54 protein-coding genes are annotated in these 57,671 nt (G+C 34.2%); 31 read left to right on the top strand and 23 right to left on the bottom strand.

The features are described from left to right. Nucleotides 1–112 precede the first annotated feature (112 nt). The 5 genes from ES724_RS10400 to ES724_RS10380 all read right to left on the bottom strand — a co-directional run bounded on the left by ES724_RS10400 (nucleotide 113) and on the right by ES724_RS10380 (nucleotide 7,847). The gene (locus tag ES724_RS10400; protein WP_146932744.1) at nucleotides 113–3,562 is read right to left on the bottom strand and encodes a pyruvate carboxylase; all 3,450 of its coding nucleotides are present in this window, start codon (nucleotides 3,560–3,562) and stop codon (nucleotides 113–115) included. A gap of 885 nt (nucleotides 3,563–4,447) precedes the next feature. Further along, on the bottom strand, nucleotides 4,448–5,209 hold the full coding sequence (yaaA, locus tag ES724_RS10395; RefSeq protein ID WP_146932742.1) for a peroxide stress protein YaaA: 762 nt from the start codon (nucleotides 5,207–5,209) through the stop codon (nucleotides 4,448–4,450). Nucleotides 5,210–5,424: 215 nt separating this feature from the next. Then, nucleotides 5,425–5,694 (bottom strand): hypothetical protein, encoded by a 270-nt coding sequence (locus tag ES724_RS10390; RefSeq protein WP_146932740.1) that lies wholly within the window; start codon nucleotides 5,692–5,694, stop codon nucleotides 5,425–5,427. Nucleotides 5,695–6,166: 472 nt separating this feature from the next. Continuing rightward, nucleotides 6,167–7,228 carry an RluA family pseudouridine synthase gene (locus tag ES724_RS10385; RefSeq protein ID WP_146932738.1) on the bottom strand — a complete coding sequence of 354 codons (1,062 nt, stop codon included), beginning with the start codon at nucleotides 7,226–7,228 and terminating at the stop codon, nucleotides 6,167–6,169. Then, nucleotides 7,215–7,847 (bottom strand): PASTA domain-containing protein, encoded by a 633-nt coding sequence (locus ES724_RS10380; protein WP_146932736.1) that lies wholly within the window; start codon nucleotides 7,845–7,847, stop codon nucleotides 7,215–7,217. The genes ES724_RS10385 and ES724_RS10380 overlap by 14 nt, the downstream gene beginning before the upstream one ends. Before the next feature lie 101 nt (nucleotides 7,848–7,948). Here ES724_RS10380 and ES724_RS10375 point away from each other — a divergent pair, with 101 nt between their 5' ends. Both ES724_RS10375 and coaD read left to right on the top strand, forming a co-directional pair. Next, nucleotides 7,949–8,929, top strand: coding sequence for a D-alanine--D-alanine ligase (locus tag ES724_RS10375; RefSeq protein ID WP_146932734.1), 981 nt, complete (start codon nucleotides 7,949–7,951; stop codon nucleotides 8,927–8,929). A 53-nt stretch (nucleotides 8,930–8,982) separates the two neighbouring features. Further along, complete coding sequence (gene coaD / locus ES724_RS10370; RefSeq protein WP_026837833.1) at nucleotides 8,983–9,432, top strand: pantetheine-phosphate adenylyltransferase; 450 nt, start codon at nucleotides 8,983–8,985, stop codon at nucleotides 9,430–9,432. 420 nt (nucleotides 9,433–9,852) lie between these two features. Here coaD and ES724_RS10365 read toward each other — a convergent pair whose 3' ends face one another. Next, the gene (locus ES724_RS10365) at nucleotides 9,853–12,141 is read right to left on the bottom strand and encodes a TonB-dependent receptor (protein ID WP_146932732.1); all 2,289 of its coding nucleotides are present in this window, start codon (nucleotides 12,139–12,141) and stop codon (nucleotides 9,853–9,855) included. Nucleotides 12,142–12,152: 11 nt separating this feature from the next. Continuing rightward, entirely contained in the window at nucleotides 12,153–13,436 is a 1,284-nt protein-coding gene (locus ES724_RS10360; RefSeq protein WP_146932730.1) for a PQQ-dependent sugar dehydrogenase, read from the bottom strand. Between the two features lie 167 nt (nucleotides 13,437–13,603). On the opposite strand from ES724_RS10360, the gene ES724_RS10355 reads away from it, so the two are divergent. Next, nucleotides 13,604–15,355: a M14 family metallopeptidase gene (locus ES724_RS10355; RefSeq protein WP_146932728.1), complete on the top strand. Its 1,752-nt coding sequence runs from the start codon at nucleotides 13,604–13,606 to the stop codon at nucleotides 15,353–15,355. On the opposite strand, the gene ES724_RS10350 is transcribed toward ES724_RS10355, so the two are convergent. Then, complete coding sequence (locus ES724_RS10350; protein ID WP_146932726.1) at nucleotides 15,323–15,946, bottom strand: NUDIX hydrolase; 624 nt, start codon at nucleotides 15,944–15,946, stop codon at nucleotides 15,323–15,325. The two genes, ES724_RS10355 and ES724_RS10350, sit on opposite strands and share 33 nt — an antisense overlap. A 7-nt stretch (nucleotides 15,947–15,953) precedes the next feature. On the opposite strand from ES724_RS10350, the gene pyrE reads away from it, so the two are divergent. Together pyrE and ES724_RS10340 are read left to right on the top strand one after the other, a co-directional pair. Next, complete coding sequence (pyrE, locus tag ES724_RS10345) at nucleotides 15,954–16,595, top strand: orotate phosphoribosyltransferase (protein ID WP_146932724.1); 642 nt, start codon at nucleotides 15,954–15,956, stop codon at nucleotides 16,593–16,595. A 1-nt stretch (nucleotide 16,596) separates the two neighbouring features. Beyond that, complete coding sequence (locus ES724_RS10340) at nucleotides 16,597–16,986, top strand: SRPBCC family protein (RefSeq protein ID WP_146932722.1); 390 nt, start codon at nucleotides 16,597–16,599, stop codon at nucleotides 16,984–16,986. Here ES724_RS10340 and ES724_RS10335 read toward each other — a convergent pair. Next, nucleotides 16,983–17,714 (bottom strand): biotin--[acetyl-CoA-carboxylase] ligase, encoded by a 732-nt coding sequence (locus ES724_RS10335; RefSeq protein ID WP_146932720.1) that lies wholly within the window; start codon nucleotides 17,712–17,714, stop codon nucleotides 16,983–16,985. The genes ES724_RS10340 and ES724_RS10335 overlap by 4 nt on opposite strands. A 94-nt stretch (nucleotides 17,715–17,808) precedes the next feature. Here ES724_RS10335 and rsfS point away from each other — a divergent pair, with 94 nt between their 5' ends. From rsfS to ES724_RS10305, 6 genes are all read left to right on the top strand, one after another. Then, nucleotides 17,809–18,180, top strand: a complete 372-nt coding sequence (gene rsfS / locus ES724_RS10330; protein WP_146932718.1) for a ribosome silencing factor — start codon at nucleotides 17,809–17,811, stop codon at nucleotides 18,178–18,180. Nucleotides 18,181–18,198: 18 nt separating this feature from the next. Next, nucleotides 18,199–20,214 carry an ATP-dependent zinc metalloprotease FtsH gene (gene ftsH / locus ES724_RS10325; protein WP_146932716.1) on the top strand — a complete coding sequence of 672 codons (2,016 nt, stop codon included), beginning with the start codon at nucleotides 18,199–18,201 and terminating at the stop codon, nucleotides 20,212–20,214. Nucleotides 20,215–20,312: 98 nt separating this feature from the next. Further along, nucleotides 20,313–20,924: an LUD domain-containing protein gene (locus tag ES724_RS10320; RefSeq protein ID WP_026837823.1), complete on the top strand. Its 612-nt coding sequence runs from the start codon at nucleotides 20,313–20,315 to the stop codon at nucleotides 20,922–20,924. Nucleotides 20,925–20,927: 3 nt separating this feature from the next. Next, entirely contained in the window at nucleotides 20,928–21,731 is an 804-nt protein-coding gene (locus tag ES724_RS10315; protein WP_026837822.1) for a phosphatidate cytidylyltransferase, read from the top strand. Next, a complete protein-coding gene (locus ES724_RS10310) occupies nucleotides 21,721–22,374 on the top strand; it encodes a phosphatidylserine decarboxylase family protein (RefSeq protein WP_146932714.1) in 654 nt (217 codons plus the stop codon). Before ES724_RS10315 ends, ES724_RS10310 begins: the two co-directional genes overlap by 11 nt. 10 nt (nucleotides 22,375–22,384) lie before the next feature. Then, the gene (locus tag ES724_RS10305) at nucleotides 22,385–22,651 is read left to right on the top strand and encodes an acyl-CoA-binding protein (protein WP_146932712.1); all 267 of its coding nucleotides are present in this window, start codon (nucleotides 22,385–22,387) and stop codon (nucleotides 22,649–22,651) included. A 136-nt stretch (nucleotides 22,652–22,787) separates the two neighbouring features. Here the strand turns inward: ES724_RS10305 and ES724_RS10300 are convergent, their stop codons facing one another. Then, nucleotides 22,788–25,418, bottom strand: coding sequence for a valine--tRNA ligase (locus ES724_RS10300; RefSeq protein ID WP_146932710.1), 2,631 nt, complete (start codon nucleotides 25,416–25,418; stop codon nucleotides 22,788–22,790). A 131-nt stretch (nucleotides 25,419–25,549) separates the two neighbouring features. Between ES724_RS10300 and ES724_RS10295 the strand changes: the two genes are divergently transcribed. Further along, entirely contained in the window at nucleotides 25,550–25,939 is a 390-nt protein-coding gene (locus ES724_RS10295; RefSeq protein WP_146932708.1) for a DUF1573 domain-containing protein, read from the top strand. Between the two features lie 35 nt (nucleotides 25,940–25,974). On the opposite strand, the gene ES724_RS10290 is transcribed toward ES724_RS10295, so the two are convergent. Then, on the bottom strand, nucleotides 25,975–27,309 hold the full coding sequence (locus ES724_RS10290; RefSeq protein ID WP_146932706.1) for an aspartyl protease family protein: 1,335 nt from the start codon (nucleotides 27,307–27,309) through the stop codon (nucleotides 25,975–25,977). Between the two features lie 103 nt (nucleotides 27,310–27,412). Between ES724_RS10290 and ES724_RS10285 the strand changes: the two genes are divergently transcribed. Both ES724_RS10285 and murB read left to right on the top strand, forming a co-directional pair. Continuing rightward, nucleotides 27,413–28,603: a pyridoxal phosphate-dependent aminotransferase gene (locus ES724_RS10285; RefSeq protein ID WP_146932704.1), complete on the top strand. Its 1,191-nt coding sequence runs from the start codon at nucleotides 27,413–27,415 to the stop codon at nucleotides 28,601–28,603. Next, nucleotides 28,603–29,616 carry a UDP-N-acetylmuramate dehydrogenase gene (murB, locus tag ES724_RS10280; protein WP_146932702.1) on the top strand — a complete coding sequence of 338 codons (1,014 nt, stop codon included), beginning with the start codon at nucleotides 28,603–28,605 and terminating at the stop codon, nucleotides 29,614–29,616. Before ES724_RS10285 ends, murB begins: the two co-directional genes overlap by 1 nt. A 54-nt stretch (nucleotides 29,617–29,670) precedes the next feature. Here the strand turns inward: murB and ES724_RS10275 are convergent, their stop codons facing one another. Further along, nucleotides 29,671–30,300 carry a fasciclin domain-containing protein gene (locus ES724_RS10275; RefSeq protein ID WP_146932700.1) on the bottom strand — a complete coding sequence of 210 codons (630 nt, stop codon included), beginning with the start codon at nucleotides 30,298–30,300 and terminating at the stop codon, nucleotides 29,671–29,673. Between the two features lie 168 nt (nucleotides 30,301–30,468). Between ES724_RS10275 and ES724_RS10270 the strand changes: the two genes are divergently transcribed. The 6 genes from ES724_RS10270 (at nucleotide 30,469) to ES724_RS10245 (ending at nucleotide 36,593) form a co-directional block, all read left to right on the top strand. Continuing rightward, nucleotides 30,469–30,669, top strand: a complete 201-nt coding sequence (locus tag ES724_RS10270; RefSeq protein ID WP_146932698.1) for a membrane or secreted protein — start codon at nucleotides 30,469–30,471, stop codon at nucleotides 30,667–30,669. 12 nt (nucleotides 30,670–30,681) lie between these two features. Then, entirely contained in the window at nucleotides 30,682–31,782 is a 1,101-nt protein-coding gene (locus tag ES724_RS10265; protein ID WP_146932696.1) for a glycosyltransferase, read from the top strand. Next, nucleotides 31,773–32,342: an RNA polymerase sigma factor gene (locus ES724_RS10260; RefSeq protein ID WP_146932694.1), complete on the top strand. Its 570-nt coding sequence runs from the start codon at nucleotides 31,773–31,775 to the stop codon at nucleotides 32,340–32,342. Before ES724_RS10265 ends, ES724_RS10260 begins: the two co-directional genes overlap by 10 nt. A gap of 76 nt (nucleotides 32,343–32,418) precedes the next feature. After that, nucleotides 32,419–33,291, top strand: coding sequence for a lipoyl synthase (gene lipA / locus ES724_RS10255; RefSeq protein ID WP_146932692.1), 873 nt, complete (start codon nucleotides 32,419–32,421; stop codon nucleotides 33,289–33,291). Between the two features lie 19 nt (nucleotides 33,292–33,310). After that, nucleotides 33,311–34,318 (top strand): type I glyceraldehyde-3-phosphate dehydrogenase, encoded by a 1,008-nt coding sequence (gap, locus tag ES724_RS10250; RefSeq protein WP_146932690.1) that lies wholly within the window; start codon nucleotides 33,311–33,313, stop codon nucleotides 34,316–34,318. 37 nt (nucleotides 34,319–34,355) lie between these two features. Next, nucleotides 34,356–36,593: a hybrid sensor histidine kinase/response regulator gene (locus tag ES724_RS10245; RefSeq protein ID WP_146932688.1), complete on the top strand. Its 2,238-nt coding sequence runs from the start codon at nucleotides 34,356–34,358 to the stop codon at nucleotides 36,591–36,593. 110 nt (nucleotides 36,594–36,703) lie between these two features. Here ES724_RS10245 and lpxK read toward each other — a convergent pair whose 3' ends face one another. Continuing rightward, nucleotides 36,704–37,711, bottom strand: coding sequence for a tetraacyldisaccharide 4'-kinase (gene lpxK, locus ES724_RS10240; RefSeq protein WP_146932686.1), 1,008 nt, complete (start codon nucleotides 37,709–37,711; stop codon nucleotides 36,704–36,706). Between the two features lie 45 nt (nucleotides 37,712–37,756). Here lpxK and ES724_RS10235 point away from each other — a divergent pair, with 45 nt between their 5' ends. The 4 genes from ES724_RS10235 to msrA all read left to right on the top strand — a co-directional run bounded on the left by ES724_RS10235 (nucleotide 37,757) and on the right by msrA (nucleotide 41,086). Continuing rightward, nucleotides 37,757–38,851 carry a Nif3-like dinuclear metal center hexameric protein gene (locus tag ES724_RS10235; protein WP_146932684.1) on the top strand — a complete coding sequence of 365 codons (1,095 nt, stop codon included), beginning with the start codon at nucleotides 37,757–37,759 and terminating at the stop codon, nucleotides 38,849–38,851. Nucleotides 38,852–38,853: 2 nt separating this feature from the next. Beyond that, entirely contained in the window at nucleotides 38,854–39,633 is a 780-nt protein-coding gene (locus tag ES724_RS10230; protein ID WP_146932682.1) for a zinc ribbon domain-containing protein, read from the top strand. A 156-nt stretch (nucleotides 39,634–39,789) separates the two neighbouring features. Next, complete coding sequence (locus ES724_RS10225) at nucleotides 39,790–40,422, top strand: hypothetical protein (protein WP_146932680.1); 633 nt, start codon at nucleotides 39,790–39,792, stop codon at nucleotides 40,420–40,422. A gap of 1 nt (nucleotide 40,423) precedes the next feature. Further along, complete coding sequence (gene msrA / locus ES724_RS10220; RefSeq protein ID WP_146932678.1) at nucleotides 40,424–41,086, top strand: peptide-methionine (S)-S-oxide reductase MsrA; 663 nt, start codon at nucleotides 40,424–40,426, stop codon at nucleotides 41,084–41,086. A 561-nt stretch (nucleotides 41,087–41,647) separates the two neighbouring features. On the opposite strand, the gene ES724_RS10215 is transcribed toward msrA, so the two are convergent. Next, a complete protein-coding gene (locus ES724_RS10215; RefSeq protein ID WP_146932676.1) occupies nucleotides 41,648–43,012 on the bottom strand; it encodes an FAD-dependent oxidoreductase in 1,365 nt (454 codons plus the stop codon). Between the two features lie 278 nt (nucleotides 43,013–43,290). Here ES724_RS10215 and ES724_RS10210 point away from each other — a divergent pair, with 278 nt between their 5' ends. The 4 genes from ES724_RS10210 to ES724_RS10195 all read left to right on the top strand — a co-directional run bounded on the left by ES724_RS10210 (nucleotide 43,291) and on the right by ES724_RS10195 (nucleotide 45,977). Further along, complete coding sequence (locus ES724_RS10210) at nucleotides 43,291–44,403, top strand: alkene reductase (protein WP_146932674.1); 1,113 nt, start codon at nucleotides 43,291–43,293, stop codon at nucleotides 44,401–44,403. Nucleotides 44,404–44,435: 32 nt separating this feature from the next. Continuing rightward, nucleotides 44,436–44,681 carry a hypothetical protein gene (locus ES724_RS10205; RefSeq protein WP_026837797.1) on the top strand — a complete coding sequence of 82 codons (246 nt, stop codon included), beginning with the start codon at nucleotides 44,436–44,438 and terminating at the stop codon, nucleotides 44,679–44,681. A 348-nt stretch (nucleotides 44,682–45,029) separates the two neighbouring features. After that, nucleotides 45,030–45,185: a lmo0937 family membrane protein gene (locus ES724_RS10200; protein ID WP_146932672.1), complete on the top strand. Its 156-nt coding sequence runs from the start codon at nucleotides 45,030–45,032 to the stop codon at nucleotides 45,183–45,185. Between the two features lie 105 nt (nucleotides 45,186–45,290). After that, nucleotides 45,291–45,977: a hypothetical protein gene (locus ES724_RS10195; RefSeq protein ID WP_146932670.1), complete on the top strand. Its 687-nt coding sequence runs from the start codon at nucleotides 45,291–45,293 to the stop codon at nucleotides 45,975–45,977. Nucleotides 45,978–45,988: 11 nt separating this feature from the next. Here ES724_RS10195 and kynU read toward each other — a convergent pair whose 3' ends face one another. Beyond that, entirely contained in the window at nucleotides 45,989–47,266 is a 1,278-nt protein-coding gene (gene kynU, locus ES724_RS10190) for a kynureninase (RefSeq protein ID WP_146932668.1), read from the bottom strand. Between the two features lie 115 nt (nucleotides 47,267–47,381). On the opposite strand from kynU, the gene ES724_RS10185 reads away from it, so the two are divergent. Next, complete coding sequence (locus ES724_RS10185) at nucleotides 47,382–48,026, top strand: O-methyltransferase (protein ID WP_146932666.1); 645 nt, start codon at nucleotides 47,382–47,384, stop codon at nucleotides 48,024–48,026. On the opposite strand, the gene ES724_RS10180 is transcribed toward ES724_RS10185, so the two are convergent. The 8 genes from ES724_RS10180 to ES724_RS10145 all read right to left on the bottom strand — a co-directional run bounded on the left by ES724_RS10180 (nucleotide 48,023) and on the right by ES724_RS10145 (nucleotide 55,324). After that, nucleotides 48,023–48,580: a phosphatase PAP2 family protein gene (locus ES724_RS10180; RefSeq protein WP_146932665.1), complete on the bottom strand. Its 558-nt coding sequence runs from the start codon at nucleotides 48,578–48,580 to the stop codon at nucleotides 48,023–48,025. The genes ES724_RS10185 and ES724_RS10180 overlap by 4 nt on opposite strands. Next, entirely contained in the window at nucleotides 48,580–48,861 is a 282-nt protein-coding gene (locus ES724_RS10175) for a Sec-independent protein translocase subunit TatA/TatB (RefSeq protein ID WP_026837792.1), read from the bottom strand. Before ES724_RS10175 ends, ES724_RS10180 begins: the two co-directional genes overlap by 1 nt. Before the next feature lie 79 nt (nucleotides 48,862–48,940). Beyond that, nucleotides 48,941–51,253, bottom strand: a complete 2,313-nt coding sequence (locus ES724_RS10170; RefSeq protein WP_146932663.1) for a M1 family metallopeptidase — start codon at nucleotides 51,251–51,253, stop codon at nucleotides 48,941–48,943. A gap of 58 nt (nucleotides 51,254–51,311) precedes the next feature. Then, nucleotides 51,312–51,818, bottom strand: a complete 507-nt coding sequence (locus ES724_RS10165) for a DUF6702 family protein (RefSeq protein ID WP_146932661.1) — start codon at nucleotides 51,816–51,818, stop codon at nucleotides 51,312–51,314. Nucleotides 51,819–52,200: 382 nt separating this feature from the next. Then, entirely contained in the window at nucleotides 52,201–52,854 is a 654-nt protein-coding gene (locus ES724_RS10160; RefSeq protein WP_146932659.1) for a hypothetical protein, read from the bottom strand. Nucleotides 52,855–52,857: 3 nt separating this feature from the next. Continuing rightward, complete coding sequence (locus ES724_RS10155) at nucleotides 52,858–53,661, bottom strand: hypothetical protein (RefSeq protein WP_146932657.1); 804 nt, start codon at nucleotides 53,659–53,661, stop codon at nucleotides 52,858–52,860. Nucleotides 53,662–53,681: 20 nt separating this feature from the next. After that, on the bottom strand, nucleotides 53,682–54,491 hold the full coding sequence (locus tag ES724_RS10150) for a hypothetical protein (protein WP_146932655.1): 810 nt from the start codon (nucleotides 54,489–54,491) through the stop codon (nucleotides 53,682–53,684). A 20-nt stretch (nucleotides 54,492–54,511) separates the two neighbouring features. After that, a complete protein-coding gene (locus tag ES724_RS10145; protein ID WP_146932653.1) occupies nucleotides 54,512–55,324 on the bottom strand; it encodes a hypothetical protein in 813 nt (270 codons plus the stop codon). A gap of 106 nt (nucleotides 55,325–55,430) precedes the next feature. Between ES724_RS10145 and pepE the strand changes: the two genes are divergently transcribed. Both pepE and ES724_RS10135 read left to right on the top strand, forming a co-directional pair. Continuing rightward, complete coding sequence (gene pepE / locus ES724_RS10140; RefSeq protein ID WP_146932651.1) at nucleotides 55,431–56,138, top strand: dipeptidase PepE; 708 nt, start codon at nucleotides 55,431–55,433, stop codon at nucleotides 56,136–56,138. 1 nt (nucleotide 56,139) lies between these two features. Beyond that, nucleotides 56,140–57,054, top strand: a complete 915-nt coding sequence (locus ES724_RS10135) for a glutaminase (protein WP_146932649.1) — start codon at nucleotides 56,140–56,142, stop codon at nucleotides 57,052–57,054. The last annotated feature ends 617 nt before the right edge of the window (nucleotides 57,055–57,671 follow it).

Below are 57,671 nucleotides of genomic sequence, written 5' to 3'. Positions count from 1 at the left end.
GCATCTTTCATACGTCAATTTCCTCCGCTAGATAATTTTTTTATCACGGGTCTCAGGGTGACGAGAGATCTCTATTATTTCAAAAAACGGATATATAATATCATTTCTCAATTTACTTCATAATCACTACCAAATCATCTGCAAAGACCATTCTACCCTCTGGTAAGACAACTCGGTCTATTTCTCCATCGGAATTCGCTGTGATTGTTGTTTCCATTTTCATAGCTTCAATAATAAATAAAGGCTCATTCTTTTTCACTTTTTGACCCGCCTTCACCAATACAGATGCAAGGGATCCTTGAAGAGGAGCTCCAATTTCATCATCATTGGCCTTATCTTTTTTCTGATGAACAACTTTCTCTACTTTAATAGATTTATCCTGAATTTGAACTGCTCTGGTTTGTCCATTTACTTTAAAGAATATTTGAACCATTCCATCGCTATCTGCTTCTCCTATAGATAAAAGTTGAATTAAAAGGGTTTTTCCTTTATCCATCTCTACTATGATCTCCTCATAAATTTCCATTCCATAAAAGAAATTCTTGGTTGGTATGTCTATGACATTTCCATGATCTTTATGATGATTATAAGCATCTGTAAAAACCTTTGGATATAATTTATAGGATAAGAAATCTGTCATGTTAAGCTCTCGGCCCATCCCATCCTTGAAGGTTTCTTTAAATTCTGCCAATTCCTTATCAAAATCTATAGGTTCCAAATGCGCATTTGGTCTTTCTGTAAAAGCCTCTTCATCTTTTAATACGATCTTCTGAATTTTTTCAGGAAAACCACCCACAGGCTGCCCAAGACTTCCTCTGAAGAAACTTTTTACAGACTCCGGAAAAGATATATTTTCTCCGTTCTCCAACACATCATCTATAGTAAGGTTATTGCTTACAAGATACTGAGCCATGTCTCCAACAACCTTGGAGCTAGGAGTTACTTTCACGATATCACCAAAAAGCTCATTAACTTCAGCATACATTTGTGTGATCTCATGAAATCTATTACTAAGTCCTAACGATTCTGCTTGTGGTTTTAGATTCGAATATTGCCCACCTGGAATTTCGTGTTTATAAACAGCTGCCGATCCCGCTTTAAGTCCGCTTTCAAATGGATAATAATAACTGCGAACTGCTTCCCAGTAATTGGAATATTCGTTCAGTTTATCCATATCAAAATCGTTTGCACGACTTTCAAACTTCATCATTTCTACAATTGAATTGAAATTTGGCTGTGAGGTTAATCCTGAAAGTCCACCCAATGCCACATCTACCACATCTACTCCAGCTTCTATCGCTTTTAAATAGGTTGCTGCCTGAATTGAAGAAGTGTCATGTGTATGTAAATGAATAGGAATATTAATCCTAGATTTTAATGCCGAAATTAATTCCTCTGCAGCATAAGGCTTTAAAAGCCCTGCCATATCCTTAATTCCTAAGATATGTGCTCCGGCATCTTCCATTTGTTTTGCCAGTTGCACATAATACTCCAAGGTGTATTTGGTCCTGTTAGGATCTAGAATATCGCCGGTATAACAAATAGAGGCTTCTGCAAGTCCGCCAGTATTCTTTCTAACATATTTTATACAAGGTTCAATAGATTTCATCCAGTTTAATGAATCGAATATTCTAAAAACATCTACTCCTTGCTCCCAAGATTCTGTCACAAATTTCTCAATAAGATTATCTGGATATGCAGTATAGCCTACTCCATTGGAACCTCTCAATAACATTTGCAACAAAACATTTGGCATTGCTTTTCTAAGCAATTGTAAACGTTCCCAAGGGTTTTCTTTTAAATACCGAAGACAAACATCGAAGGTTGCTCCTCCCCAAACTTCCATTGAAAAAACATTGGAATGGTTTTTCGCAAAACCTTCTGCAACCTTCATCATGTCATAGGTTCGCATTCTGGTGGCAAGTAAACTTTGGTGCGCATCGCGCATTGTAGTATCTGTAAACTGAACCTTTCCTTGATGTCTTAGCCAACGCGAGAATTTATCAGGTCCCAGTTCTGTAAGTATATCTTTGGTTCCTTTTGGATACTCTCCAAATTCATCAAACTTAGGCACTTTAGGAATTAAGAACTTAGCTGAAGGATCCTTCACTTTAACATCTGGATTCCCATTAAGGGTCATATCTCCTAAAAAGCTAACAATTTTATTCGCTCTGTTTCGTGGCTCCTTTATTTTGAACAGATCTGGATTCTTATTGATGAAATTAACTGTAACATTCCCTTCTCTAAAAGTAGAATGTGCGAGGATATTATCTAAAAATGCCATGTTTGTCTTCACCCCACGAATCCTAAACTCTGCCAAAGCACGTCTCATTTTCCTACAAGCACCATCTAATGTTCTACTACTTGCAGAGACTTTTACCAACATAGAATCGAAAAATGGAGAAATTGTAACACCTTGATATACACTACCTGCATCTAGGCGTATTCCAAAACCTGCGGCACTTCTGTAAGTAGTAATCGTACCATAATCTGGCTTAAAATCGTTTTCCGGATCCTCGGTTGTAATTCTACATTGCAAAGCAAAGCCATTGATTTTCAAACTTTCCTGACTCTCAATTTTAATTTGTTCGTCAGATAATTTATAATCGCCAGCAATAAATATTTGGGCTTTTACTAGATCTATACCTGTAATAATTTCGGTTACAGTATGCTCTACCTGTATTCTTGGGTTTACCTCTATAAAATAGATCTCTCCATCTTCTACCAAAAACTCTACGGTTCCAATATTATTATAGTTTACCGCCTTACAAATTGCGATAGCATACTCGTATAATTTATTTTTTGTTTCTGAATTTAACCCCAAAGATGGAGCAAACTCGATCACTTTCTGATACCTACGCTGTACAGAACAATCTCTCTCAAACAGGTGCACCATATTTCCATGGTTATCTGCTACAATCTGAATCTCGATATGCTTTGGATTCTCAACAAATTTTTCTATAAAAACCGTATCATCTCCAAATGCATTTCCCGCCTCTCGCTTAGATTCTGGAAATGCCTTTTTTAATTCATCTTCTTCTCTAATTACACGCATTCCACGTCCACCTCCACCAGAAGCAGCTTTCAGCATTACAGGATAACCTATTGATTTTGCTTCTTTTAAAGCAATTTCTATGGAAGTAAGTGCTTCTTTATTACTTTTTATAATTGGAACATTATTAGCAACAGCAACTTCTTTTGCCATTACTTTATCTCCCAAAGATTTTAATACTGAAACCTTAGGACCTATAAATATGAGATCATTCTCTTCACACTGTTTTGCGAATTCAGCATTTTCAGAAAGAAAACCATAACCGGGATGAATGGCGTCTACATTATTTTTTTTAGCAACCTGAATAATTGCCTTGATATTTAAATAAGGTTTTAGCGGATCGTTATCCTCGCCTATCTGATAAGATTCATCGGCTTTGTAGCGGTGTAGGGAATACCTATCCTCGAAAGTGTAAATTCCTACCGTTTTTAATCCTACTTCTGTACATGCACGAAAAATACGGATGGCTATCTCTCCTCTATTCGCTACTAAAACCTTTTTGATCTTCATTTTATAATTCTGAATTAAAAATTAAATAATATCTCAGTTCTGAAAGTTATTAAATAATATAGGTACGCTGCAAACAGATTAGAGAATTACAAGGAATTCTTAACAGAAAAAGCTACCCAGGTGGTAGCTTTTTAATTATTCTGAAAAATTTGGATGCTTAACATCTCGAATTCCCTCGATCTGAAACAAATTGTCATCCTGAGACCCATGATAAAAAAAATTATCTAGCGTAGTAAATTGATGTATGAAAGATGCTGAAACGAGTTCAGCATGACGGCAGTTAAAACAGTATCGTCACCCTGAGACCAGTGATAAAAAAAATTATCTAGCGTAGGAAATTGACGTATGATGGTTCTCAGCAGATTTATTGTTTTAAGAACTTCTTTTTTGGAGTGTAGTGCTTCCCCAGCGTAAAATTTTCGAAGCCTTGGAGAAAATTTAGCTGGGGAAGTACGGTTCTAATTATGCGGTAGCATAATTGGAAACACCTACAAAAAAGTGTCCTTTTTTTGGTTCGTTTTTTTGGACACTCAAAAAAATGAACAATCTCAAATATAAAACAAATCATTACCGACTAGAGGGAGCGTTTTCCAAATTCTTGAAATCACCTCAATGATAACAAAACGCGTATTAAAAACTTGCAAAGAATCAGGTGTGTCAATTATCTATAAATCAGTAACTTATGTAATACGTCAATGGTAACTTGTTTCAGGGTCTCTTATTCGGAGTAACTTTGAAAATACATAGCGAAGAATCTCAACTAAGCAAGATTGCTCTATAAGAGGGATCCCTCATTGTATTCGGGATGAAATTTTGCGTATTTCTTAGATCTGAATATAGAAGTAGATATACTGCTTATGGTTCACATGGATAACTAGGAAGTTATTACCTTGTAAATACCAACTCTGTATCGTTCTTGGTTTCCGCTTCGCTGAATTTATAGCCATCATAGTCAAATCCTTTCAATTCTTCTACTGAAGCTACTTCTTTATCTACAATATATCGCACCATAGAACCTCTAGCCTTTTTAGCAAAGAAGCTTACAATTTTAAGTTTCCCCTTGCTGAAATCTTTAAACACTGGAGTGATCAATTTGCCTTTTAATTTTTTACTGTCTACCGCTTTATAATATTCGTTGCTTGCTAAATTGATGAAAAGTTCTTCTTTTTCCATCTCCTTATTTAACGAATCTGTCACTTTCTTTTGCCAAACTTCATAAAGGTTCTTTTTGGAATAAAGGCCAAGATCGGTTCCCATTTCCAGTCTATAAGGCTGAATAAGATCTAATGGTTTCAAAACTCCATACATCCCAGAAAGTATCCTTAATCTATCCTGAATAAAATCTATTTTCTCAACAGGTAAAGAATACGCGTCTAAACCTGTGTAGACATCACCATTAAAAGCATACATGGCAGGTCTTGAATTTTCTTTAGTATGTTCTTCCTGAAAATCTTTGTATCTCCCGTAATTGAGCTCTGCCAGCTTATCGCTAATATCCATGAGTTTAGAAACTTCATCTTTAGACATGCGAGACATTTTGCGGTTGATCTTGATTGCAGTATCTAAGAACTGAGGCTGTGTACCTCTTGTGGTAGGCAATTTGGTTTCAAAATCGAGACTTTTAGCCGGGGATAGAACAATTTTCATAAAGATTTGATTTTTTTATTTCAAAGATAATTAATTCTAAATAACCCTTTTACATTTTAACTCTATAAGGGTTTGGAACCCTTCTAGGGTTATATGGGTTAACGTTAAAGAAGTCACTCCAACAAAAAACTGTTCATTTCCTCTAAATTTTGTTTCCTGTTATGATAATGCTTAAAATTATCACGTCCATCAAAAAGCACCAAAACCTCATCCCTTCAAATCCTGGTGTTATTCAAAGAAAGAATACTTTTATAAGAACTCCAGGGATAATCCCGAAAATCTTCCTGTACTTTATGATGAGCCAGATTGTTATGAATATAGAAAATCAACTTCCTGAAATATTCTTCAGATTCAATCTTTTTTCTTTTCAGGTTTTTTTCAAAAAGACTTCCTGAATGCGAATAACGCTTATTGATAGATTGGGCATAAGCATTAAGGAAATGTGAAAATTGATGGGGAGCAGACACTATTTTTGGTTGTTCCACAGTTTACTAACTAAAATCGGAAATACTTATTTCCTCCGGTTCTTTTAAATAAATAAGGAAATGGAAGTGGTTTCGCATTAAACACTAAGCATAGGTTCTAGCTATGGGATGAATATACTTATAATATAAACTTAAAAAGTAACGATAATTTTCAGGCTCATGAAATATTGCATCCCTGTTATTGCCTCGATTAAAAATTGGTAGTAATACCCTGGCAATAACAATTCCTTTTCCATAAGTAAGTGTTTAATGCTTTAGCCTTGAATGGTTCTTGACGCAACATATTAAATATAGGGATATAAATCATCATTGTTGATTTTAACCCTTTAAGGGTTTGAAACCCTTAAAGGGTTCTTTGAAGGGTTAAATGAAGGTTTTTTTGCGTGAGGGATTGAGGCGTTGTTGGAGCTCTCCCGATTTTTATCGGGAAGCGACCGCCGAAAGCCCGACCCCATTTTTATGGGGGCACGCCCTAAGAATCCATATAATCCTTCTGATTTATAGAATATTTACGCCATTTCTCTATACATTCCTGTATGTCTTGTGGAACTTCTGAATCGAAACTCATCCATTCCTTAGTCTCGGGGTGAGTAAACCCAAGAGTTTTAGCGTGTAATGCCTGTCGTGGAAGCACTTTAAAACAATTGTCTACAAATTGTTTGTATTTAGTAAAAGTGGTCCCTTTTAAGATCTTTTCTCCGCCATAACGCTCATCGTTGAACAAGGTGTGTCCAATATGTTTCATATGAACTCTTATCTGGTGAGTTCTTCCGGTTTCCAACTTACAGGAAACCAAAGTTACATATCCAAAACGCTCTAAAACTTTGAAGTGAGTTACCGCAGGTTTCCCTTGCTCCTCCTCATCGTTCATATAAACGGTATTCTGCAATCTATTTTTTGGATGTCTTCCTATATTTCCTTCAATTTTTCCTTCATCCTCCTCAACATTTCCCCAAACTAAAGCGATATATTCCCTAGAACTGGTCTTTTTAAAAAACTGTTTGGAAAGGTGGGTCATAGCAGTTTCGGTCTTAGCAATCACTAACAATCCACTGGTGTCCTTATCTATCCTATGCACCAAACCCGGCCGTTCGCTGCTGTTATTTGGTAAATTATCTATATGGAAAATAAGGGCGTTAATAAGTGTACCACTATAATTTCCATGCCCAGGATGCACTACCATTCCTGCCGGTTTATTGATCACCATTAGAGAATCATCCTCATAAACTATGTTTAGCGGAATATCCTCAGGAGTAAGCAAAAACTCATAAGGTGGATGTTCGAACATTACCTGCACCACATCTCCAGGTTTCACCTTGTAATTAGATTTTACTGGTGTAGTATTTACGTAGATATTACCATCTTTGGCTGCTTTCTGAATTTTACTCCTAGTAGCATTTTCAATATAGTTCATAAGGTATTTATCTACCCTAAGTGGCTGCTGCCCTTTATCTGCAGTGAATTTATGGTGTTCGTAAAGATCGTCGTCTTGAGTATCTTCCAGTTCTGGACCTATTAATTTAGAATTCGTCATTGTTTTCATTATCATTATCGATACCATCTTCATCGATGCTATCATCTTCATTTAAATCTCCACTATATCTCCCAGAACCATCCCCTAAGACCAAATCTATTTTGGCCGTTTTCATAAGTTCTTCCCCTGCTTCCACCAGTTTCCCTTTGTGTCTCAATTCCAAAACTGCATCTTTTGCAATGTCTGGTTTATAGGTAACAGACCCAATTTCAAAGCCTAGAGATCGTAATGTAGGTTCTACTTGTCTTCTTGTTCTACGTATAAGATCTGGAACCATTACTTTTCCATATCCCGAAGGATTTAAGGTGAGGTATATTTTTCTATTTTCCTTTACAAATTTTCCGGGTTGCGGCACTTGATCTATCACAGAGTATTTTGGATACTCTGGATTAAAATTAGCCGAATCTAAAATTTCATATCGAAGATCCAATTCCTCCAATGTAATCTCTACCCTACCCAAAGACTGTTTTGCCAAATCTGGAACTTGAATACGTTCATCCTGATTTGTGGAATGATCTAACCATTGCATAGTTAGAAATGCTAGCAGCACAAGTGCTACAATTGCTAAACCTATTTGAATTAAAAAGGTTTTGCTGAAGATAAATTTAAATAGGCTCATAAATTATTTATAATAGGCAAAGATATAAAAACGTAGGGGTTTTGGTAGCACCCACTATTAGTCATATTTTTGTTAACGTAAATTAAAGCTGTTTATTTAATATGAAGAAAAGAATCGCGATCGCCATGGGAGGGTATTCCAGTGAATACAGGATCTCTATTAACAGCGGAAACGTAGTTTATAAAAATCTAGACCGTTCTATTTATGAGCCCTATAGAGTTCATATCATGCAAAATGAGTGGTTTGTAGTGGCAGATGATGATACTCCATACCCAATAAATAAAAGCGATTTTACGGTAAAAATTAAAGATAAGAAAATCCAATTCGATTGTGTTTTTAATACTATCCATGGAACGCCCGGAGAAAACGGACTCTTGCAAGCATATCTGGATCTCGTAGGAATTCCACAAACCTCCTGCGGATTTTATCAGGCAGCGCTTACCTTCAATAAAAGAGATCTTATAAGTGTTTTAAAACCCTACGGAATTAAAACTGCATTGAATTATTTCCTGAATCAGGGAGACGAAGTTGAAGTTGAAGAGATCATAAACAAAGTTGGATTACCATGCTTTGTAAAAGCCAATAAGGCAGGTAGTAGTTTTGGAATTACCAAGGTAAAAGCTGCTGAAGACTTAGAACAAGCCGTAAAAATTGCACTTAAGGAGGATGACGAAGTGATTATTGAATCGTTTTTAGATGGGACTGAAGTTTCTGTAGGGGTAATCATGTATAAAGGAAAGATTTTAGCATTGCCTGTCACCGAGATCGTTTCTGAAAATGAATTTTTCGATTATGAAGCTAAATATTTAGGTAAGTCTGAAGAGATCACCCCAGCTAGGATTTCTAAAGAACAAACTAAAAAAGTGCAAAATCTGGCTAAATTGATATACTCTAAATTAAAAATGAAAGGATTTACGCGTTCAGAATTTATCTTTCATAACGACGAACCTCATTTTATAGAGATGAACACTACACCGGGGCTCAGCGAAGCTAGTATTTTGCCTCAACAAGCCGAAAATGCAAAGATCAGTTTACCTCAGCTTTTTGGAAGCGCTATAGAAGCTGCCTTAAAGGTTCATTAATTCTGAACTTAGTGTAATTAGCTATATTTGTTATACATCACAAACAAAACTTCATGAAAAGAGCAGTTTTCCCAGGGTCTTTTGATCCCATAACTTTAGGTCATGTAGATATCTTGGAACGGTCACTACCACTTTTTGATGAAATTATTCTTGCAATTGGAACCAATTCCGATAAAAAATATATGTTCTCTTTAGAAGATAGAGTTCGGTTTTTAGAAGAAACTTTTAAAAATGAACCTAAAATAAAAGTGATGACCTATAAAGGTCTCACCGTAGATTTCTGTAAAAAGGAAAATGCAGCTTTTATTCTTAGAGGCCTAAGAAACTCTATTGATCTAGAATTCGAAAAAACCATAGGTCAAACCAATTATAAAATGTCTGGGATAGAAACCGTTTTCTTGATCTCTTCTTCCGGGAAAGGGCATATTTCTTCTAGTGTAGTACGAGATGTTCGAAAGAACGGTGGTGATTTTTCTTTTATGGTGCCTGAGGTGGTTAAATAGAAAAGTCTCTAGGGTAGAACATTGTCATTCTGAAAGAAGGGAAACGGATTGAAGAATCTATACTAAGTGATATTATTACGTCATCATCGAAGAATCTCATTATCACGAAGACTTCTATTCTGGGTAGTTCTGATAATGAGAATAATCGCTCCCTTCCCTTAGGGAAGGGCTGGGGATGGGATGAGTTTGTATGAGATTCCTCCTGTCGTCGGAATGACAAAGCAGAAACCATTCGTGAATTCGTGGCAATTGAGAATTCTTAAACAGAGATTCCTCCTGTCGTCGGAATGACAAAACAGAAACCATTCGTGAATTCGTGGCAATTGAGAATTCTTAAACAGAGATTCCTCCTGTCGTCGGAATGACAAATTACTGTCATCCTGAGCCTGTCGAAGGATCTCAGTTATACAATATTATTCATTAGAACACATAGTTCAACCCAACACCTACAAAGTAATTCCTTGGATTTCCAGGATAATAATATCGTGGAGCTGAATTTCCAAACCCCACTGCATTTGGCAATACACTAGAAGCATATTTTTCATCCAATACATTATTGATCCCCGCAGAAATATTAGATTCTAAATTTTTAACGATTTTAAAATCATATCGGGCTTTTATATCCAATACCTGATAATTTTCTGTGCTCAAAGAATTTGCATCATTCAATAGTATTTCTCCGACTGCTAAGAGATTGGTGTAAATGGAAAAGTTCCTTCCATAATTTAATTCAAAGCCTGTGTTCAAAGTACTTTTTGGAACTCCAGGCAAAGTGTTTCCGCTAAAATCTATATCTCGATTAATAAATTCTTCAAATTCAAAATAATTTAAAGCAGCATTGAAGTAAGATTGAATTTTAATTTTAGAGGACAAATCAAAATTATATCTAATAGTAGTTTCAATTCCGTTATGGTTTGTCTTCCCTGCATTGATCCCTACATATTGATCTTCGGAGATTCTTTGAGCCACTAGTAAATTTTCTATCTGAATAGAATACAAAGCAACTTCTGTATATAATTTATTATTGAACCAATTGCCTTTAAAACCTACTTCATAGTTTATTCCAGTCTCCGGTTTCAGATCGGTATTTATTTGTCCTTCCGGAGTTAAGGTTTCTTCAACTGTTGGAGTTGAAAACCCATGACTTATAGAAGTATATAAATTTTTTCCTTTTTCAATTTCATAAGACAAGCCTATTCTTGGAGAGAAGACCGTTTTAAAGCTATAATCTCCCGACTGATCTATTTCATCTTGAACAAAAAGATCTTTTAAGCTATAATTAGTAGTATTCACATTGAAACCGGTTTCCAGATTTAAATTCTTAGAAAGTTCCAAATTTAGCTGACCAAAGAAATTAGCATAACTTCTGTCCTGCTCATTATTGCTCAAAAGAATTCCTAACACGCTGCCACGATCTTCAAAATCCTGATATAAGTTCTCAAAAGTTTGCATATTATACCACTCTTTGTAATACTCGGCACCAAAGCTTAATTCTGAAGCTAGTTCAAATACATCCATTTTAAGATTAAATTTGGTTCTAGCTCCGGTTGCCACTCTTTCTTCTTTTAAAATATTAAAAGGTCTTGGCTCATATGCATCTCGAAAATTCACGAAGATGCTCGTTAAATTTGTAAGACTGTTAGATAAGTGGTGTAAATAGGAGATCCCAAGCAATCCTCTCTCATAAGATTCAAATCCTTTTGAACTTCCCCATGTAAAAGCGGCTTTTTCAGGGTCATTCAAATAATCGTTTTCATTTAGGGAACTCGGGATAAATGCTTTTAGTTTTGTAAAATTCCCGAGAAAGGAAAGCTTGTTTCCATTTTCAGTAAAAACGTTGGCATTAATTAATCCTGATTGTCTTTTATAAGAGCCATTTTCCCTGTAACCATCACTTTCCAGATCACTGAAACTGGCAAATAAAGAAGTATTCTCTGTTCCATGAGATGCCGAGATCGTTTTTTTATTAGTATCAAAACTACCTACTTGTGAAGAAATTCCAATTTGGGTTTTATTTATTTCAGCATTACCAGCATACATATTGATTACTCCGCCCAATCCAGCTCCAAATATACTCGAGGTAGGACCTTTAATAATTTCAATCTTAGAGATGGCTTCAGAATCAAAATCATCCAAAGTTAATTCTCCTTCTCCGGTGGTTAATGGAATCCCGTTGAAATACGCCTGAATTCTATTGGTACTATATTGCGAGCGAGCGCCAATTCCCCGAATATTTAATTTGGTTGTATTCAAAGCTCCCTGATTTACATAAACTCCAGGAACGGTATTGAAGACTTGAGCGAAGTTGAAATCATCTTTTTTCTGAAGATCTCCACTAGTTAAAATACTTATTGCAGCTGGAGTACTCTGTAATGTTTTTGAAATAAGAGCTCCATTTACAATTACTTCGGAAAGATTTTCTCTGGCCGGAATTAATGAAATTGTAAAAATCGAATCAGGTACTCCTTCATATTTACCAGAAAGATATCCCAGCGCTGAAATCTCCAACGAGATACTAATATTTTGAATTTCTATTTCAAAGTTCCCATTCGAATCAGAAAAAGCAACAACTTCAGAAGCACTTTCAAAAACCTTTGCATTTTCGATTGGTTCTGACGTTGTGGCGTCAACTATTTTACCTTTTACCACTTGTGCTGAAGCATCAGCAATACTAAATAGTAAGATTACAACAAAAATAAATTTCTTCAATAGTAGGTGTTTTATTCTGCAGAAACTTTCCAGATCACATTAGAGTCATCATCATTTACCAATAAAGAACCATCAGGCAGCGTAGTTACGCCAACAGGTCTTCCATGTACTTCTCCCGTTTCTTCATTTGCTATAAATCCTGTTAAGAAATCCTCTGGTGGTTGTGGTTGTCCATTTACAAATGGCACAAAAACAACCTTATATCCAGATAGCGGATCTCGGTTCCAGGAACCATGTTGACCTACAAAAGCGCCATTCTTATATTTTTCAGGAAAAGCATCCTGCGTATAGAATGTAAACCCTAAAGAGGCCGTATGTGGTCCTACAGACACATCTGGCATAATAGATTTTTCTACTAGATCATTATGCGGGTTGTCTTCCCATCGAGGATCTTTAATTTGTCCATAATAAGAATATGGCCATCCATACCATCCTCCTTTTTTTACACTTGTAATATAATCTGGCACTAAGTTGTTACCTAATTTATCTCTTTCATTAACCGCAGTCCACAGTTCTCCGGTAACTGGATTCCAATCCATCCCAACTGGGTTTCTAATTCCGCTTGCATAAACCTGCTCTCCAGAACCGTCAGGATTAATTTCCAATACCCCTGCTCTTCTTACTTCTTTATCCATGCCATATTCTCCAACATTACTCGCAGAACCTACAGAGATATAAATTTTACTGCCATCTTCATTTGCTAGCAAGTTTCTTGTCCAGTGATTATTATACCCTCCAGCCGGAAGATCTACAATTTTTTCACCTTCAGATTCTAGCTTTAGATCTCCTTCTTTGTAGGGAAATCTATATAGACCATCTGTATTGGCAATATAGAAATAGTCACCTAAAGCCAACATCCCAAAAGGCTGATTTAATCCCTCTTTAAAAGCACCGCGATGTTCAAAAACGCCATCTTCATCCTGATCTCTTAAAATAGTAACCCTATTAGCACTATTTCTTGTATTAGATTCTACAACGAAAACATCATTATTTGGTGCTACATAAGTCCAACGTGGATGCTCAAATCCATCTGCAAATATTTCTACTTTAAAACCTTCTGGCGCTTTTGGCATTTCTCCTTCTTTCCATCCAACAACTTTACTTACTTTTTGGATAGACTTGGAGTGAAATGGAGCCGGGATCTCTAGCTTCCCAACTGCAGTTTCCACTATATTTGCAGGACGTTGTGACAACTCCTGCTTCTCTTGCTCATTAAATTCCTTTACCCCTTTCATTTGGGCGCAGGAGGTTAAAGCAACCCCAACAAGTAGCAAACTAAACGTAATATTTCTCATAGCTTTTTAATTAAAAATTAAAAATAGGTTATAATTTAAATGCATTAAAATATTATGTGAGCATTAGGTTTACTTTAACTACTTTCATAAAAACAAGCTCCAATATAATAGTTTTGGCTACCGTTGCAGTTTTAACTAAGTTTATAGCGTAAAATGGATTATTTCTTATGAAGAAAATTTTTATAGTCTCCCTAGTAGTTTGCGTTTTTGTCTCGTGTGATTTATCTAAATATAAGCTAGTCAAGGAGTATGATTTTGAGACAGTTTTCGAAAAATCAGATGGAACACAAACCCCTACTTATCCAGAAATTATAAACTATTATAAGGAATTAGATGATGCCTATACATCTATCCAGTTGAAAGAATTCGGAAAAACCGATAGCGGTGAACCTTTACATTTAGCAGTTTTTAGTCCTACTGAAAATTTCAACTTTGATGAAGTTAGAGAAAAGTACACCATAATTTTAATAAATAATGGCATTCATCCCGGGGAAAGCGACGGCATAGATGCCACTATGATGCTTTTTCGAGATTTAGCGCAGGATTCTATTACAGTACCAAATAATACCATAATTGCAACTATTCCCGTGTATAACATTGGCGGTGCACTTAATAGAAATTCCAATACGAGAGTAAATCAAAATGGACCTGAAGAATATGGCTTTAGAGGGAATGCCCGTAATTACGATCTTAATCGTGACTTTATAAAAGCCGACACAAAAAATACCAGGAGTTTTTCTGAGATCTTTCATAATGTGAAACCAGATGTTTTTGTAGATACTCATGTAAGTAATGGTGCAGATTATCAATATACGCTCACCCATCTTTTTACACAACATAATAAACTTGGCGGAGAATTAGGAGATTATCTTAATGACAAGATGATGCCATCTTTGCAGGCTTCCTTATGGGAAAATGAATGGGATATTACGCCTTATGTAAATGTTCATAACGATGTGCCGGAAAAAGGATTTACTCAGTTCATGGATACTCCAAAATATTCTACCGGCTATGCAGCCTTATGGAACACTTTAGGACTAATGATAGAAACTCATATGCTTAAGCCATACAAAAAGAGAGTTATGGGGACTTATAGAGCTTTACGATCTATTATAGATATTGTTGAAAGGGATAGAGAAAAGATTAAAGATCTTAGAGCCAGAGCACAGAGAAAATATTTAACAGAGCGTTTTTACCCAGTGAATTTCAAAGTTGATAGCACAAATATTAGCAAGCTTCAATTTAAAGGATACGAAGGAGAAGTAATTACAAGTGAAGTTACCGGAAGCTCTAGGTTGAAATATGACAGAACAAAGCCTTTCAAAAAAGAAATAGACTATTATAATAATTTCGTTTCTCAAGACCAGATTGAAATTCCAAGGGCATATGTTATTCCGCAAGGCTGGTGGAATGTTATAGATATTTTAAAAACCAATAATGTGGAAATGACCCCATTTAAAAAAGACACTACTATGTTGGTGGAGATCTATAATATTGAAGATTATAAAACCTATCCAAACCCTTATGAGGGACACTATCCTCATTTCGAGACTAAGATAAGCTCCACAAAAGACAGTATTAATTTCAGAAAAGGGGATTTCTATATAAAGAGCTTTCAGCCTTCTGTTCGCTATTTACTGGAAACACTGGAGCCAACTACTTCAGATTCGTTTTTTAATTGGAACTTTTTCGATACCGTTCTTGAGCAAAAAGAAGGATTTTCACCATATGTTTTCGAAGATCTCGCGAAAGAACTACTAGATAAAGACCCTGCTTTAAATGATGAATTTCAGAAAAAGAAGAGATCTGACTCGGAGTTTTCCAAAGATTCTTATGCCCAATTGGACTGGTTGTATGAAAAATCTGAGCATAAGGAAAAAGCCTATTTACGCTACCCTGTCTTTAGGGTGAGTCGTTAAATATTCTTTTGGGAATAATAATTTAATGTTTGCATAGGATTTTGTCAGTGCTTTTTGAGTCTTAGCAAAATTCTTCCATTTTGCTTTTTTGATCCCTTCTGAATGCTCAGGAATTAATTCACCTGTATATGAAGTTTTCATCTCATACCAATGGGTCACCTTCAATCTATATTTATCTTTACGTTTGAAAATATGATAGGTTTTTCTAATGAATCTCACAATTTCAAGATCCTGAACACCGGTTTCCTCCTCCACTTCTCTTATAGCAGATTCTTCTAGACTTTCAGACTTTTCGGTCTTCCCTTTCGGCAAGTCCCATCGCTTATTACGGTAGATAAATAAGATGTCTTTATTTTCATTAAAGACCATTCCGCCAGCAGCAGTAACAACAGGAAGTTTTTTTAGAAGATGCTTAAAAAGCTTTTCTTCATTTTTATGATAAAGATTCACATATAATAATTCTCCATCATTTATTTTCTGGATAATTTGTTTCAGCTTGACCGTTTTAATCGGAAAGGCACTGTACTTTTCACCTATTTCTTTCTTAGTTGAAAGAATAATAGGGATATCATTTACAAAAACTTTATACATTTGCATTATGATTTTAAATAAAGAGACAGCAATTAAAACAGCTGAATTGCTGTTGCAAATTAAAGCAATTAAATTAGAACCGCAACAACCTTTCACTTGGGCCAGTGGTTGGAAATCGCCAATCTATTGCGATAATAGAATAATCCTTTCATACCCTATTATTAGGAATTACATAAGAGAACAATTTGCTAAACAAATTGAGGATCTTTATGGAAAGCCAGATGTGATAGCCGGAGTTGCTACCGGAGCCATAGGTATTGGTATGTTGGTGGCAGAGTATATGAGTCTTCCTTTTGTTTATGTAAGACCAGAAGCTAAAGGCCATGGAAGAAAAAACCAGATAGAAGGACATTTGGAGAGCGGACAAAATGTAGTGGTAATTGAAGACCTAATTAGTACCGGCGGAAGCAGTATTAATGCGGTAAAAGCCTTAAAAGAAGCCAACGTGAACATAAAAGGTTTACTTGCAATCTTTACTTATGGTTTTGATATTGCTGAAGAAAATTTTAAAGAAGCAAAGGTCGATTTACATACCTTGGGGAATTACGAGCATTTAATAGAAACTGCTTTAAAAACGAATTACATCAATGCCGAAGAGGCAGAAACATTAAAAACCTGGAGACAAGATCCCAGTAAATGGAACCAATAATATGAATTTAGAAAGTCCAAAAGTTACCACAAAAAAGAGTCAGCAAGAATTATATAATTTTCTAATTGAAGTAGAGAATTACAAACAATTAATGCCAGAAAGTATAGAAAAATTTGAAGTTACCAAGCCTAACACATTCCTTTTTGGTTTAAAAGGAATGCCTGAAATAGAATTGGCCATAAAAGAAACTGTAGAACCAGAATTAGTTGTTTTAGGATCTACATCAGATAAATTCAATTTTTCATTAAATATTATTATCGAACAAAATGGCGATAATAGTGATGCTCAATTATTGTTCGACGGGAAATTCAATGCAATGGTGGCAATGATGGCAAAGAGCCCACTAAAGAAATTTATCACTACACTTAGCGAAAACATATCTACTCTTTAGAAGAGCAATTTAAGCTCCTTAAGATCGAAAGTACGTATTTCTTCATCTTCAACTTTTAATCTAAGAAGACCAGATGGGGTGACCCCTAAGATAATACCAACAATAAAGCTTCCATCTTTTAATTGAAAGGTGGAAGCTTTATTATTTCGAAATAAATTAGCTTCATAATCTTCATGAACATTTTCAAAAAACGACTTATCCTTAGATACTATCATTTTCTCAAGCTGCTCTAAAACATTGGAGAGAACTTCTTCCGTAGAATAAATGGTTCCAGTAAGATTCTTTAAAGAAGCTGCTTTAGGAAGATCTGGGAAGTGAACTTGATTAATATTAAGTCCAATCCCAATAATACTAGCACTTATAACATTGTTTTGCAAAATATTCTCAATGAGCACGCCACCTATTTTGTAGCTATCTGCCATAATGTCGTTAGGCCATTTCAACTTTAAATTGTTAATTTTCAATTGCTTTAACGCCTTAATAATTTGCAATCCAACGGCCGCACTAATCAAGAATTGGTCGCTAATTTCCACACTTGGTTTAGGGTAAATAACACTAAAGGTCAGGTTTTCTCCCGCATTAGAAACCCATGATGCTCCACGTTGTCCTCTCCCAGAAGTTTGATTGCTGGCAACAATACAAATTGAGGAATCATTTTTATTCGTATTAAACCATTCTCTTGCCAATGAATTAGTAGACTCGGTGGCATTAACTTTGATAATATGCATATATAAATGTAGTTAAGAATGGTGTTAAATGTTTATTGTAACAGACCATTAAAAAGACTAAAAAGTAATAACTTTGCGTAAAGAAATAAATTTAATGGCAAAAAAAGAAACGAACAACGATCAACTTATTGCTCATATCATAAAAGGAATAGAAGAAGTTAAAGGAAACGATATTGATATTCTTGACTTAAGGGAAATTGAAAACACTGTTTGTGATTATTTCATTATCTGTAATGGTACTTCAAATACACAGGTAAATGCCATTGTAAGCTCCGTACAAAAAACCGTAAGCAAATCTTTAAAAGACAAACCTTGGCATATAGAAGGAAGTGATAACGCCGAGTGGATCTTAATGGATTATGTAAACGTAGTAGTTCATGTATTCCAGAAACACATTAGGGAATATTATGATATTGAGAGTTTATGGGGAGATGCAAAATTGACCTCGATCGAAACAAAGTATTAAAAAACTAATTAAAGAAGAATGGCGAAGAAACAACCAAATAAAAAAATAGAACCTAAAAAACCTAAATTTAGTGCATACTGGATTTATGGGGCTATTATTATTATATTTTTAGGTATCAATTTTTTTGGTGGATCAGGGTTCAATGAACCAACAAAAACAAATCCTGCGGAGTTTGAAAGCTACCTGAAGGATGGTGATGTTAATAAAGTAGTAATTGTAAATAAAAAAATAGCTAAGGTTTATTTAACTGAAGAAGCTAAAGCCAAGGAAATTCATAAAAAATCAGAGGATGGCGAATTATTTGCTACTGGTGATTCCCCAGATTATAGCTTTGAATTTGGAGATCTACAAAATTTCGAAAATCAAATTCAAGAAGTAAAGGCTGAGAACAACTTAAATACTTTTGTGACTTATAACACAGAATCTAATGTGTTTGGTGAGATCATTCTAACTTTGTTACCATTCGTTCTAATCATCGGAATTTGGATATTCATAATGAAAAAAATGAGCTCTGGTGGTGGAGGTGGTCCAGGAGGACAGATCTTCAACATCGGAAAATCCAAAGCAAAATTATTTGATCAGAATACCGATGTTAAAACTTCATTTAAAGATGTTGCCGGATTAGAAGGTGCAAAAGAAGAAATTCAGGAAATAGTAGACTTTTTAAAGACTCCTGAAAAATACACCTCTCTAGGTGGTAAGATTCCAAAAGGTGCTATTTTAGTAGGTCCTCCGGGAACTGGTAAAACTTTATTAGCAAAAGCGGTAGCCGGTGAGGCAAAAGTGCCGTTTTTCTCTCTATCTGGATCAGATTTCGTAGAAATGTTTGTAGGTGTAGGTGCTTCTAGAGTACGTGATCTTTTTAAACAAGCAAAGGAAAAATCTCCTTCTATTATATTTATAGATGAGATTGATGCAATTGGTAGAGCCAGAGGAAAGAGCAATATGTCTGGATCTAATGATGAACGTGAAAACACCCTAAATCAGTTACTAACTGAGATGGATGGTTTTGGAACCAATACGAATGTTATTGTTATTGCTGCAACCAACCGTGCAGATGTATTAGATAAGGCATTAATGAGAGCTGGACGTTTTGACCGCCAAATCTATGTTGATCTACCAGATGTAAGAGAACGTAGAGAAATATTTGAAGTTCACCTTCGCCCTATCAAAAAAGTAGCAGACGAGTTAGATATAGAATTTCTTGCTAGGCAAACTCCAGGATTCTCTGGGGCAGACATTGCAAACGTTTGTAACGAAGCGGCTTTAATTGCTGCTAGAAAAGGAAATAAAGCAGTAGGAAAACAAGATTTTCTTGATGCCGTAGATAGAATTGTTGGTGGTCTTGAAAAGAAAAATAAGATTATTACTCCAGATGAGAAAAAAGCAATTGCTTATCACGAAGCTGGACACGCCACTGCAAGCTGGATGTTAGAACATGCCGCACCTTTAGTAAAAGTTACCATAGTACCAAGAGGGCAATCCTTAGGGGCAGCATGGTACCTACCAGAGGAAAGGTTAATCGTACACCCAGAGCAAATGTTAGATGAAATGTGTGCTGCTCTAGGTGGTAGAGCTGCTGAAAAAGTCATCTTCAATAGAATTTCTACAGGTGCGTTAAGTGATTTAGAAAAAGTTACTAAGCAAGCTAGAGCAATGGTTACTATTTATGGATTAAATGATAAGATAGGAAACCTTACTTTTTATGATTCTTCAGGCCAAAGTGAATACAACTTCACAAAACCTTATAGTGAGAAAACTGCTGAACTTATTGATAGAGAGGTATCAAATTTAATTGAAACTCAGTATCAAAGAGCAATTGCATTATTAGAGGCAAATAAAGATAAACTGTCTCAATTAGCAGATATTTTGCTGGAAAAAGAAGTGATCTTTAAAGACGATCTTCAAAAGATATTTGGAAATAGACCATTCCCTGAAAAGGAAGAAATTCCATTGATCGCTAAAAAATCTGATCCCAAAGATGAAACTTCTGAAGACAGTGAAATAGAAGAAGAATCTCCAATAAATAAATAATTATATAATCCTTAGTAAAAAATCTTAATTTACCTTAGTGTTAAATTAAGATTTTTTACCTTTGGTTTAAAGGTGATATAAAACCCCGAATTCTCAATATGAGTCTATTTAGAAAATTCTTTAATCCTAAATCTAAATCAGACAAAGGTCAGGACAAGCCAGAAAATTCTGACCGTGGCAAATATATGCCAGATGTTAAATTACCAACCGATGAGCGATTCATGCTCAACTTCAAAAATAACGGTGGTAAATTCCTTTATTGTGAAAATGAAGAAGAAGTTACAGCTGCCTTTGACAATATTCTATTGGAAAATGATTGGTACGAACAACCAACTTGCTGTTTTGACTCTAACCTAAAAAAAAGGTTCGATAAATTTAATTTAGAATTCAACAAATCAGGAGATTCTGCCTTTTTTCTCTCAACTTGCGAATATTTAATTGCAAATGACGGCTCTATTTTGATTTCATCCAATCAGATAAAGGAGAAGAGATTTAATGAACTACCCCAAAATTTTATAATATTAGCCTCTACAAGTCAGTTAGTTGACAACATAGGAGAAGGCTTAAGAGGAATTAAATTTAACAACAAAGAGAGGATCCCTTCCAATATTACCACCATAAAAAGTTTTGAAACTCAAAAAGAAGGTAATTTTATGAGTTATGGAAGTAGCACAAAAAACCTATATTTGATGCTTCTGGAAGATTTATAAAATATGAGGGAAACTATTATTAGGGCAATTTCTGGATTACTATACGTATCCATTTTAGTAGCATCAATTCTATCTTCAGAATTGATCTTTATTGGCCTTTTCTTTCTTATTGGATTTGTTTGCTTATTGGAACTAGAGAAACTTTTAAGGTTAAAAAGCTATGCTTTATATGGAGTACATATCATTTTATTTTTCCTTTTCAGTTACCTGAAATTCAATTCAAACGCAACCTTACTCCTACTAGTCATAACCATCTTCGTAAATTTATTTTTAGTTAAAGATTTACTTTTTATTAGAACAATACCTGTATTTGAAAAGAAGAAATACATTATTCTCATATTCTATTTAATCTCTTCGATCATATTTCTCACCTTGATACCTACCTATTCAGGTAAATTTAACCCGGACTTAATAGTTGGCGTCTTTGTACTTATTTGGACAAATGATACTTTTGCATACCTGGTTGGTAAGAATTTTGGAAAGAATAAATTATATGAAAAGATCTCTCCTAACAAAACCATTGAAGGTTTTTTGGGTGGAATGGTATTTAATTGTGTTGCCGGATACTTCTTATTCTATTTCACCCGTTATCTGAATATTGAATTCTGGTTGGGATTAGCCATTTTATTGAGTATTTTTGGTACGCTAGGAGATCTTATACAGTCTAAATTTAAACGTCAGGCTGGAGTAAAAGATAGTGGAAAGCTAATGCCGGGTCACGGTGGATTATTTGACAGATTGGATAGTATCATATTTTCCAGTCCTTTTGTTTATGCTTATTTATTGATAATAAACTATGTTTCATAAAGAAGGTTATAAGATCATGATTTTTACTGCAATTTTATTAATTGTAGTAAACATAATATCCTATTTAAACGTCAACGTTTATTGGGTAAAATTCTCTATACTAGCGGTAAGCATATTACTCTTTCTATTAATTTTACAGTTCTTTAGAAATCCTAAAAGGCCTACTCAGTTAAATGATGCTACTGTGGTTTCACCTGTAGATGGGAAAGTTGTTGTGATAGAGGAAGTAATGGAGAATGAATATTTCAAAGATAAACGCTTACAGGTTTCTATATTTATGTCTCCGATAAATGTTCACGTAACTAGACATCCTATTGGTGGCTTAGTGAAATTCAGCAAATATCATCCAGGAAAGTTCTTGGTTGCATGGCATCCAAAATCTAGTGAAGAAAATGAGCGAACTACGGTAGTTGTAGAAAACAACGTTGCCGGAGAAGTGCTTTACAGGCAAATTGCAGGAGCTTTAGCAAAACGAATAGTTAATTATGCTGAGGAAGGTCAAGAAGTGATTCAAGGAAGCGACAGTGGATTTATAAAGTTTGGATCTCGCGTAGATGTATTTTTACCTATTGGAACTAAGATCAATGTAAAATTGAACGAGAAACTTAAAGGTGGAGTAAGCATAATTGCCAATCTAGATTAATTATATTAAAATGTTAAGTTCTTCAGATCCAAAATTTTTAAAAGCTTATGAAATGGCGAGCAATACCAGTTTGAAATTTCCTCCAGATATCATGCTTCATTTTTATGCTTACTATAAGCGAGCAACAACCTTGAATGGATTCTACACTACTAAAGATGACGAGGATATAAGAAATGGCTTTAAAGCGAATGCCCTTGTACAAGTAAAGCAACTCTCACAATTGGAAGCCAAACAGAAATATATAGAAATGGTAGAAAAACATATTGGGCAGATATAACTACTTGCCCAATGATTATTTTTCTTTAATCCCTCATTGAGGGTTCAATTCCCCGAGGCCTGCCTCGAATTTTTAAATGTATTTTCCAAATCATACCTGGTAGGCTTGCCCCGAGTTTCTTGATTTCTTTCTGCCACTATTCTAATCCAGCCAAACTAGCCTTTAACATTTGAATTTTCGCTTCAGCATCTGCTTGCTTGGCTTTTTCAACCGCAACAACAGCTTCTGGAGCATTCCCTACAAAACGTTCATTTGACAGTTTATTTTGAACAGATTTTAAAAATCCTTCAGTATATTTTAATTCTTCCTGAATTTTCCCCTTTTCAGCTTCCACATCTATAGCACCTTCAATTGGGATAAAATATTCGTTGGACTTCACTCTATAAGAAAGAGAACCTTCCACTTGCTGATCTACATATTCCAGATTAGATACATTTCCAAGCTTCGTGATCACCTCATTAAAAGTAGTAGAGGTGTTCTCATTGTTCAATATCTGAAGCGATATTTGATCCTTAAAAGATATATTTTTAGATTTTCTGATATTTCTTATTCCCGAGATCACTTCCGAAGCAAAAGCAAATTCCGAAATAATAGTAGTATCAACTGTTAAGGCTTCAGGCCATTTAGATATAATTAATGCTTCTTCTTTAGTTCGAGTGTCTAATTGTTGCCAAATTTCTTCTGAAATAAATGGTACAAAAGGATGCAATATCTTTAAATTATCTTCCAAAATTGCAATCACTTCTTTATAGGTTTTCTCATCTATAGCCTCTCCAAAATTTGGTTTAACCATTTCCAGGAACCAAGAACAGTAATCGTCCCAAATAAGCTTATAAGTAGACATTAGGGCATCACTCATTCTATATTTAGAGAAATGATCTTCTATTTCTAATAAAGTCTGTTGAAACTTAGCCTTATACCACTCTATTGCAATCGCCGAAGATTTAGGTTGCTCTATGGCGCTATCGATCTCCCAACTTTTTAGTAATTTAAAAGAGTTCCAGATCTTATTTATAAATCCGCTTCCTTGCTTACAAAGATCTATTTCAAACATTAAATCGTTCCCGGCAGGAGAACTAAGCAACATTCCAACTCTAACTCCATCTGCACCATATTCATTTATAAGCTTTATAGGGTCTGGAGAATTACCAAGAGATTTAGACATTTTTCGTCTTTGTTTATCTCTTACGATCCCTGTTAAATAAACATTTATAAAGGGTTTTTCACCTCTATATTCATAACCAGCTATCATCATTCTGGCAACCCAAAAGAATAAAATTTCTGGGGCAGTAACTAAATCATTTGTTGGATAGTAATAATTTATTTCTGGATTGTCTGGTTCTAGAATCCCATTAAACACACTCATTGGCCATAACCAGGAAGAGAACCAAGTATCTAAAGCATCAGAATCTTGTTTGATATCTAGAAGTTTAAGCTCAGCATTATTTGTTTGTACTTTTGCTTTTTCTAGAGCTTCCTCTAAAGTTTCTGCAATTACAAAGTCATTTTTACCGTTTCCGTAATAATATGCTGGGATTTGCTGCCCCCACCATAATTGTCTTGAGATGTTCCAATCCCTCACGTTTTCCATCCAATGTCTGTATGTATTTACAAACTTATCTGGAACAAGATTGACCTCTTTATTAAGCACAGCATCTAAAGCAGGCTGTGCCAGTTCTTTCATTTTCAAAAACCACTGATCGCTTAACTTTGGCTCTATAACTGCACCAGTACGTTCGCTAGTTCCTACTTTATTGATATGAGTTTCGGTCTTGATTAAAACTCCTAAACTCTCTAATTCTTTAACAATCTCTTTTCTAGCCTCGAACCTGTCTTTCCCTTGGTAGTGTAATCCAAATTCATTTAAGGTTGCATCGTCATTAAAGATATCTATCACTTCCAGGTTGTGGCGCTCTCCTATTTCTTTATCATTGATGTCATGAGCTGGAGTAACTTTTAGACATCCTGTACCAAATTCTACATCTACATAATCGTCTTCTATAATTGGAATAGCTCTATTGGCTAATGGAACTATCGCTTTTTTACCCTTAAGATGACTAAAACGATCATCGTTTGGGTTTATACAAATAGCAGTATCTCCCAAGATTGTCTCTGGGCGGGTTGTAGCTATAGTTACTGTCTCCTCACTATTTTCTATTTTATATGTTAGATAGTAAAGGTTTCCTTGCTTTTCCTGATAAATAACTTCTTCGTCGGAAAGAGTTGTTTTCGCTTCTGGATCCCAATTCACCATCCTGTAGCCTCTATAAATTAGGCCTTTTTCATACAGATCTACAAATACTTTTATCACTGAAGCAGACATATTCTCGTCCATCGTAAACTTTGTGCGTTCCCAATCGCAAGAAGCTCCTAATTTTTTTAGCTGTTCAAGGATAATTCCACCGTGTTTGTGGGTCCAATCCCAAGCATGCTCCAAAAACTCTTCCCTAGAAAGATCGTTTTTGTTTATACCCTCTTCCTTTAATTTAGCTACAACTTTTGCTTCTGTAGCGATAGATGCATGATCTGTTCCAGGCACCCAACATGCGTTAAAGCCTTTTAGTCTTGCTCGTCTTATAAGAACATCCTGGATAGTATTATTCAGCATATGCCCCATGTGCAACACCCCCGTAACATTAGGTGGAGGAATAACAATGGTATATGGAGTCCTGTCATCTACCTCAGAATGAAAATAACCTTGCTCCATCCAGTAGTTATACCATTTATCTTCTACCTTTTGGGAATCGTATTTTTGGGATGTTGACATAATTGGTCTAGTTTTTGAAAATATCTGCAAAAGTACTTATAAGTTGAAGACTATAAAAGAAGTAGTTTTGCTTATATGTTTTTGAGTTTATTCAAAACAAGTTACCTTTACTTAATTGAAAATTAGAAATTATGAAAAAAATCATTTCAATATTAATACTGATAGTAACTGGTTTTTCTACTATCAATGCCCAAAATACTGCCAAATTTGAATTCAAGTCTGAACTTATAGACTACGGGGATATAGAAAAAGGGAGTGATGGCACAAAAGTTTTTCATTTTAAAAATATAGGCTCCGAGCCCTTAATTATTGAAAACGTCTATTCCAGTTGTGGGTGTACCGTACCTACATGGACTAAGGCTGCAATTGCACCAGGGAAATCTGGAGAAATTCAGGTAAAATATGACACTAATCGAGTTGGACCAATTAGAAGAACAATAACAATTTATTCTAATGCAGATGAACCAACAAAAGCGGTAAAAATAAAAGGAAGAGTTCTAGATCCTGACGAAAAATCTTAATCACAAAAAAACTCTCGAGAAATCGGGAGTTTTTTTTATAATACTCGTTTCAGTTCGAAACGGATATCTAATAACACGCCATTCCTTTTTATCTTCAATTTAATAGTTTTTCCCTCGCCAGAACTAAACATTTTACTTATTTGTGAGAGTTCATAATTGTATGCAGCTTTCTTATTGATGGTTTCAACTAAATCTCCAACCTTTAATCCTGCCAGAGCTGCAGGCGAATTAGGCCTTACTTCAGCAATAATATATTGTGGCTCCAACTTAAATTTAACCTTAGAATAACTCTTATAAACAACCACCCCTTTAAATGCATCTTCAGATTCACTAAATACTGGAGAGTTGTTATTTTCAAAATCCTTCACAATAGTATATCCTTCATGAGCAAGCACAATACCACTCATATCATATTCAAACGGCTCTCTAAAATTTTTGTTAGGTTTTAACCTTAATCGCTTATTCTTATAATCGAAAGTAGAAGTGAATCGTTTTAAAACCTGAAAGCCCAAGCTTCCATTACGGGACTTATATGTTGAAACCCCTGCAAAATACAAAGTGTCTGGAAAACTTGCAGTCACCCCGTCTAATTGGAATTTTCCTAGTTTTAAGTTATTAACCCTAGCTCGTTTTCCATAAACACTACCTCCCATTCCAAATCCCAGAAAATCTTCAAAATTTTCATCAGGGATCTCAATCCCTAAATCGGGGGCTTCAAAGATCCAAAGAGCATCCCCAGATCCACTATCTATCAAAAGATCCATAGGGAGGAAACCTTTATTCTCTATACTCACCAATGCCTTTATATAAGGTTTGTTTTTATGAAACACCAAATCAAAATCATCACAACGCCTACATTTCTTATAAACATAAGAATCTATATTATAAGCTATAAGTCGTTCTTTTGTGTAACTGAATTCAACGACAAAATCCTTAAAAAAATCATATCCAATAATTCCATGAATAGGCAAGCCTAGCCTATTAGAAAGGCTGATGTCATGATCATAAACTATATAAACGGTGAAATCAGAATGTGATGCAGTCCCAACACGCACAGTATTTCCCGTGGATTTAATAGCAGTGATCGCCTTTCCTTCTCCCCAGCCCCGAAGTAAAATATCGGTTGCATTTTTTACATTCAAAGAATCTTTTTCTTCTAAGCTAAATATGATAGAAGATTCTACACCAGTATCGAGTAAAAATGTAAGTTCCACCCCATTTATTTCTAAGGGAATAACAACAAGATCGTTTACAGATTGAAATGAAAGATCAAATTTATATTTCCCTTCATCTATTTTAAAAACGCCTTGAGCTTTAGAAATATTGAAAAAGCATAAAAAAACTAACAATATGTAAATAGGGCATGACATGTTTTTATTTAATTTACGAAAAATATGAGCATAAATGACAATCCTAAAAAATTGAATTCTGCATTATATTTCGCATTTTTGCAATGAAAAAACAAAAAAAGTTATGCCTAAAATTTCAGTTAAAGGTAATTCTATGCCAGAATCACCAATTAGAAAGTTAGTTCCCTTTGCAGAAGCAGCCATTAGAAAAGGCCGGAAGATATATCAACTAAACATTGGACAACCAGACATAAAAACCCCGTCGGTAGCACTAGATGCTGTTAGAAATCACAATATAGAAGTTCTTTCTTATAGCCACTCAGCCGGTTTTGAAGGATACAGAAATAAATTAGCCAATTATTATAAGAATCATGACATTCCTGTTGATGGTGAACAAATAATAATTACCACAGGCGGTTCTGAAGCATTGCTTTTTGCCATGGGTAGTATTACCGATATTGGGGATGAAATTATTATTCCAGAACCATTTTACGCAAATTACAATGGTTTTGCTACTGCTTCAGGAATAAAAATTGTTCCTGTTGAGTCTAAAATTGAAACAAATTTTGCCCTCCCTCCTATTGCTGATTTCGAAAAATTGATCACTGCCAAAACCAAGGCGATATTAATATGTAATCCGGGGAATCCTACAGGATACTTATATACTAAAGAGGAAATAGATCAATTAGCCGAAATGGCAATTAAACACGATATCTTTTTGGTAGCAGATGAGGTTTACAGAGAATTTGCTTATGATGGTGCAAAACACCACTCAGTAATGAGTATTGACAAATTGAAAGATCACGCGATCATGATCGATTCAGTCTCTAAAAGATATAGTATGTGTGGCGCTAGAATTGGATGCTTAGTTTCTAAGAATAAAGAAGTTATTCATACTGCAATGAAGTTTGCACAAGCCAGATTAAGTCCTCCAACATTTGAGCAAATTGCTAGTGAAGCAGCATTAGAAACTCCTCAGAGCTACTTTGATGATGTTATAAAAGAATATACTTCCAGAAGAAATTTACTTATTGCAGGGCTAAAATCGATTGATGGAGTAAAAGTTGCCACTCCAAAAGGAGCCTTTTATTGTATTGCAGAATTGCCAATTAAAAATGCCGATAATTTCGCGAAATGGTTATTGGAGGAATATCAATTAGATAATGAAACAGTAATGGTTGCACCTGCAGCCGGGTTTTACTCTACTCCAAATACAGGTTTAAATCAAGTTAGGATTGCTTATGTTCTTAAAAAAGAAAATCTTGAAAGAGCAATAGAAATATTGAAAAATGCTTTAACAGTTTACAAAGACTAATGAAGGTTTCCCAAAATGCTTCTTTAAAATCTTATAACACTTTCGGAATAGATGTTAAGGCAAAAAACCTAATCTCTGTTGATAGTGTAGATGAGTTGATCTCTGTACTTAAAAAAAACGATACTGAAGATCTTTTTATATTAGGAGGAGGCAGCAACATGTTGCTTACCCAAAATATAGATACCACGGTAATTCATATAGATATTAAAGGTGTTGAAGTTGTTAGGGAAACTGAAGAATTTGTTTTTGTGAAATCTTATGCTGGTGAAAACTGGCACGAATTTGTTTTGTATACTCTTGAAAATAATTGGGGCGGACTAGAAAATCTATCACTTATCCCAGGAAATGTAGGCACCTCCCCTATCCAGAATATTGGGGCTTATGGCGTAGAGCTAAAAGATCACTTTGTATCCTGTGACGCCCTTGACATTCAAACTTTAGAAGTTGTAAATTTCACAGCAAAAGAATGTGAATTTGATTATAGAAATTCTATTTTCAAAAATAAGGTTAAGGGGAAATATATTATCACCAATGTGGTTTTCAAATTAACGAAAGCCAATCATAAACTGCTCACTAGCTATGGTGCAATTAATGAAGCATTAGCAGAAATGGGGGTAAATAATGTAGGAATTCGGGATATTTCTAATGCTGTAATTAAAATTAGGCAACAAAAATTACCAGATCCTAAGGAATTAGGAAACAGTGGAAGTTTTTTCAAAAATCCAGTGATAAGCAATAAAGAGTTTGAAGTATTAAAGGAACAATTCCCAGAAATACCAAGTTATAATGTGGGAGAAGACAGTATTAAAATACCTGGAGGATGGTTAATAGATAAAGCTGGATTAAAAGGATATCGGGAAGGAAATACTGGTGTACATAAAAACCAGGCTTTAGTATTGGTCAATTACGGAGAAGCGACAGGGGAAGAAATACTGAAGTTATCACGTAAAGTTCAAGCAGAGATACTTACCAAATTCAACATTTATCTAGAACCGGAAGTAAATATTATTTAAAATAAAAAAGTCCCGCAATTGCGGGACTTTTTCTAAACTAGATTTTCTTACTAGTTATGATTTCTTCATTACAACAGCGTCAATAACATGTACAACTCCGTTAGAAGCATCAACATCTGCTTGAATTACTGTAGCGGTTTTACCGTTACCATCCTTTAGCATGATCTTATCTCCGCTCATCATTGCAGTTAATTCAGCACCTTCAACAGTCTTAAATTTATAAGTCCCGTTATTGTCTTTAATGGCTTTAGCTAAATCTGTAGATGTAATTTCACCTGAAACTACATGATACTTCAAAACAGCTTGCAAATCTGACTGATTTTCTTTCATCATTAAATTATCCAAAGTAGCTTTTGGCACTTTAGCAAATGCATCATTGGAAGGAGCAAAAACAGTAAATGGTCCTTCATCCTCTTTCATCATTGTTGCAAGTTCCGCAGATTGTAGAGCACTAACTAGAGTGCTTAAATCTGCCGTAGCCATAGCTTTTGCAGCAATACTATTAGATTGCATTTCCATTTTTTCTTGTTCCATTTTCATGTCAGCTTCTCTTGTAGCCTCTTCTTCAGCTTCCATTCTTTCCATTTCCATTTTCTCTTCCTGCTCTTTTTTCTTATTATCTTCACAAGATGTAAAAGCAAATACCGATAAAATGGCAACTATTAATAAATGTTTAATTTTCATAATTTAGTTTTTGTGTTAATTAATTGATGCAATTTAGTTCGGATTCCACAATTATTGCACATTTAGCAATTAAAGTTTAGTTAAAATTTGCAAAGGTTATACTAATCTATGGATTGGATTTTTTTTGACCTTTTTTTATCCGTATTTTTGCATCATTAATAAACCGTTATGGAATTACTTCTAATTACAATAGTATTATTAGGCCTTGCTTTTGCAGGAATAGCAATAAAGATCTGGGCGAAAAAAGATGGGGAGTTTGCAGGAACATGTGCTAGCCAAAGCCCATTCTTAAATAAAGATGGAGAAGCATGTAGTTTTTGCGGAAAATCACCAGACGAAATAAAAGATTGCTCAGATTCCAAAAATTAGGAATTTTAAAACATGGCAATATTTTTACTAGGATTTTTTATTCTGATTACACTTGTCAATATCCTATTCTTTATAGGATATTTTAGTTTTGCCTCCGCAAAAGAATCAACTTCCAATGCTACCCCTCCAGTCTCAGTAATTGTATGTGCAAAGAATGAAGCAGAAAATTTAAAAGACTTCATTCCCTTTATCCTTCAACAAAACTACCCAAATTTCGAAGTTATTCTGGTAAATGACGCTTCTGTTGATGACACTTTGGAAGTGATGGAACATTTTGAAGAATTAGATTCTCGTGTTCGTTTGGTAAATGTTCAAAACAATGAAGCTTTTTGGGGTAAAAAGAAATATGCCTTAACCTTAGGGATCAAAAAAGCAAAAAATTCTACTTTATTATTTACAGATGCAGATTGTAGACCGGAATCCAACATGTGGATCTCTCAAATGGCCTCAAATTTTCAACAAAACAAAACAATTGTTCTTGGTTACGGAGGATATTTAAAAAATAAAGGGTCTTTTCTGAATAAACTTATTCGATATGAAACTTTATTAACAGCAATCCAATATTTTTCATTTGCCAAATGGGGTATTCCGTATATGGGAGTAGGAAGAAATCTCGCATATACCTCTCAGGAATTTTATGCTCAGAATGGTTTTGCAACACATCTACACATTAGATCTGGGGACGATGATCTATTTGTAAATCAAGCAGGGACAAAAAAAAACACTGTTATTACGTTTAACAGAGCTTCTATAACTAGAAGTATTCCCAAAACAGACTTCTCCGCCTGGATACTTCAGAAGAGAAGACATGTTGCCACAGCAAAATTTTATAAAAAGAAGCATAAATTCTTATTGGCATCTTTTTATGTATCTCAAATTGGTTTTTGGATCTTGCTTATATCCCTGTTATTATTAAATATACATTGGCCTATTGTATTAGGGATTTTCATATTAAGATTGCTCATACAGTATACCGTTTATTACAAGTCTGCTAAAAAATTAGATGAGATGGACCTTTTATGGTTAATACCATTTTTGGAAGTATTTTTAATCTTCACGCAATTAAGTATCTTTAGCATGAATGTTTTTTCAAAACCAACCAATTGGAAATAAATAGCGAAGTTCTTTTAAAGGAAATTGAAAAAGCTAAAAAAGGAGATCAGGCAGCTTATAAATATTTGCTGGATAAATTTTGGGTGGAAGTTTATAGTTTTCAATTAAAAAGAATAAGAAACGAAGCAGATGCAGAGGATATTACCATCCAAACCTTTTCTAAGGCTTTTGACAAACTAAATAGTTTTAATGACAATTATGTTTTTAAAACTTGGCTTATCACTATTTCCAAGAACATCCATATAGATCTTTTAAGAAAAGAGAAAGCTTCTATTAGAGCTAATACTTCAGACACCAATATGGAATATGTTCATGAAATTATGGACGAAACACCATCCATGGAAGACATTTTAATAAACGAACAACATTTAGCTCAACTATTAAGTGATATTAAAAAGTTAAAACCAACGTATCAAGAAGTTATCAATCTTAGATATTTTCAGGAAAAATCTTATAAAGAGATCGCGTCCCACCTTGAGGAACCTATGAGTAATATAAAAGTAAAACTCTTACGTGCTAAAAAATTGCTCGCTCAAATAATAGAATCACATAAAGCTTAATTCTACTTTTAAGACTATTCTATTCAAGTTACCCAATTCATCATATTATTGTATCTTTGAACTATAGATTTTTGATATGACAACAGAGACTTTAACTACCCCAAAACGCACTCCGAAACCAAAATGGTTACGCGTAAAGCTTCCAACCGGAAAAAAATACACAGAACTTAGAGGACTTGTAGAAAAATACGACCTGCATACTATTTGTACTTCTGGTAGTTGTCCCAATATGGGTGAATGTTGGAGTGAAGGAACTGCTACATTTATGATCTTAGGAAACGTATGTACAAGATCATGCGGATTTTGTGGAGTAAAAACAGGAAGACCAGATACTATAGACTGGGATGAACCTGAAAAAGTTGCAAGATCTATAAAGCTTATGAAAATTAAGCATGCTGTAATTACCAGTGTAGATAGAGACGATATTAAAGATATGGGTTCTATTGTTTGGGCAGAAACTGTTAAAGCAATAAGACGAATGAATCCTGAAACAACTTTGGAAACCCTTATTCCAGATTTTCAAGGAAATGAGAGAAATATAGATAGGATTATTGCTGTAAAACCTGAAGTGGTTTCCCATAACATGGAAACGGTAAAGAGACTATCAAGAGAAGTTAGAATTCAGGCAAAATATGAACGCAGCTTACAGGTTTTAAAATATTTAAAAGATCAGGGTATTGCCAGAACCAAATCTGGAATCATGTTAGGATTAGGGGAACAAGAAGATGAAGTAATACAGACACTTAAAGATCTTAGGAGTGTAAATTTAGATATCGTAACCATTGGTCAATATTTACAGCCTAGCAAAAAACATTTACCTGTTAAGCAATTTATTACTCCAGATCAATTTAAGAAATATGAAACTATAGGTTTGGAATTAGGTTTCCGCCATGTTGAAAGTGGAGCATTAGTGAGATCTTCTTACAAAGCTCAAAAACACTTAACTTAATCTCATTTCTTAAAATAGAATGTCAGAAAAAATTAAAATTGGAATTAATGGCTTTGGCCGTATAGGTCGTAATTTATTTAGACTTTTAATTGATCACCCCAGAATTGAAGTTGTTGCAATTAATGATATCGCAGATGCTGCCACTTTAGCCCATCTACTAAAATACGATAGTATTCATGGCCGGATCAAGGCTGAAATTGAGCATGAAGATTCCAAAATTTTAATAAATAATAAGGAAATTCCTGTCCTGAAGCATCTTCATCCAAAAGATATTAACTGGAGCAAATACCAAGTAAATATTGTAATTGAAGCATCAGGGAAATACAAAAAACAGGAAGATTTACAATTTCATTTACAAAAAGGTGTAGAAAAAGTAATTCTTTCGGTTCCACCAGATGACGATACTATTAAGATGGTGGTATTAGGAGTAAATGAGGATATTTTAGACGGAACTGAGCAAATAATTTCCAACGCCTCATGCACTACTAATAATGCTGCTCCAATGTTAGATGTGATTCGGAAGAATTTCGGAATAGAACAAGCATATATTTCAACCATACACTCCTACACTTCAGATCAAAATTTACATGATAAGCCCCATCGCGATCTAAGAAGAGCTAGAGCTGCGACTCAGTCTATTATTCCCACAACCACTGGTGCAGCCAAAGCACTTACTAAGATATTCCCTGAATTTAAAGATGTGATTGGTGGATGCGGTATAAGAGTACCAGTACCAAATGGTTCATTAACAGACATGACCATTAATATTTCCACAAATACAACGATAGAAGAAATAAATGCTGTTTTCAAAAATGCATCAGAAACCTATTTAAAAGGAATACTGAGCTATACTGATGAGCCTATAGTTTCTATAGATATAATTGGCGATTCACATTCATGTGTTTTTGATTCAGGAATGACTTCTGTAATTGGAGGAGGATTAATTAAATTGATTGGTTGGTACGACAATGAAATTGGGTACTCGAGCCGGTTGAAAGATTTAATTTCATTCGTCGCAAAGAAATAACTATATTTATCATCATTAAGTACCAGCCATTGCCCCAATGAGGAAATTATTATTTTTAATTGTTAGCCTTTTTTGTTTTAATTCAACGTTTGCTTTTCAAGAAAAAAGTGAGTTAGAAATAGATGAAATAAACACTAAGATTATTGAATTATTAGGAAAAGCCGAAATTTCTATTAATGTTCTGAATTTTGAGAAGGCTCATCAGCAATTAGACACTGCCTTAGAACTTTCTAACCAAATAGACAATAAGAAATCTATTGCACTATCCAGTAGCATACTTTCCCAATTACTATATATTCGCCATGATATTCCAAAAGCGATCATAGAACTAGAAAGAGCAATTTCTATCCAATTAGAAATGGACGATAAAGAAGGTCTTGCTTATAGTTACTTAACCTATGCTAAACTTTTTAATTCTGCGAACGCACCAGAAAGAGCAATAAAATATTTGAACTTAGCTCAGGAATATTATGAAGAAAAGAATCAAATTGAATTTCTAGGTATCGTTGAACTCAATCGAGCCATGATCACTCTAGGAATTAGCCAATCCAAAGAAAACTTAAACCTAGCATTAACCTATTTGAATAATGCAAAAGTATATTTAAAGGATAGTGACAACAATTATGAACTTTCCAGATTATACTATTATAGGGCAAGAAATTATTTATTATTAGAGGAAATCAACCAAGCTGAACTAGAAGCTTTAAAATCTAATGAAATTGCAAAGGAGAACAATTTAGGAGGAATGGTGATGTATTCTTATGATTTGTTAAGCCAGATAAAGGAAGAGCAAAGAAAATACAGCCAATCCTTAAGTTATCTTAAGCTGAGTAATAATGTAAGGGATTCTATTTTCGATATTAGTAAAGAAGCATTGGCAGTTGATGCCAATACCAGATATGGGGTAGATGCCATGCGAACCAATATGGCAGAACTGACCGAACAAAATGCAGAGCAAGAAAAATCTTTAAAGGTAAATAAGCTAACCACTATCCTAAGTGTTGCTCTTATAACCATATTATCTTTACTCACCTTATCTCTATATAAAAACAATAACTTAAGAGCCAGAGCTAACGATCTTTTACAAAAGAAAAATGATGAATTAACTCTTGCCAAGGAAAATGCAGAAAAAGCATCATTAGCAAAGGCACAATTCCTTTCCACCATTACACACGAGTTAAGGACACCTTTATATGCAGTTACTGGACTTACCCATTTATTATTGGAAGAAAGCCCAACCGAAAATCAGAAGGAACATTTAAATTCTCTGAAATTTTCAGGGGAATATTTACTTTCTCTTATTAATAATATTCTCGATCTTAATAAGCTTGAAGCTAAAAAAGTAGAAGTTCTAGATACTTCTTTCAATTTAGAAAAACGAATTTCGGATGTATTGGTAGCTCTCAAAAATTCTGCTGATGACAAGAAAACAAAATTGCACTATTATTTTGATCCTGACATACCTAAAAAGCTAAAAGGAGATCCACTTAAAATCTCTCAGATCCTTATTAATCTAATTGGTAACTCCATAAAGTTTACAGAGGAAGGTGATATCTGGATAAATGTAAACAGGGTAAATCAAGTAGGTCAATCAGTATTCCTACATTTTGAAATAAAGGATACAGGCGAAGGAATATCTAAGGAAAAACAATCCTCTATTTTTGAGAACTTCACGCAAGGTTCACTTCAAATAAACAGAAAATTCGGAGGGACTGGATTAGGTTTGTCTATTGTAAAGAATTTACTAAACTTAATGAATAGTGAGATCTATTTAGATAGCGAATTTGGAAAGGGTTCTACATTTAGCTTCGACTTAAAATTTGAAGCATTCGAGCAAGCAGAAGGTGTAGCTGTATCTCAGCTAGCGAAAATAGCGCCCTTGACCAACGATATAATGCACAATAAAAAGATCTTGATTGTTGAGGACAATAAGATCAACCAAATGATTACACGGAAAATCTTAGAAAAACATAATGTTATTTGCGATTTAGCAGATAATGGTACTATTGCTGTAGAAAAGGCCTCAAACAACTATTTTGATCTTATTCTTATGGACATTCATATGCCTGGAATTAGTGGAATAGAAGCGACTGTTTTAATTCGTGAATTCGATGATAAAATTCCAATTGTAGCTTTAACAGCGGTAACCTTAGATGAAAATTTAGATGAATTTTATTTAAATGGGTTTACAGATATTATTCCCAAACCTTATAAAACAGAGGAGTTTTTCGCTAAAATAAATTTCCACTTATCTAAAAGAAAAGTTACTGTTTAAATCTTGGCATGCAGTTTGAATATATAGGTTTAGTAGAAGTATATAAAAGATATATAGTTTGAATTAGCCAAATAGAAAAAATGAGATGCATCGTGCATCTCATTTTTCATTTAGGCATTTAAAATAAAGCTTTTTATCGCTTTATTAAAGCTATCAGTATTCTGAATAAATTTCATTTTAATAGGTAAATAGAACAGTCGCTCTAACCCTACGTCCCCCTTTAATCTCATAAAATCCTTTTCTGTAGTAATAACCAGCTTGGATTGAGCGATTTTTTTTATTTCTTCTGAAGAAAAATTATGATGATCGGGAAATTTCAAATGCTGAAAAGAAATCATAGAAGCATTTAAATATTCACATAAAGAATCTGGATTCGCAATTCCCGTTACCAATGTTATTTCCTTATCAATTAATTCTTGAAGCCCTATTTCCTTAGTTCCATTAAAAACATAGTCATTATAACTTATATAACTAAAAAATAACTGCTGATAGTTTCTCAGTTTTAATTGGCTTCTAATGCTTTCTTGCTTCTCTATGCTTATATTATATGGGCATTTTGTGACTACTATAATTTTTGCTCTTCCTGCACCTACTACAGGCTCTCTTAAATTACCAGTTGGTAACATAAAATCGTCTTGGTATAGATCGTCATATTTGGTAAGCAAAATATTTAAACCTGCTTTCACTTTTCTATGTTGTAATGCATCATCTAATAATATAAGATCTGGATTATGCTTCTCCCGGAGCTTAGCTATCCCCCGTCTTCTATTCTCATCTACAGCAACAATTGCATCCCTAAACTTATTTTTAAACTGAAGGGGCTCATCTCCAACATTAGTAGCGCTATCAGCTATAGAAACCAATTTAAAACCTTTGGTTTTTCTTCCATAGCCTCTGCTTAATGTCGCTACCTTATTATCTGGAAGTAAAAGCTCTAATAAATATTCTATCATAGGAGTTTTTCCCGTTCCTCCAACACTTAAATTTCCCACACAAATCACAGGAAAAGAATAAGACATAGCTTTAAATACCTTTAGGTCATACAGCAAATTCCTAATCAACATGACTAGACCGTACATTAAGGCGAAGGGAAAAAGGAATTTTCTTAGGATACTCATCTTAGCGAAAGTATAATATTTATATTTGAATTAAAATAGTAGAAGATGATTATTGCAGAGGTTATAAAACACTTAGAAGATTTTGCTCCCATCGCCACCGCCGAGGATTTTGATAATGTAGGTTTATTGGTGGGAGATGCAACGACAGCTCTAAAAGGTGTTTTGGTAACTCATGACACTTTAGAGGAAGTGGTAGAAGAAGCAATAGCTAAGAATTGTAACTTAATAGTAAGTTTTCATCCTATAATTTTTTCTGGACTTAAAAAGCTGAATGGAAAAAACTATATAGAACGTGCAGTTATTAAAGCAATAAAGAATGACATTGCTATCTATGCCATACATACTGCACTAGATAATCATCATTTGGGAGTAAATAAGATCATGTGCGACAAGCTTGGGCTTCAAAACACCAAAATATTAATTCCGAAGAATGGAGTTATTAAAAAGCTCACTACCTATGTTCCAAAAGAGCAAGCAGATGAGTTAAGAAAGAAATTATTTGAAGCTGGTGCTGGAGCTATTGGGAATTATGACGAATGTAGCTTCAATATTTCTGGTACAGGAAGTTTTAAACCTAATTTGGTTTCTAATCCCACTATAGGAAATAAGAATGAAATTCATTTTGAAGAAGAAATTCAGATAGGAGTAATTTTTCCGAAGCATTTAGAAAGTAGGATCTTAAAAGCACTTTTCAAAAACCATCCTTATGAAGAGGTAGCTTATGAACTAATCACTTTAGATAATTCACATCAGCAAATGGGAATGGGAATGATTGGGGAACTCCCTGAGGCAATTGAAGAAGTTGAATTCCTTTCTTTAGTGAAGAAAACATTTAAAGCAGATGGGATAAGACATTCCAAATTATTAGAAAAGAAGGTAAAGAAAATAGCAGTCCTTGGCGGAAGTGGAAGTTCTGCGATAGATGCTGCAAAAAGTGCAGGTGTAGACTTCTTTATAACGGCAGATCTTAAGTATCACGATTACTACAGAGCCGAACAAAAACTAGTGGTTGCAGACATTGGTCACTATGAAAGTGAACGATACACAAAAAACCTATTACATTCGTATCTTAGTAAAAAAATTAGTAATTTTGCGATTATTTTAGCGAATACAAAAACGAATCCCATCAAGTATTATTAAATATGGCAAAGAAAACCGAGGTTACTGTAGAAGAGAAGTTAAGAGCATTGTACGATCTTCAGTTAATTGACTCTAGAATAGATGAAATTAGAAATGTACGTGGTGAACTTCCTTTAGAGGTAGAAGATTTAGAAGATGAAGTAGCCGGATTAAATACACGTATACAAAAGCATGATACAGATCTAGAGGTTATTGATAACGATATCAAAACTAAAAAGATCCTTATCGAGGACGCAAAAGCATCTATTAAAAAATATGCCGAGCAACAGAAAAACGTCCGTAATAACCGTGAATTCAATGCGCTTAGTAAGGAAGTAGAATTTCAAGAACTTGAAATAGAACTTGCAGAAAAGCACATCAAAGAATATAGAGCTTCTATAGAGCATAAAAAGGAAGTTATTGGGCAGACCAGAGAGAAATTGGAAGATCGTCAAAAACACCTAGTGCACAAAAAGGGAGAATTAGATGAAATTTTAGCCGAAACTCAAAAAGAGGAAGACATGCTAACAAAAAAATCTAATGATTTCGAAACTCAAATTGAAGACAGACTTATTACTGCTTACAAAAGAATTAGAAATAATGTAAAAAATGGTTTAGCTGTAGTTCCCGTAGAAAGAGGAGCTTCCGGTGGATCTTATTTTACTATTCCTCCACAAGTTATTGTTGAGATTGCAAGTCGAAGAAAAATCATTACAGATGAGCATAGTGGTAGAATCCTTGTAGACGAGGAATTGGCCAAAGAAGAACAAGAAAAAATGGTAAAAATGTTTTCTAAGTTTTAAGGCTACTTTTTCTAAATAATTCTAGGGTTTAGAATAATTGCAGATTATGCGATTATTTTAAACCCTATTTTTTTGGAGTAAATTGATTAACACCAATTTCACACAAACTCCTAAATAAATAGATAACTTTATTAATAATATAAACACCCCCTATATATGAAAGTCTCCGTTGTTGTCCTTTTAGGAATTACTCTATTAGTTGCTTCATGTAAAGACTCTAATACAGAATCTGTTTCTGAAGACAAAGAGAAAACAAATTCTGAAATGAAAACGGAGAAAAAGGAAAACTCTGACACGTATTCTCAAACTGAAGAAACATCTAGAGATACCGAAGCTTCAAATTCAAATAGCAATTCTGAAACTTCCAAAAAAACTACAAGCGAAGACAAAACTAAGCAGAATATTCAAAATTCTAATCTAAGCGGGACTTATATAAAAACGGGAGAAGAAATAGATAATTCTTGCACCTGCTACTGTGTAAATATTAATTATACGGCCAATTCTGAAATGTGTTTAACCCCATCTAAAATTTTTATTAATACAAGAATGGTAAAAGAGAGCAATAATCTAACTAACATCTTCTTAGTGGCACCTTCTTCTAAAAATACTGAAGGAAAAGATATTCCTTGGTCTAAATTCGACACAAACACACCCATAGCAAACATTACTTCTAAAGGAAATGGGGAAATAGAGTTAGATTGGTTAGGTTTCACGATGAATGGAGACTTAGCTATAGATTATGCTATTCTTGGCAAAAAAACATTAGAAGGAAACTATAAAAAGAAATAATATGAAATCTATTTTATTACTTACATTTTCACTGATTATATCATCTTGCGGAAATGGAAACACTAAATCTGCAACAACGAATTCTGAAATTGCAAATGCTGAACCTGTAGAAGCAACCACTCAAGACAATATGGCTAAAGCGTATTTCGCTAGCGGATGCTTTTGGTGCGTAGAAGCTATTTATGAAAGTGTAAATGGGGTGAAGGAAGTGGTTTCAGGATACTCTGGCGGACATACCGAAAACCCGACTTATGAGTCTAGTAATACCGGGAGAACTGGACATGCTGAAGCTGTAGAAGTGATCTACGACCCCGAAGTGGTGAGTTTTGAAACTTTGGTAAAAGTTTTCTATGGCTCTCAAAACCCAACCCAAGTAAATGGTCAGGGTCCTGATATGGGATCTCAATATAGATCTCTAATCTTTTTTCAGAATGATGAACAAAAGGAAATAATCAATACTGTTTCTACTGAAGTAGCTAAAAATTACGATAAGCCATTAGCTGCTGAAATTTTACCCTTTCAAAAATTTTGGGTAGCAGAAGATTATCATCAAAACTATGAAAGATTACATCCTGAAAACCCATACATTCAGAATGTATCTATCCCAAGATATAATAGGTTTAAAAAGAAATTTCCTAAATTATTGAAGCCTAATGCGCATTAATATTTCAAAAAAACTTAAACAAGAAAAAGAGGCATTAAGCCTCTTTTTCTTGTTTAAGTTTTTTATATCGTAGAATAAATATATAATAGCAGGATTAATAATCGCTTATTCTCTTTACATCAAGAATACAAGTCTTTTATTTTTGGTCCATAAATCTTAAAACCATTATCTTTTTTTATCTGCCCTTCATTTTTTTTGCTCGTCCAAAAGAAACGAAGCAAAGAAAAAGACGCCTTTTTTTAAGGAATTTTTTGGCGAAATAGCCAAAAACCATGCTGAAATTCCCGCGGAACAACGATTGAAAAAATCGTCGCTCCTGAATCTCGGGAATTTCAGCATATATTCTGCAAAAAAGGATTAAACAAAACTAACTTCTGGATAGTAGTGAAAATTATATGATTGAAATTAGTAATAAATTATAGCTGGTCATCCTATTCCTATAGCTATCGGACTTGATTCAACATCTCATCCTGTTATTGAAAATCAACTACTCTATGATGAGACCATGAAACTCTCGAAAGCTATCGAGACGGGAATTAAACCCTCAATGAGGCTATAAAATCAATGCTTTGTTTTTTCTAAAAAAGATTCGATAAGATTCAAGATCATTTTTGCAACTTCAGGAGATTCCCATTTTTCTTCAATATTTTCAATTTGCATCACCTCATCCATGATTTCCCTTTGCTCGTCGCCAATTGCCAGCGCATCGGCATATGGTTTGTTTGAAAAAGTAACTCTGGAATACAAAGGAATCCATTTTTCAGGATGTTTTTCAGCAAAGTGCTTTTCTATTTTCTTCCTAAGTATAAATTGTGGATTTGCAGTTTTACTGCTCATCTCCACAAAATTCCTATAACTTAATTCTGCAATAGCATCTGCATTTGGTTTTCTACTTTTTTGATATTCCTTGAAGATCGTTTCCCAATCGTCGCCATGCTTCTCAATAAGATCATCTAAGACAGAAATATCTTCGAATCCCGCATTCATGCCTTGTCCATAAAAAGGGACGATAGCGTGAGCAGAATCGCCCACTAATGCAACTTTATCCCAATAAGTCCAAGGATAACATTTCATAGTTACCATTGCACTCGTTGGATTTTTAAAGAAATCTCGTGTCAAATTGGAAATATCCGATTTAATATCAGGGAAATATTTACTGAAGAATTTTTCTGCATCTGCTTCGGTCTCAATTTTCTCAAAAGAAACTTCCCCTTCAAAAGGCATAAATAGGGTACAAGTGAAACTACCGTCCAAATTAGGCATTGCTATAAGCATAAACTCGCCTCTGGGCCAAATATGAAAGGAAGCATTATCTAGCTTATGAGATCCATCTTCATTAGCAGGAATTGTTAATTCCTTATAACCAACATCTATAAAATTTTGAGAGTAGTTAAACCTACTGCTTCGCTGCATTTTATGGCGAACTCTAGAAAAAGCACCATCGGCACCAAAAACCATATCAAATTGATATTCCTGCCATTCTGCTTTTTCAGACTCTCCCGTATAAATTTTGGCTTCGGCAAGGTTTACATCCCAAACTTTTTCTTCAAATCTAAATTTAGCACCTGTTTCTTCAGCAAGATCAATCATCTTCCTATTGAGGACTCCTCGGGAAATAGAAAAAATTGCTTCTCCTTCTTTCCCGTATTTCTGAAAATATACCGGTTTGTCGTTTACATGTAACGCCCGTTTATCTAATGGCAAGGCGATTTCGCGTATCTCCTCTTCTATTCCCACTTTTCGCAAAGCGCTCCAACCCCTATTAGACATAGCAAGATTTATAGATCTACCAGAAAATTCTACTTTCCTTACATCTTGTCTACGATCAAACACCGTAACCTCATGGCCTCTTTTTCTTAAATAAATGGCAAGTAAAGAACCTACTAATCCGGAGCCAATAATGGCAATATCTTTAGTTTTCTGCATTAATTCTTATAGGTAGATAACCTCTATATTTCAAAAAGTCGTCTAATTTGAAATTAGAAAATTCATGATTCAAAAATACAGATTAATTCTCAATTGATTTTTTTAATACATGTTTCATTTAATATTCTTGCCAATCAAAACATTCGGACATACACTACCCAAAACCCCATTCTAGATCAAGAGTCATTAAAATAAAGTTAAAAATCACCTCAATTACAATTTGTTTAACACCTGTTAGGGAATGCAACAAGTAACTTTAATTTTTTAAACATTAAACAATGAAAGAAAGTCAACCCATATTAGAAACGTATCAATTGGAAGATCTCACTCTCAAAAATAGAGTGATCATGGCTCCAATGACAAGAAATAGAGCAGATAATAAAGATCGCGCTCCAACAGATCTTCATGTTGAATATTACAAGCAGCGCAGTGGGGCAGGTCTTATTATCACAGAAGGTTCTCAAATTTCTGAAAGAGCTGTAGGATACATTAATACCCCAGGAATTTATACCGAAGCTCAAACTGAAGGTTGGAAAAAAGTTACCAAAGCCGTACATGAAGAAGGTGGAAAGATCTTTATACAGCTGTGGCATTGTGGTAGCATGTCCCATCCAAAATTTCATGATGGCGATAAACCTTTAGCGCCCAGTGCTGTAAATCCAAACGAAAAATCTTACACTCCAGACGGTTTTGAAGATACTGTAGAACCAAAAGCGATGACACTTGTTGAAATCAAGGAAACGGTTCAAGAATTTAAAAAAGCAGCACAAAAAGCAAAGGAAGCAGGATTTGATGGAGTAGAGATACATTCTTCCAATGGGTATTTGATTCACCAGTTTTTCAATAAAAATTCAAATACAAGAACCGATGAATATGGAGGAAGCATTCAAAATAGAGCTAGGTTCTTTTTTGAAGTGTTAGATGCCATTAATGAGGTTTGGGATGAAACAAAAATTGGATTAAGATTAAATCCTTCTTTACATGGAATATTTGGAATAACTGCCACAGAGGAAACAATTCCTACATTTGATTATATTGTAGAGAAGTTGAATGCCTATAAATTGGCTTATCTGCATTTATCTGAACCATTTACCGATGTTAGTAAAGTAGATTTTTTGGTTTCTGAAATCGCTAAGCACTATCGTCCAATTTATAAAGGGACTTTAATGATAAATGGAGGTTTTGACCACGACAAAGGAAACAAGGTGATTAAAGATGGCCATGCCGATCTTGTTGCGTATGCAAAATTATTTATCTCTAATCCAGACTTACCGAACCGATTTGAAAAAAATGCCGAATTAGCTAAATGGAATGAAGATACTTTCTACACCCCGGGAGCCAAAGGTTATACAGATTATCCAAAATTAAAGGAAGAACCCGTGAATAAATAATTAGTATATATTAATAATCTAAAACTACAACAATGAAACAAGAAAAAATAGATCAATTAAAAAGCATCTTAAATAAATTAGAAGATATTAAACACAGTCAGGAAAGTGTTATAGATAAAATTAACCACGTAATTACGGACCTTTTTCAACACCCCGACAAAAAATTGGAAAAGGCCATGGAGGATGCTCATCAAAAATCCTCAGATAACGTAGAGTCTGTAAATGAAGTTTTAGAAGAACTTGAGATGAGAATTAATAAAGCTGAAAATGAAAACTAAGATTTTGAATGTTTAAACTTAATGAAGCAAAAATATTGGAAAAGTTAGTCTAAGCTCTACTAACATTCTTTTTAATAAGTCGTTAAAGATTGTTTGACAGGTATTTCTTGATTATAAAAGATGAAGAAAATTTATTTTAAATTCAGAATATTTTAAGAGGTTAGTTAAACACTCGTTAAAATAGCTTAGATTAGTTAGTGCTTTTCATAAATTCGTATCGAAATCTAATCAGATTATTAATTAAGGAATGTGTGCTTTTTAGATTTATCTAATTGTATTGTATTTCTTAACCATTTAATCTATAACCATTAATAAGCAGCAATTGTGCTGCACTAAACAACTGACAATATGAAAGATTTAATTTGGCTAATCGTAGTACTACTAATAATTGGATGGTTAATAGGATATTTTGCCTTTCCAGATTTAGGTAGTATCATCCACATTTTAATCGTGATCGCAGTAATACTTATACTGTACAAACTTCTCACTGGAAGAAGTTTGTAATAAATATATAAATCTTAGAGAGCCCTTTGAAATTCAAAGGGCTTTTTTTTATGCTTTATTTTTAAATACCTCAATAATACCTACTTTTAATTAAAATTTTGAATTATGAAAAAAATATTTACTCTATGTCTGCTTGCTATCTTTTTAGTTAGCTGTAAAAACGATTCTCAGAAAAAAGAGAAATTAGATGAATCCAGTGTTGAAATATCTTCTGAAGAACTTCCTATTGCCGAAAAAATTGCAAATGCCAATGGTATGGAGAAATTCAAAGAGCTAGAGGAATTGAACTTCACATTCAATGTGAAATTAAATGACACATTACGTGCTGAAAGATCTTGGAAATGGTTTCCAGAAACCAAAAAAGTAGAGCTCACAGAAGAAGGTGAAACAATTGCTTACACCCAAGGAGATAGTTTAACCGAAAATGCATTGGCTGCAGATCAAAAATTCGTAAACGATTCTTACTGGTTACTGTTTCCATATCAATTAATGTGGAGTGATTATGAATCTACTTATAATGAAAAAGGAGTAGCACCAATCAGTAATAAGGAAATGCAAATGCTTACCGTTAATTATAAAGGTAAAGGTGGATATTCTCCAGACGATTCTTACCACCTCTTTCTTGGAGATGATAATATGATCAAGGAATGGACTTATGTTTCTTCAACAGGTAGAGAACTAACTACTACCTGGGAAGACTACGAAACTTTTAAAGGCATTCCTATTGCAAAAATGCACAAATCTGCAGATAGTAGCTTTCAGCTGTATTTTACAGATATTAAATTCAAATAACTCAGGATTTGTTAATTTTTGAGTATACCCTTCTTCAAGATCTGTCCAAAATTGTACATATCTTGAAAAGAACAGTAAAATGGTGCAGGAGCCAAGCGGATAACGTTTGGCTCTCGCCAATCTGTGATCACCCCATTCTCCATTAAGAAATTAAAAAGCTCTTTTCCTTCACCGTGAAGAAAAACCGATAATTGAGTTCCTCTCTCCTCTTGCTTAGAAGGTGTTATAATTTCGAAACTTGCATCCACTTCCTTATCAATTTCATGTAAGATAAATTCAAGGTAAGCCACAATTCTGTTTCTTTTTTCAATAAGTGCAGGCATCCCTACCTCATCAAACATTTCCAAAGAGGCTAAATATGGAGCCATTGCTAAAATTGGAGCGTTGCTAATTTGCCAGGCATGCGCATTAGGTTCTGGCTGAAATTCTGGTTCCATTAAAAAACGACGTTTCTTATTATGCCCCCACCATCCTTCTAATCTGGTGATATCCTTTTTATCGTGATATTTTTCATTGATAAAACAGCCAGACGCATTCCCTGGACCAGAATTCATATATTTATAACTACACCAGGCCGCAAAATCCACTCCCCAATCGTGTAATTTTAATTCAATATTTCCAGCGGCATGAGCAAGGTCCCAACCTACTTTTGCGCCAATGGAGTGTCCAGCCTTCGTTATAGTCTCCATGTCCAAGACTTGCCCAGAGTAATAATTAACCCCTCCTATAAGTACTAAAGCGCATTCGTCTCCTACTTCTTCAATTTTCGCAAGTATATCTTCCGTTCTAAAATGATGTTCATTCTCACGCTTCTCTACTTTTACTACGGCTACATCTTCTGTATACCCATGAAATTTAACCTGAGATGCTATCATATATTGATCGCTCGGGAAGGCTTTTTCTTCACAAATTATTTTGAATCTTTTTCCTTCAGGTTTGTAAAAAGTAGCCATCAATAAATGAAGATTTACCGTAAGAGTATTCATCACTGTAATTTCACTTGGTTTTCCTCCTACCACTTTTCCTAGTTTAGCTGAAAAACGTTCATGGTAATCCCACCAAGGCTTTTCCGCATAAAAGTGACCCTCAACAGCCAAATTCGCCCAATCTTCCATCACCTCATCTACATATTTTTTAGCAGATCTCGGCTGAAGTCCTAAAGAATTTCCAGTGAAATAAATCACTTCTTTTCCGTTTACTTTCGGAAAAATGAACTCATTCTTATAAGAAGCTAATTTATCTTCATTATCTAATTTTTTAGCAAAGTCTAGGGTGTTTTCAAATCTCATAGCACTAATTTAATGTAAAAATACCACTAATATTCAGCTACTAAAATTAACAATTCTTAATTCTTGAGGTTTTACGAAAGGAGATATGTTTAAATTTGCTGTAAAATATACAACCATGCATTTTCTTCCTGAAGCCATAGATGATTATACCGTTTCTCACACCCAAGCCGAGCCTGATATTTTAGCGCAATTAACCAGAGAAACGTATCAGAAAATCTTGCAGCCTCGAATGCTTAGCGGACATTACCAAGGGCGTCTACTTAGCATTCTCTCTAAAATAATTAATCCATCAACCATATTGGAATTAGGAACTTATACAGGATATTCGGCAATTTGTTTAGCTGAAGGTTTAAAGGAGAATGGAGAAATTCACACTTTAGATGTCAATGAAGAGTTGCAATCTATTCAGAATAAATATTTTGAGCTTTCTGGTTATAGAGATAAAATCCATCAACATTTAGGCGAAGCTTTAGAAATTTTACCAAATTTAGACATGAAATTTGATCTTGTATTTATGGATGCAGACAAGCCTAATTATCCTGCTTATTTCGATCTTATAATAGATAAATTAAATCCTGGGGGTATTTTACTTACAGATAATGTATTGTGGAGTGGCAAGGTGGTAGAAACCTTAAAGAAAGATGACGTGTCTACGAAAGCGCTTTTAGAATACAATAAAATGGTAGCAACAGATGCTAGATTAGAAACCGTGCTATTACCTATAAGGGATGGATTGAGCTTAAGCCGAAAGAAAGCTTAATAGAATCTTTTTCCTGCTAAAAGATATAATTCATAGAATATATAGCCAAAGATCAAACCTACTATCCCACCTACTAAAAGGTCTAAAGGATAATGAACACCAACATAAACTCGGCTTAAAACAAATATAATTGGCCAGATATAAACTACATATATCCACTTATATTTTTCTCTTAGACTTAGCACCACAAAAGTAGTAACAACGAAAGAAGAGGAAGCGTGTCCTGAAAAGAAGCTGTAATTAGTTGGGGTTTGTAAAATTCTAATAATATCCAATAATTCGGGATCATTATTAGGCCTAAGTCTTACTGCAATACCTTTCACGAAATTAGTGAACGCCAAGGTGGTAAGAAATGAGGCTAATAAGAACGCAGAATTGAAAAGAGCTTTCTTCTTGTGAAAAGCAATAAAAAATAGAATAAAAAAAAGAATATATAGAGGTATCCAATGTTTGATATTGGTCGCGAAGATCCAAAAACTATCGTATTCTTCAATTCCAAGACTATTTAAATAAATAAACAGTTCCCTGTCCCATTTATTCAACTGGTCTAACATTAAAACCTACGTTTTATAGATCCTGTTATTTCGTCTAAGTCCTCTTTTACTTTGCTGATTTCATTTTTAACATCGTTGGAGACATCTTTATTAATACCTTGTTTATCGGCACTTTTAGTAATTTCACTTTTAATGTCGTTAGAAGCATTTTTTAAAGTACGCATACCTTTACCTAGACCTCTAGCGATGTCTGGTATTTTATCGGCACCAAAAACCATGATTAATATAAATATTATAAAACCAATTTCGGCACCACTTATAAATAATGGAATAGTTATCATAGGAACAAAGATAATCACAATATCTATTAAAAAAAGAAGCCGACTCGTTAAAGTCGGCTTAATTTATTTTTCTGAAGAATTACTCTCCATCTTCTTTCTTAAACTGTTCAAATTTGCTGTCTTTAGCTTCTTGAGGCCAGCTATTATTATCTAGATTCACATCGGCAGTTTCCATGTTAGGATCTATTACTACTTTAGTAATCTCCTTATCACTTGCAATTGCTTTGCTAACTTCAGAATCATTCTTTCTCCAAACTTGTACTGGATAGGTTACATTTTTAGTAGTTCCATCTGCATAGGTGAATTCAACTATCAATGGCATTACCAAACCACCCGGCTTATCGAAAGTGATCTCATAAAAATATTTAGGAGACTTCATTTTCGCACGCTCTTCAGCAGTAAAATTATCCATTAAATATTCCTGTAATTTTGGAGCATTTTCTAGAAGGCTCTTAGATTTCATATCTTCAGAATATTCATCACTTCCTTCTTCTACTACATATACCAAATCCATACTTTCTGGATCTGTAACTCCATAACGTTCTAACATCGCTAAACCTTCTTTGGTCGCTTGGTCTGTAACGAAATATTTCTTTACATTTTTAACTCCTATATCTACATAGTCTGTACCATAGAACCAACCTCTCCAAAACCAATCTAGATCTACGCCAGAAGCGTCTTCCATAGTTCTAAAGAAATCTTCAGGGGTTGGATGCTTAAACATCCAACGTTGTGCATAGGTTTTAAAAGAAAAGTCAAAAAGCTCATGCCCCATTACTGTTTCTCTTAAAATATTTAATGCTGTTGCAGGCTTTCCATAGGCATTGTTTCCTAATTGATATACATTCTCTGGATTAGACATGATAGGAGCAATATACTTTTGATCTCCCTTCATATAAGGAACAATTTTAGCAGGCATCCCTCTTCTTGATGGATACGCAGTTTCTGGTGAAATTGCTGCAGGATATTCTTTCGCAAAATCCTGTTCAGCTAAATATTGCATAAAAGTATCTAAACCTTCGTCCATCCAACCCCACTGACGTTCATCAGAATTTACGATCATTGGAAAAAAGTTGTGTCCAACTTCATGGATAATCACACTTATCATCCCAAATTTCACACGGTCACTATAGGTACCATCTTCTTCAGGACGCCCGTAATTCCAGCAGATCATTGGATATTCCATCCCTTGATTCTTTGCATGTACAGAAATTGCTTTATGATATGGATATTGGAAAGTATGCTTAGAGTAAGAAGTTAAGGTTGTAGCTACTGCTCTTGTAGAATATTCCTCCCATAAAGGATTCCCTTCTTTTGGATACATAGAAACAGCCATAACATCTTTCCCCATAACATCTACATTCATCATGTCTACCACAAATCTTCTTGAAGTAGAGAATGCAAAATCTCTCACCATAGTAGCCTTAAGCTTCCATGTTTTCTTTTTGTCTGAAAATTGTTTCTCAGCAGCTTCTGCTTCAGCCTGAGTAACAATAATTACAGGATTGTCGTAAGATTTTTTAGCTTGCTCATACCTTTTCATCATGTCTTTGGTATAAACATCTTTTCTATTCTGAATTTCACCAGTTCCATCTAAGATATGATCTGCAGGAACAGTAATATTCACTTCATAATTACCAAATGGAAGCGCAAACTCACCGTTACCCCAAAACTGCATATTTTGCCATCCTTCTACATCATTGTAAACTGCCATTCTTGGAAAGAACTGAGCGATTACATATACATTGTTCCCGTCTTCAGGAAAATGTTCGTATCCAGATCTAGCTCTATCGGTAACATGATTATTTACATTATACCACCATTTAATAGAAAATGAAGTGCTCTCACCAGCCTTTAAAGGTTGTGGCAAGTCTACACGCATCATTGTAAAATTAATACTGTGAGCAAGAGCTTTTCCATCTTTAGTAACAGACTCTATATTGAAACCACCATCGAAAGACTCGTCCAAAAATTGATTTGCAAAAGTTCCTGGCTGATTAACTGCAGCTATACCACTACCGTTCTTCTCTAATGCTGCAGAATTTTTGGTACGGATATTCTGATCTAACTGAACCCATAAATATTCTAAATCATCTGGGGAATTATTATGATAGGTGATTGTTTCTACCCCGGTAAGCTTTTGAGTTTTATCATCTAACTCAATGTCCATTTTATAATCGGCTTGATTCTGATAGTATGCCGCGCCCGGGGCTCCCGAAGCTGCTCTGTATTGATTTGGAGTTGAAAACTCCTCATAAAGTTGTTTGAATTTGTTTTGATTGGTGTGGCCCATTTCCTTTACTTCTTCCTTTGGAGCTTCAGTTTCCTGAGCATACATTCCAGTAGAAAGAACTAAGAAAAATACCAACATGGCAGATTTAAATTTTCTCATTTGTACTTTGTTGTTTTTTAATGTTGATAAAAATAAGTATTAATTATAGCCTTACAATTCAATTGTTAAAATTTAACACATCTTCCTGCTTGGCTTTATTAAGGATCAAGCTTTTGGTTGAACCTTTATAGTTAACGTGCACTAGATTTTTTTGCTCGCTAAACATATCTGTTAGAATTGCATTTTTGACTTCTATTTTTTTGAAGGCAGTGATTTTTGGAATTTCTAAATAAAGCAAAAGCATATCATCCTCATATTCCTTTCCTAAATAATTGACTTCGGTTAACCTTCCATCTATCTTAACTTCAAGTTTATCATTCAGATATTTTTTCAAATAGTTTGGAACAGAAGAACTTTCGTTGGTTTTCCTTAACCTGATATTTTTGTCATATCTAGTTTGAAGTAAATCTTCCATGTCATCTATAAAAACGCGGGAAATTATCTGAAGGCTGTGAGCTTTCTCATTGTATTCAATTTCTGTAACACTTACGTAGAATTTATGCGCTACTGAGAAAGACATTAACATTAAAACACAAATAATGGGTAAGAAAAATTTGATTTTCATAAAATATTAAAAAATTAAGGAGATATCATAAAGACACCTTATTAGTCTATAAGTAACCTAAAAGCAAAAAATGTTCCAAAAAGAGAGAATAAATTTTTAATAATTATTCAAGAAAGAATATAAGTGGTTGTAAATAAATAATTTAGCTATAAATAAAAACTAAATTTGAAGGAATCTGCAAGAAGTATAAAAACTAATTAAGCCCCAATTTGCTCTTGTTATAAATTTTGCTTTGTTCTATCAAAAATTCGATCAAGGCAAACTGATTTTTAGGTTTCACCAAGATTACTCCCAATCCATTATCATTTGCATAATATATAAAATCATCTATAAAATCCTTTTTAATCGTCAAGGTTTCAGTAAAGAATTTCTCGTCGAAAAGTTAACGTAAATGCGCTATTATATCACTATTGTTTTTGTATTTATCTAAATTCAGTTTTATCTCAGGTGGTTTCGGATCTGGAAGTATTGGGCTAAGTATTAATTCAATAATTCCTATAACATCAGCACCGGGAAGACCTGGCCGCTGGCCTAATGCTAAATTTAAAGGAGCCTTTTGAGGATCGATTATATCCGATTCAAAAGTCATGTTGTTTATGTCCCCAATTGAGAAATTTACCGGCAAATCCCGAACAATTGGAATCTGGGCGATATCTGTATTAATATTTCCAGTAAGAGCTACATTACTAATATTTACTTCAGCAAGAACATTTAAATCTTCAACCAAAACGATATCCAATACCCCATTATGAATAATTTCTGAAGTAATGAGTATTGTAACATTTTTATATTGAACGGAAGAAAACAAAAGTTCATCATTTTCTCTCACCAAAATCTTATAAGATCCAGAATCTGAATTTACCGTTCCGGTTTTTTGAGTAGTATTTATGAGATGTATAGATGCTTCTTCCAGAAAAGGGGCAGAAACGCGGCCATTTAATTGGGTGTTTTCTTGAGCTAACAATGGGGAAACAGTAAATAATAGTAGGGTTATTACTTTTAGATAGGTTCCTTTAATCATTTCTATTTTTAACATTAGTTAATTTTTACTCAATTGCAGGTTATAGTTCCTACTCTGCCGAATCAAAAATTCAGTTACCGCAATTTTATTGGATTGTTTTATAAGCTCGTTCAAGCCTTGATCTATAGCGTAAAATATAAAATCATCTATAAATTGCTTTTCTACCTTCAGTATATCAATAAAAAAATCCTCTTGAAACAACTGTTTTAATTCCTCATTAGAAGCTTTACTTAAAGATACAAAAGCAAGAAATTTGCGCTCTTTTCTATTAAACATTCCATCTATCGAAATACTGGCCCCACCAAGCGCGAGCCCCATTATTTCATTACTCTCAAATGCTCTGTTTCTTGGAGCTTCTAAAGGATCATTAATATCTGCTTCAAAATTCATATGTTTAATATCACTTAAACCATAATTTAGAGGAAGATCATCTAAAACCTGCATGTTTGAAATATCTGTATTAATATTTCCAGTAAGAGCTATATTACTAATATTTACTTCAGCAAGAACATTTACATCTTCAGTTAAAGCCACCTCTAAAAAGCCACTTTTTATGATTTCTGAAGTAATTACAACTGTGATATTTTTATATTGAATAGAAGAAAATAAAAGTTCATCATTCTCTCTCACCAAGATCTGAAAAGATCCAGAATCTGAATTTACCGTTCCGGTTTTTTGAGTAGTGTTTATGATATGTATAGATGCTTCTTCCAGAAAGGGTGCAGAAACGGTTCCTTTTAACTGGGTATTTTCTTGACCTAACAAAGGTGTAACCGTAAATAGTAGTAGTACAAATACTTTTAGATAAGATTGTTTTTTCATAGTGACACTTTGTGCAGCGATTAATTTTGACTCAATTGCATTTTATATTTTTTACTCTTTTCCATTAAAAATTCAATTAAGACTAGTTTATTTGAATTTTCAAGAAGAATACTCAGCCCTTGATCTTCTGCATAAAAAATAAAATCTTCTATATAGTCTTTTTCCAACTCCAGGGTATTAACGAAAAAATCTTCCTGAAACAATTGTCTTAACTGTTCACTGGAAGTTCTTACAGGACCTTTATATACTCTAACTGGAGTCTTTTTTTTAATACCTAGAAGATCAGATATCGCCCCAGGTAATCCCATAATATTTACTCCAGGTTGCATTATCGTATTACTTTCAAACGCTCTGTTTCTTGGTGCTTCTGCGGGATCATTAATATCTGCCTCAAAGGTTATGTTTTTAACATCTCCAAAATTAATGTTTACAGGAAGGTCTACAACCTCCATATTTGCTATATCTTTTGCGATATCACCGGTAAGATTTATATTACTAATATTTACTTCTGCTAGGACATTTAAATCTTCTTCCAGCACAACATTCAAAACACCTTTCGATATGATTTCTGAAGTAATGATTACATTGACATTTTTATATTGAACGGAAGAAAACAATAATTCATCATTTTCTCTCACCAAGATCTTATACGATCCTGAAACTGAATTCACCGTGCCTGTTTTTTGTGTAGAATTTATAATATGAATGGAAGCTCCTTCTAGGTGAGGTGCTGAGACATTTCCGCTAAGTTGAATGTTTTCTTGAGCTATTAGAGGAGAAATAGTTAATAATAGTAGGGCAATTACTTTTAGATAAATTTCATTTCGCATACTATTTTTTAAGATGAAGGTTAATTTTTATTCAGCTGCTTTTTATATTTTTTGCTCTGCTCCATTAAAAAATCAATAAGATCTAATTCATTTCCCTTTCTTAACATTTCTTCATCCAAACCATTTGTATCTGCATATAAGATAAAATCTGAGATGTTTTCTAAATCAATATTAAAATTATCTTTAAAGAACTGGTCATTATATAGTTGTCTTAATTCAACATCTATTTCTTCATAAGAATTAGAATATGGATTAGAAATATCATTTTTCTTGTTAGATATTAACAAAAGCTTGAAGAGATTAACAAAATTGATGCCATTTACTAATCTGGTCTGATTAAAAGCCAAGGCCTGATTTTTTGGTGCCTTCCCAAAATTCGCTACATTCTCTACATTGGCAAATTCACCTTGTGGGATACCAACCTCAATATTAACAGGTAACTGGATCACTTCTAATTTTTCTACATCAACATTCAATTCTCCAGTGAGATCATATGGAGAAACCAGCACTTCTGGGAGTCTATTTACCAGCTCACTCACATAGATATTCAATTTTTTGCTTTCCAGAACACGTTTATCTATTACCACCAAAAATTCCTGAAACTGAACAGCAAAAAACTTAATACTGTCATTTTCTGCAACAGCAATAGTAAATTTTCCTTCAGAATTAGAAATTGTTCCTTCCTTAGAATTAATATTAAAAACACTGATTCCTTGGGGGTCGTCCCCTACAGGAACTTCAATAGAGCCACTTATATTAATTCTATCATTAGATTGCGCATAGGCAAACTGCACGAAAAAGAAGGCAAAAAATAGGTAGGTAAGTTTTTTCATAGAAATGATTTATTTAAAGAAACAATTTAAGACGAAATAAATATAACAAGGTTTACTTAAACTTTGGTTAAAGCGTCACAATACTTAAATTTACAAAAATTAGTGAATGAAAAATGCCATACTAGCAAGTACTTCAACCTTGCACGGTCAACAATATTTAGCTTACTTATTGCCAGAAATTGCTAAGTTATTTAAAAATTGTGATGAAATAATTTTTATTCCCTTCGCCAGACCTGGAGGAATTACACATGAGGAATATACCTCTATAGCAAAAAAAGCTTTTGAAACTATTTCTATAAATGTAAAAGGATTACACGAATTTAAAGATAAAGAGCAAGCTCTAAAAGAAGCTAAAGGCATATTCACAGGTGGCGGAAACACTTTTTTGTTGGTGGATAAGTTACATCGCAATAATTTGATGATGCCTTTGCGAGAACAAATTTTAGCGGGAACTCCTTATCTTGGCAGCAGTGCAGGAACCAATATTGGAGGTCTTACAATGCAAACCACTAATGACATGCCTATAATATACCCGCCAAGTTTTAAAACATTGGGAATTGTTCCTTTTAATATAAATCCGCATTATTTAGATCCAGATCTTAATTCGAAACACAAAGGTGAAACTCGTGAAACCAGAATCAAAGAATTCCACACTATAAATACACAGCCAGTTGTTGGTATTAGAGAAGGAAGTTGGTTAGAAATTAAAGGTGAAAATATTACTCTAAGAGGCAGTCTTTCTGCAAGGATCTTTACAGTTGGCAAAGAACCAAAAGAATTAGTCTCCAATAGCAATCTCTCTGAAATTATATAAAATGGATTATCAAAAGATTCTCAATACTATTCATGAAGATACAAGCTATCACAATGCTATTGGTAAGGTTGCATCATATATTCCTGAACTGGCAAAAGTAGATCCTAAAAAATTTGGGATGCATCTTTATTGCCGAAATTCTGGTCACTATTCTTTTGGGGATAGCCAAGAAAAATTTTCTATACAGAGTATTTCCAAGGTTTTTACTTTAACTATGGCAATGCAGATCCTAGGAGAATCCTTATGGGAACGTGTAGATGTAGAACCATCTGGCGACCCATTTAATTCCTTGACCCAGTTAGAGTATGAACAAGGTGTTCCTAGAAATCCATTTATAAATGCCGGAGCATTAGTAATTGCAGATATTTTGGTGTCTAATTTAGATGATCCCAAAAACGATCTTTTGGAGTTTGTAAGGAAACTTTCGGGTAACAATGAGATAAATTATGACCTTAAGGTTGCCGAATCTGAAAAATCCACCGGGTATAGAAATTATGGTTTGGTAAACTATATGAAGGCATTAGGAAACATTAAAAACGATGTTGAACCCATATTAGATTTCTATTTTCATCAATGCTCTTTAACAATGTCCTGTGAGGAACTGGCAAAGGCTTTTATGCTATTTGCGAACGAAGGAAAATTATTAGGGACCGAAGAAAAAATTATTTCAAAAGAAAGGGTTAAACGTATAAATGCTTTGATGCAAACCTGCGGATTTTACGATGAAGCAGGCGAGTTTAGTTTTGAAGTCGGCTTACCCGGAAAAAGTGGTGTTGGTGGTGGTATTGTTGCTATTCACCCTTCTCAGTTTTCTGTCGCTGTATGGAGCCCGATTTTAAACCCAAAAGGCAATTCTGAATTGGGAATGGCAGCCTTGGAAAAACTGACCACACTCACGGGATTCTCTATTTTTTAGAATAGTTCAAAGGAGTAAAGTTAAAAGTCTTCCCTAATCCCAACCCCAGCCCTTCCCAAAGGGAAGGGAGCCAATGAATTCCAGATATCAAATTACTCAACGCGAAATAATAACTTTTAGGGAGAAGTATAAAGAACTAGGGTTAAAAGTCTTTCCTCATCCCAACCCCAGCCCTTCCCAAAGGGAAGGGAGCAAATGAGATCTAGATATTAGAATCACTCAACGTGAAATAATAGCATTTAGGGAAAAGTATAAAGGACTAGGGTTAAAAGTCCTCACTCATCCCAACACCGGCCTTTCCCAAAGGGAAGGGAGCCAATGAATTCCAAATATCAAATTACTCAACGCGAAATAATAACTTTTAGGGAGAAGTTCAAAAAAGCAAAGTTGAAAGTCCTCCCCTTCGGGGAGGATTTAGGAGGGGATGATCACGAAAGGTTAGAGCGAAAGACCGGTTTCCCTTCGACTAAGCTCAGGACAGGCTTCTCACGGATCAATCTCAAAAGTTGTGTGTGAATTGAAAATGTAGTTCGATATTTGCCAAAAAAAGAGGTTTGGATAACTACCTAGATTTAATTAAGCTTGTATTGCCACAATTCTTAGTGGATCATTTTGAT

The sequence above is a fragment of the Gillisia hiemivivida genome, from assembly GCF_007997295.1.
Lineage (GTDB): Bacteria > Bacteroidota > Bacteroidia > Flavobacteriales > Flavobacteriaceae > Gillisia > Gillisia hiemivivida.
Note: the sequence above shows the minus strand (reverse complement) of the source record. Positions and strands in the feature narration are given on the sequence as shown.

Bases quoted from the DNA above. Each gene is read 5' to 3' on its own strand.
- ES724_RS10385 (WP_146932738.1), bottom strand. From the start codon at position 7,228: ATGACGAATTCTAAATTAATAGGTCCAGAACTGGAAGATACTCAAGAC.
- gap (WP_146932690.1), top strand. From the start codon at position 33,311: ATGTCAGAAAAAATTAAAATTGGAATTAATGGCTTTGGCCGTATAGGT.
- ES724_RS10265 (WP_146932696.1), top strand. From the start codon at position 30,682: ATGGCAATATTTTTACTAGGATTTTTTATTCTGATTACACTTGTCAAT.
- ES724_RS10320 (WP_026837823.1), top strand. From the start codon at position 20,313: ATGAGTCTATTTAGAAAATTCTTTAATCCTAAATCTAAATCAGACAAA.
- ES724_RS10165 (WP_146932661.1), bottom strand. From the start codon at position 51,818: ATGAAAATCAAATTTTTCTTACCCATTATTTGTGTTTTAATGTTAATG.
- ES724_RS10170 (WP_146932663.1), bottom strand. From the start codon at position 51,253: ATGAGAAAATTTAAATCTGCCATGTTGGTATTTTTCTTAGTTCTTTCT.
- ES724_RS10195 (WP_146932670.1), top strand. From the start codon at position 45,291: ATGAAAAAAATATTTACTCTATGTCTGCTTGCTATCTTTTTAGTTAGC.
- ES724_RS10175 (WP_026837792.1), bottom strand. From the start codon at position 48,861: ATGATAACTATTCCATTATTTATAAGTGGTGCCGAAATTGGTTTTATA.
- pepE (WP_146932651.1), top strand. From the start codon at position 55,431: ATGAAAAATGCCATACTAGCAAGTACTTCAACCTTGCACGGTCAACAA.
- ftsH (WP_146932716.1), top strand. From the start codon at position 18,199: ATGGCGAAGAAACAACCAAATAAAAAAATAGAACCTAAAAAACCTAAA.
- ES724_RS10355 (WP_146932728.1), top strand. From the start codon at position 13,604: ATGAAGAAAATTTTTATAGTCTCCCTAGTAGTTTGCGTTTTTGTCTCG.
- ES724_RS10185 (WP_146932666.1), top strand. From the start codon at position 47,382: ATGCATTTTCTTCCTGAAGCCATAGATGATTATACCGTTTCTCACACC.
- ES724_RS10275 (WP_146932700.1), bottom strand. From the start codon at position 30,300: ATGAAAATTAAACATTTATTAATAGTTGCCATTTTATCGGTATTTGCT.
- ES724_RS10205 (WP_026837797.1), top strand. From the start codon at position 44,436: ATGAAACAAGAAAAAATAGATCAATTAAAAAGCATCTTAAATAAATTA.
- ES724_RS10210 (WP_146932674.1), top strand. From the start codon at position 43,291: ATGAAAGAAAGTCAACCCATATTAGAAACGTATCAATTGGAAGATCTC.
- yaaA (WP_146932742.1), bottom strand. From the start codon at position 5,209: ATGAAAATTGTTCTATCCCCGGCTAAAAGTCTCGATTTTGAAACCAAA.
- ES724_RS10145 (WP_146932653.1), bottom strand. From the start codon at position 55,324: ATGAAAAAACTTACCTACCTATTTTTTGCCTTCTTTTTCGTGCAGTTT.
- ES724_RS10400 (WP_146932744.1), bottom strand. From the start codon at position 3,562: ATGAAGATCAAAAAGGTTTTAGTAGCGAATAGAGGAGAGATAGCCATC.
- ES724_RS10225 (WP_146932680.1), top strand. From the start codon at position 39,790: ATGAAAGTCTCCGTTGTTGTCCTTTTAGGAATTACTCTATTAGTTGCT.
- ES724_RS10305 (WP_146932712.1), top strand. From the start codon at position 22,385: ATGTTAAGTTCTTCAGATCCAAAATTTTTAAAAGCTTATGAAATGGCG.
- ES724_RS10235 (WP_146932684.1), top strand. From the start codon at position 37,757: ATGATTATTGCAGAGGTTATAAAACACTTAGAAGATTTTGCTCCCATC.
- ES724_RS10200 (WP_146932672.1), top strand. From the start codon at position 45,030: ATGAAAGATTTAATTTGGCTAATCGTAGTACTACTAATAATTGGATGG.
- ES724_RS10340 (WP_146932722.1), top strand. From the start codon at position 16,597: ATGAATTTAGAAAGTCCAAAAGTTACCACAAAAAAGAGTCAGCAAGAA.
- coaD (WP_026837833.1), top strand. From the start codon at position 8,983: ATGAAAAGAGCAGTTTTCCCAGGGTCTTTTGATCCCATAACTTTAGGT.
- ES724_RS10310 (WP_146932714.1), top strand. From the start codon at position 21,721: ATGTTTCATAAAGAAGGTTATAAGATCATGATTTTTACTGCAATTTTA.
- lipA (WP_146932692.1), top strand. From the start codon at position 32,419: ATGACAACAGAGACTTTAACTACCCCAAAACGCACTCCGAAACCAAAA.
- ES724_RS10155 (WP_146932657.1), bottom strand. From the start codon at position 53,661: ATGAAAAAACAATCTTATCTAAAAGTATTTGTACTACTACTATTTACG.
- ES724_RS10180 (WP_146932665.1), bottom strand. From the start codon at position 48,580: ATGTTAGACCAGTTGAATAAATGGGACAGGGAACTGTTTATTTATTTA.
- ES724_RS10150 (WP_146932655.1), bottom strand. From the start codon at position 54,491: ATGCGAAATGAAATTTATCTAAAAGTAATTGCCCTACTATTATTAACT.
- kynU (WP_146932668.1), bottom strand. From the start codon at position 47,266: ATGAGATTTGAAAACACCCTAGACTTTGCTAAAAAATTAGATAATGAA.
- murB (WP_146932702.1), top strand. From the start codon at position 28,603: ATGAAGGTTTCCCAAAATGCTTCTTTAAAATCTTATAACACTTTCGGA.
- ES724_RS10315 (WP_026837822.1), top strand. From the start codon at position 20,928: ATGAGGGAAACTATTATTAGGGCAATTTCTGGATTACTATACGTATCC.
- ES724_RS10360 (WP_146932730.1), bottom strand. From the start codon at position 13,436: ATGAGAAATATTACGTTTAGTTTGCTACTTGTTGGGGTTGCTTTAACC.
- ES724_RS10350 (WP_146932726.1), bottom strand. From the start codon at position 15,946: ATGTATAAAGTTTTTGTAAATGATATCCCTATTATTCTTTCAACTAAG.
- rsfS (WP_146932718.1), top strand. From the start codon at position 17,809: ATGGCAAAAAAAGAAACGAACAACGATCAACTTATTGCTCATATCATA.
- ES724_RS10270 (WP_146932698.1), top strand. From the start codon at position 30,469: ATGGAATTACTTCTAATTACAATAGTATTATTAGGCCTTGCTTTTGCA.
- msrA (WP_146932678.1), top strand. From the start codon at position 40,424: ATGAAATCTATTTTATTACTTACATTTTCACTGATTATATCATCTTGC.
- ES724_RS10295 (WP_146932708.1), top strand. From the start codon at position 25,550: ATGAAAAAAATCATTTCAATATTAATACTGATAGTAACTGGTTTTTCT.
- ES724_RS10375 (WP_146932734.1), top strand. From the start codon at position 7,949: ATGAAGAAAAGAATCGCGATCGCCATGGGAGGGTATTCCAGTGAATAC.
- ES724_RS10135 (WP_146932649.1), top strand. From the start codon at position 56,140: ATGGATTATCAAAAGATTCTCAATACTATTCATGAAGATACAAGCTAT.
- ES724_RS10290 (WP_146932706.1), bottom strand. From the start codon at position 27,309: ATGTCATGCCCTATTTACATATTGTTAGTTTTTTTATGCTTTTTCAAT.
- ES724_RS10160 (WP_146932659.1), bottom strand. From the start codon at position 52,854: ATGTTAAAAATAGAAATGATTAAAGGAACCTATCTAAAAGTAATAACC.
- pyrE (WP_146932724.1), top strand. From the start codon at position 15,954: ATGATTTTAAATAAAGAGACAGCAATTAAAACAGCTGAATTGCTGTTG.
- ES724_RS10230 (WP_146932682.1), top strand. From the start codon at position 38,854: ATGGCAAAGAAAACCGAGGTTACTGTAGAAGAGAAGTTAAGAGCATTG.
- lpxK (WP_146932686.1), bottom strand. From the start codon at position 37,711: ATGAGTATCCTAAGAAAATTCCTTTTTCCCTTCGCCTTAATGTACGGT.
- ES724_RS10245 (WP_146932688.1), top strand. From the start codon at position 34,356: ATGAGGAAATTATTATTTTTAATTGTTAGCCTTTTTTGTTTTAATTCA.
- ES724_RS10335 (WP_146932720.1), bottom strand. From the start codon at position 17,714: ATGCATATTATCAAAGTTAATGCCACCGAGTCTACTAATTCATTGGCA.
- ES724_RS10215 (WP_146932676.1), bottom strand. From the start codon at position 43,012: ATGCAGAAAACTAAAGATATTGCCATTATTGGCTCCGGATTAGTAGGT.
- ES724_RS10285 (WP_146932704.1), top strand. From the start codon at position 27,413: ATGCCTAAAATTTCAGTTAAAGGTAATTCTATGCCAGAATCACCAATT.
- ES724_RS10380 (WP_146932736.1), bottom strand. From the start codon at position 7,847: ATGAGCCTATTTAAATTTATCTTCAGCAAAACCTTTTTAATTCAAATA.
- ES724_RS10300 (WP_146932710.1), bottom strand. From the start codon at position 25,418: ATGTCAACATCCCAAAAATACGATTCCCAAAAGGTAGAAGATAAATGG.